Raw genomic sequence first — 54,526 nt, forward strand, 5'->3', positions numbered from 1 at the left:
CAGTGCGGCTATGGCCGCACCGGCAAATTCTTCGCGCACGAACATTACGGGATCACCCCCGACATCATGACCGTGGCCAAGGGCATCGGCGGCGGCTTCCCGCTCGGCGCGTGTCTGGCGACCGAGGAAGCCGCGAAGGGGATGGTGTTCGGCACCCACGGCTCCACCTATGGCGGCAACCCGCTGGCGATGGCAGCGGGCATGGCGGTGCTCGACGTGATGCTGGAGGACGGCTTTTTCGAGCGCGTCGAGAAGATGGGCGACCGGCTGCGACAGGCGTTCGAGCAGATGATTCCCAATCACGATCAGTTGTTCGACGAGATTCGCGGCAAGGGCCTGATGCTCGGCATCAAGCTCAAGGAACCGGCGGTCGCGCGCGATTTCGTGGCGCATCTGCGCGACAATCACGGGCTGCTGACGGTCGCGGCAGGCGAGAACGTCTTCCGCGTCCTCCCGCCGCTGGTGATCGACCAAACCCATATCGCCGAGTGCGTCGAGCGGCTGAGCGCAGGCGCGCGCAGCTATGCGCCGCTGGCGGACGACTGATTGCATAATTGAAACGAGCCGTTCGTCCCCGCTGTCGCTGGGGACGGGCGGAGAGGGATTTGTCCCATGACCTACCGCAATTTCCTGTCCCTCACTGACGCCGGACCCGACGGCATTGCCGCAATCCTCGCCGATGCGATTGATCGTAAGGCGGCGCGCACCGGCTGGCCAAAGGGTCGCGTCGATGCCGACGCCCCGCTTGCGGGCCACACGCTGGCGATGGTGTTCGAGAAAAGCTCGACCCGCACCCGCGTCAGCTTCGACATGGCGATCCGCCAGCTCGGCGGCAGCGCCGTCGTCCTCGATTCCGCCAGCAGTCAGCTCGGACGCGGCGAGTCCGTCGCCGACACCGCGCGTGTCCTCTCCGGCTATTGCGACGCCATCATGGTGCGCACCGACAATCACGCCAAGCTGCTGGAAATGGCCGAATATGCCTCGGTTCCGGTCATCAACGGCCTGACCGACGACAGCCACCCCTGCCAGATCATGGCCGACCTCCAGACCATTTTGGAAAGCGGCAAGGCGCTCCCCGGCCTGAAGGTCGCATGGCTCGGCGACGGCAACAATGTGCTCGCTTCGCTGGTCGAGGCGGCGGGGCTGATGCATTTCGATGTGGTCGCCGCTTGTCCCCAGAGCTTCGCGCTGCCCGACGCCGCGATGGCGCGGGGCAAGGGCCGCGCGCGTGTCGTCAACGATCCAGCAGAGGCCGTTGCCGGTGCCGACATCGTCGTTACCGACACCTGGATCTCGATGGGCCAGCTTCATGCTGAAACGAAATTGGCGGCGCTTACTCCCTATCAGGTCGATGCCACGCTGATGGCAAAGGCCAAGCCCGACGCGAAATTCCTCCACTGCCTCCCCGCGCATCGCGGCGAGGAGGTCACGCCGGAGGTGATCGACGGCCCGCAATCGCTGATCTGGCCCGAGGCGGAAAACCGCCTGCATGCGCAAAAGGCGATCTTGCGCTGGTGCTTCGGACAGATCGCACCCTGATCGGTTGCTGTTGAAGGCAACCGGGTCACCACCCACTTAAGCCGTCATCCCTGTCTTCGCGGGGAGGACGAAAGTGAATTTGTGACGACTCTCAACCCTGCCCCCACCGATCTCGACCGCACCGTCAACTTCACCTTGCCGCACCGCGACGCGCGCGGGCGCGTCGCGCGGCTGGGGCCGGTGCTGGACGCGATCCTGACCGCGCACGCCTATCCGCCGCCGATCGAGCGGTTGCTGGCGGAGGCGCTGACGCTGACCGCGTTGCTCGGCTCGACGCTGAAGGATGCCGCGGGACAGCTGACGCTTCAGGCGCAGACGCCGGCGGGGCGGGGGGCCGGGATCGTCAGCCTGCTGGTGTGCGATTACAAGGGCGGTGAGCTGCGCGGCTATGTCCAGTTCGATGCCGAGCGGTTGGCGCAACTGGGCAAGAACCCGTCGCTCTACGCGCTGTTCAACCAAGGCTTCCTCGCCATCACCTTCGATCAGGTGACGAGTGGCGAACGCTACCAAGGCATCGTTCCGCTCGACGGTGGCTCGCTGGCCGAAGCGGCGGAGAGTTATTTCCGCCAGTCCGAACAAATCCCCAGCCTCGTGCGGCTCGGCATCGGCCGCGACGCCCAGGGGCGGTGCGTCGCCGGAGGCCTGTTCCTCCAGCATTTGCCGGAGGGCGAGGATGGCCGTGAGCGTCTTCATGCGCAGCTCGATCATCCCGAATGGGAGCATGTCGAGGCGCTGGGTGGCACGATGGGTGCCGACGAACTTGCCGACCCCTTGCTTCCGCTGGAAGGGCTGGTCTGGCGGCTGTTCAACGAAGAAGATGAGGTTCGCGTTCAGGGCGGCGTCGATCTGGTGAGGGGTTGCCGTTGTGACCCCGATTATATCGCGGGCGTCCTCGCCAAATTTTCGCCGGGCGATCGCGCCGAAATGGCGGAAGATGGCGTCATCACCGTCGATTGTGCCTTCTGCGCGACAAAATTTCCGATCACTGTCGATTCCGTTGCGTAACCGAAATTGTCAGCAAATTGAAAGCCGAATCGTGCTAGGGGAGCGGTGAAATGAGCAAGATCGTATCCCTTATCGCTCCCCTCGCGCTGTTGGCGACAACGGCGGTCGGCTATGCGGCCGTGGCACAGACGGGTGCGCTTACCGCCCTGGCCGGGATCGAGCGCGGCGAGTGGCAGCTGCGTGCGCCGGACGGTTCGACCCGTTCGATCTGCATTTCCGATCCGCAAGTGCTGCTGCAACTTCGCCATCGCGGCGTATCATGCTCGCGCTTCGTGGTGGAAAATGGCGCGAATGGCGGGCGCGTTACCTATAGCTGCCCCGGCGTCGGCAATGGCGACACGCGGATCACGGTCGAAACGCCGCGTCTCGTCCGCATCGAGACACAGGGAATCAGCCGCGGCCTGCCCTTTACCGAGGAATATGAAGGTCGCCGCTCCGGCGCGTGCAAGTAGCGCGCGATGACCCTGTGCTTGCCGCGATGCGGCAAAGCCGATAGCCGGGCATGAATGACCGAACCTTCAAAAATTGCCGTCGCCCTGATCTCGGGCGGCCTCGACTCTTTCGTTTCCGCCGCCAGCGCGGTCGCCGACGGCTATCGCCTGTTCGCGCTGTCGATCGACTATAACCAGCGGCATCATGTCGAACTGGCCGCCGCCCGTCGCATCGCCAGCATATTGGGTGCGGAGCGCCACGTCGTGCTCCCGCTCGATCTGTCGCTGTTCGGTGGATCGGCGCTGACCGCCGATATCGCGGTGCCAAAGGGCGGGGTGGGGACCGACATCCCCGTCACCTATGTCCCCGCGCGCAACACGATCTTCCTCAGCCTCGCGCTCGGCTGGGCCGAAGCGCTGGGCGCACGCGACCTGTTTATCGGCGTCAACGCCCTCGATTATTCGGGCTATCCCGATTGCCGCCCCGAATTCATTACAGGGTTTGAAAAGCTCGCCGAACTGGCGACCAAGGCCGGGGTCGAGGGCGAGCCCTTCCACATCCGCGCCCCGTTACAGGATATGACCAAGGCCGATATCGTCCGCCGGGGCATGGAACTGGGACTGAATCTGGGCCTCAGCTGGTCATGCTATGACCCCGCACCGGGCGGCGTGCATTGCGGCGTGTGCGACAGCTGCCGTCTGCGCGCCAAGGGGTTTGAAGAGGCGGGCGTGCCCGATCCCACCCGTTACGCCGAATTTCTGAGGTAAGCGGCCGATGACCTATGCGGTCAAGGAAATGTTCCTGACGCTTCAGGGCGAAGGCGTGAATGCCGGCGCGCGTGCGGTGTTCGTGCGCTTTGCCGGATGCAATTTGTGGAGCGGGCGCGAACAGGACCGGGCGAGCGCGGTGTGCAAATTCTGCGACACCGATTTCGTCGGTACCGACGGGCTGGGCGGCGGCAAGTTCCCCGATGCCGGGGCGTTGGCGGATGCGGTGGCGGGGTTCTGGGGCGATGGCCATGTAAACCGTTTCGTCGTGCTGACCGGGGGCGAGCCGATGCTTCAAATCGACGACGCACTGGTCGATGCGCTGCACGCACGCGGCTTTCGCATTGCGATTGAGAGCAACGGCACGCTGCCCATCCATCCCGGAATCGACTGGGTGTGCATCAGCCCCAAGGCGGGCAGTAAGGTTGTCCAGCGATCGGGCGACGAACTGAAACTGGTCTGGCCGCAGTCCGGCACCGATGTCGCGGCGCTCGAACGATGGGACTTCGCCCATTTCCTGATCCAGCCGATGGACGATGCGAATGCGGCCGCCAATGTTCAGGCGGCCGTCGATTTCGCGCTGGAACGCCCGCAATGGCGCCTGACATTACAGGCGCACAAGACGTTAGGCCTGCGTTAAATTACCGCTTCGGCACGCAGCGTGCGGGTTCGTAAATATCCTTGCGCCAGCATTTTTCGTCGCCGAACTTCGGATTTCCGGGCAGCGACGCGTGATACATATAGGGGAATTGCTGCTCGCCCCAGCGGATCAGGCTGTTGCGCACCTCGCGCAGCCGCAGTGCGGCGAGATCCCCGAAATTGCCGCGCGGGGTGAACACCGCCTGCTGCGATACCGAATGCGCCGCCTGACAAAAGGTCAACTGCGCATGCACCGCCGAAAAGCTGGAATAGACGCGCGTGCCATATTGATCGAGCGCCGCCTGCGCCGCCTTTGGCGTCTTGATCGTGCGCTGAAAATATTTGGTCAGTATGGCATAGGAATCGTTGAGCTCGGTCGCGTGATCCTTCAGGATCGAATTGTAATTGGGCAGCGTCAACAGCGTCGGTGCGAACTGGCATTGCAGTGCCGCGACGTTCAGCGCGGCGCGCATGTTCCACACCATTGCGGCGCGAAGTTCCGCGCGCGTCGCGTCGGGAAACGGCTGGACCAGAATGCCCGGCTCGTCACCGGTCACGCGCGGGCCGCTGATGTCCGGCCCCTTGAAATAGAATTGCGCCGACGCAGGGACTGCGCCGAACAGTGCCGCCGCCCCGATCGACGCGCAAACCAACCGTGAAATCAGCATCCTGACCCTCTTGAACGCAATACTTATGCAATGGGGTTACGGATTTTTCATCCTGTCCCCAAGCGCTTTTTGTCCCGGCTTCGTTCCGGCTCCGCAAAAAGCCGCGGAAACCGGGAGGCCCGGAATCGAAAGGGCCGCCCGGTTGCCCGAGCGGCCCCAACGCAGATGCAAATCGCCAGTGGCGAATTACATGCCGTTGCCCATGCTGTCGCCGCCCATGGTGTCATTGCCCATCGACATCGTGTCGTTGGCCATGCCCATGTCATTGCCCGTCGCGCCGTCGACCATGGTCATGTTGTCGCTGGTCGTGCCGTCTAGCACCGGATCGGTCTGGTTCACGTCCATGACGGCCGTGTTGTCGACGGTGTTCTCGGTCTTCTCGCCGCAGGCGGAAACCAGCAGTGCGGCGCTGGCAATCATCGAACCGGCAACGGCCTTGGTGAAGAGTGAACGCATAATTTAGGCTCCTGGATAATGGTCTTGGGCGGCATCCAGCCGGTTTATCCCAATCGTGGTGGACATAAACGCTTCGTGCCGCGCCCTCAAGCCTTGTTTTGGCCTCATTTCAGGGAGTGGTGTCGTTACAGGGACCGCCCAGCGCATTCAGGAAGGCCGGGAGTGATAACGCAAGCGCGGCATCAAAGGTTGCAGGTGTGATGTCCTTTCCCAGCGCGGCGGCGCTGGTGACCGGGAATTCGGGCAGCCCGCATGGCACGATGCCCCCGAAATCGGCGAGGTTGGGGTCAAGGTTTACGGCAAAGCCATGCATCGTCACCCAGCGCCGCACGCGCACGCCGATCGCGCCGATCTTTGCTTCGCTCCCGCCGTCGCGGGTCCAGATGCCGATCCGCCCCTCGGTGCGAAAAGCGGTGATGCCGCATTCCCCCAGCGCCGCGATCACCCAGCCTTCGAGGGCGTGGACGTAACAGCGCACATCCTTGTTGCGCCGGGACAGATCGAGCATCGCATAACCGACGCGCTGCCCCGGTCCGTGATAGGTGTAGCGTCCGCCGCGCCCCGTCTGAAACACCGGAAAGCGCGGGTCGATCAGCTCGGCCGGATCGGCACTGGTCCCCGCGGTATAGACCGGCGGATGTTCGAGCAGCCAGATCAGCTCATCCGCCGTGCCCGTCTGAATCGCGGCGACGCGCGCCTCCATCTCGGCCAGCGCAAGAGGATAGGGCACACGCCCGTCCGCCACCCGCCATTCAATCCCATGCTTCGATTCCATCACGCCCCCGATGCGCCAACAACGTTTCCTTCGCAACCAGTGGCGCGGGGCAAATTGATCGGCTAACAGACTGGAACGAGGGGTGTGATATGATCAGCATGGGCAATGTCTGGGACCGGACAGCCGAGTTTTTGAGCGACAATCTGGGTACGATCCTGCCAATCGCGTTGCTGGCGATCTTCGTGCCGGCCGTGGTCAGCGCCAACGTCACCGAATTGCAGCAGGGCGCGACTCCCGGCCTTTCGGCGGGGCTTGGCATCGGGTCACTGCTGTTGGCGCTGGTAACATTTTGGGGCCAGCTGGCGATCACGGCGCTGGCGATCGACCCGAGCCTGAGCAAGAGCGCGACCAGCGTGGCAACGCGGCGTTTCCCGGCGGCGCTGCTGGTGATGGTCGTCCTCGTGGTGGCGATGCTTCTGCTGGCCATCCCGGTCGGGGTGATCCTCGCCTTTAGTGGCGTGAACTTCGCTTCGGTCGCTCCGGGGTCGATGCCCGAGATTCCCCCGGGAGCCGGAATGTGGCTCACGCTTTACGGCCTGATCCTGATCCCGCTGTTGCTGTGGATCTTCGCACGGCTTGTCGTGACGCTGCCGGTGATCGTTGGTGAGCGGGTCGCGCTCGGTGCAGTTTCCCGGTCATGGTCGCTCACGCGTGGCGTCGCACTCAAGATCGTCGGCGTGATCCTGCTCTATGGAATCGTGGCGATCGTGGCGAATCTGGCTGCGACCAGCGCGTTCGGTGCGATCATGTATCTGGTCGCCGGACGTGGCGATGGCGGGCTGTCGCTGGCGACCGTGCTGACCACCATCGTCGGTGGGGCGGTCTCCACCGCCTTCACCGTGCTGGGCACCGCCTTCACCGCGAAGCTGTTCGTGGCGCTGCTGGCGCGCGAGGCAACGCCCGCCCCATGACCCTTTCCATCGGCAGCGCGCTTGCCGACGCTGCGGCCCTGTGGCGTTCGGACCGCGATCTCGTCCTGCGCATCGCCGGCGTGTTCTACCTGCTGCCGATCCTGGCGCTGGCGATGCTGGCGAGCGGGCTGGCGGTGCCGGAAGCGGCGACGCCGGAGCAGATGCGCGCGATTATCACCGCCTTCTACAGCGCCAATCTGGTGTGGCTGTTGCTGATAACGGTCGCGCTCGATCTCGGTACGCTGGCGTTGCTCAACCTGTTCCTGCAACGCGGCCTGTCGGTGCGGGAGCTGTTGCAGGCATCCGCGCTGCGCCTGCTGCCCTTCGTGCTGCTCGGTTTCGCCAATGGCGCGCTGATGCAGCTTGGTTTCGCGCTGTTCGTGATCCCCGGCCTCTATATCTTCGGGCGCACCTGGCTGATGGGGCCGGCCTATGCCGCCGAACCCGAACGCGGCCTGCTAGGCGCGATCGAGCGCGGGTTCAAATCCAGCGCGGGCAATGGCTGGCGAATCGCGATCCTGGGCATGGGTGTCGTCATCATCACCGGCGCAGCCGCGCTGGCGCTGCTGATCCTCGTCCAGATGCTGACCGCGCTGGCGGGTGGCGGCCAACTGGCGCAGGCGATCCTGCTGGTGCCGGTCGCGGCGGGGGCGGCGCTGGCCTATGCCGCCTTCACCCTCGTCCGCGTTGCCGCCTATCGCCGGCTGGCGGGGTCCAGCAGCGGTACATGAGGGGCCGCCTCGCGGAGCAGATGGCCTGACAGGCGCGGATCGGCGAAGGTCTCGACCGCGCGTGCAAAGGCCGTAAAGCCCGACGCGCGGTAAAATCCCAGCGCCGATGGATGGTCCAGCGAACAGGTATGGACCCACACCCGCGTCACGCCGCTGCGCCATGCCCGCATCAGCGCCTGTGCCATCAGCCAGCGGCCATGTCCTTTGCCCGCCAGTTCGGGCACCAGCCCGAAAAATGACAGCTCGCACGTCGCCGGCACCCGGAAATCGAGCTCCAGCAGCCCGATCTCGATTCCGCGCGGATCAACCACCGCGTAAATCTCGATTCCATCGTCATGGATGATTGCCTCCAGCCGGTCGTCGTCCATGATGAGGCGCGAGAACCACAGCCACGGCTCGCCCACCCGGCGAAACAGCGTGCGGTACTTGTCGGGGGCAGGGCGCTCCCACCGCACCAGCCGCAGCGCCGATTCGGGCAGCGGGCGCGCGCGCGGCCGCTCCAGCATCTCCAGGCTGGTGACGACCGCTGCCACCTCGCCGGGTTTCACCCCAATCAATCCCATGGCTTCAGGCCCATGTAGCGACCGGCGGGAGGCTCATCAGGATCGCATCGATATTGCCCCCGGTCTTCAACCCGAACAGCGTGCCGCGATCATAGACCAGGTTGAATTCGGCATAGCGCCCGCGCCATGCCAGCATCCGCGCCCGGTCGGCATCGCTAAAATCCATCCCCATCCGTCGCCGCACGATCGCCGGATAGGTCTCCAGAAACGCGCGGCCGACATCCTGCGTGAACGCGAAATTGGCGTCCCAATCATCCGTCTCGTCGCTCGCCAGATGATCGTAGAAAATCCCGCCAACCCCGCGATGGACATTGCGGTGTGGAATCCAGAAATAATCGTCCGCCCATTGCTTGAAGCGCGGATAATGCGCGGGATCATGCGCGTCGCACGCCGCTTTAAGCACCGCGTGGAAATCCGCCGTATCCGCCTCATACGGGATCGGCGGGTTCAAATCCGCGCCCCCACCGAACCAGCGCTTCGTCGTCACCAGGAACCGCGTGTTCATATGCACGGCGGGCACATGCGGGTTGGCCATATGCGCAACCAGACTGATGCCAGTCGCAAAGAATCGCGGGTCCTCGCTCGCGCCGTTGATCGACTTGGCGAATTCGCCCTCGAACATGCCGCCGACGGTGGAGACGTTGACCCCGACCTTCTCGAACACCTTCCCCTTCATCACGCCCCGAACACCGCCACCGCCGGGCTCGCCCGATGGATCGACGCGATCCCATGGCGTGTACTCGAAGCTCGCATCCGACCCGGCTTGGCGCTCGATCGCCTCGAACGCGGCACAGATCTGGTCGCGCAGGCTCTCGAACCAGCTACGGGCGGTGGATTGTTGGGTATCGAGCGTCAGCATGGCGCGCGCCCTAATCCATTTTGGCGGGCAAAGGCCACCCGCCGGTTTGCCGCAACGCCTCCGCCAGCACGATTCCCGCCGATACCGACAGGTTCATCGACCGCATCCCCGCCGCCATTGGAATGAACACGCGAGCGTCCGCCCGCTCATGGACATGTTCCGGCGCGCCCGCGCCCTCACTGCCGAACAACAGGATATCGTCGGGCAGAAACGCAAAATCGTGCAGCGGCGTCGCACCCTTGGTCGTCAGCAGCACGATTCGCCCGGTCGCCTGCGCCGCAAACGCATCCCATCCCTGATGCCGCGTCACCTGCACATGGTCGATATAGTCCATCCCTGCTCGCGCCACGCGCTTGTCGTCCCACGCGAATCCCATCGGTTCGATCAGCTCGACCGGGGTCGCCAGACACGCGCCGATGCGCAGCACGGCACCGACGTTTCCGGCAATATCGGGCTGGAACAGGGCGATGCGCATCCAGCTTCCGTAGGGCAGGGGCGGCCCCCACGACAAGTCGGGCAAAAAGGCGGTTGGCAAAACCCGCATGTGGCGTCTATCAGGCCGCGCAGTCACCGGGGGCACCGGGGGACTATGGTATGGCGTTCGCGCGCTGTACCGCATCCGGATTTAGGGGGCGTTTTTCAGCGCCCCACGTGTTTTGAAGTGCAAGGGCTGATGCATGGCAACGCTTGATGAAGCTGTTCCTCCAGGTGACGCGGTCGACGCGCCGGCCGATCCGCGTCGCCGCGACTATCTCGCGATCGGTGCGGTCGCATGGGCGGGCGTCGGCGCGGGCGTGATTGCGCTGCCTTTGGTCAACCAGATGAGCCCGTCGGCCGACGTGCTCGCGCTGTCGACCACCGAACTCGACGTGTCGGCGATCCAGCCGGGTCAGGCGATCAAGTCCAGCTTTTTGAAGCAGCCGCTGTTCGTGCGCAACCTGACACAAAAGGAAATGGACGAGGCGAACGCCGTCGCCGTCGATACCCTGCGCGATCCCCAGACGCTTGCGCAGCGGACGAAGGAGGGCAAGGCCAACTGGCTGATCACGCTGGGCGTCTGCACCCATCTGGGCTGCGTGCCGCTGGGTGCTGGCGAGGGCGAGAACAAGGGGCCGTTCGGCGGCTATTTCTGCCCGTGTCACGGTTCGGCCTACGACACGGCGGGTCGCATCCGCACGGGGCCAGCACCGACCAACCTGGCGGTTCCCGACTATGAGTTCATTTCCGACACCGCGATCCGGGTCGGCTGAGGGTAGATGGCATGAGCTTTCCCTGGGCAACGCAATACACGCCGAAGCATCCGCTGATGAAGTGGGTGGACGATCGTCTGCCGCTTCCGCGCTTCGTCTATAACGCGGTCGGCGCGGGCTATCCCGTGCCGCGCAACCTCAATTATTTCTGGAACTTCGGCATCCTCGCCGGCCTGTTCCTGGTGCTTCAGATCGTCACCGGCATCGTGCTGGCGATGCATTATGCCGCCAATGCGGGCATCGCATTCGACAGCGTCGAGCATATCATGCGCGACGTGAATGGCGGCTGGTTCTTCCGCTATGCGCACGCCAACGGCGCGTCGATGTTCCTGCTCGTCGTCTATATCCATATGGCGCGCGGCCTGTGGTACGGATCGTACAAGGCACCGCGCGAAATGGTGTGGCTGCTCGGCGTCGTCATCTTCCTGCTGATGATGGCCACCGCGTTCATGGGTTACGTGCTGCCATGGGGTCAGATGAGCTTCTGGGGCGCACAGGTCATCACCGGCTTCTTTTCGGCGATACCGGGGGTGGGTGAGACGATCCGCGTGTGGCTGCTGGGCGGTTACGTGCCGGACAATGCCGCGCTCAACCGCTTCTTCTCGCTCCACTATCTGCTGCCGTTCGTGATCGCCGGTGTGGTCATCCTCCACATTTGGGCACTGCACATTCCCGGCTCGTCGAACCCGACCGGCGTGGAAGTGAAGAGCGAGCAGGATACGGTGCCGTTCCACCCCTATTATACCGCCAAGGATGGCGTGGGTGTGGGCGTGGCGCTGCTGATCCTGTCGCTGCTGATTTTCTTCTCGCCGAACCTGCTGGGCCATCCGGACAATTACATTCCGGCCAACCCGCTTTCGACGCCGGCGCACATTGTGCCCGAATGGTATTTCCTGCCCTTCTACGCGATCCTGAAGTCGTTCACCTTCGACTTCCTGTGGATCCCGGCGAAGCTGTGGGGCGTGCTCGCCATGTTCGGGGCGATCCTGCTGCTGTTCTTCTTGCCGTGGCTGGACACGTCGCCGGTGCGTTCGGCGAACTATCGCCCGACCTATCGCTGGTTCCTGTGGATCCTGCTGATTGACGTACTGGTGCTGGGTTACATCGGCGGCGCATCGCCGTCGCCCTGGGTGATCCTGATCGGTCAGATCGCCACCGCCTATTACTTCATGCACTTCCTGCTGATCCTGCCGATTGTGTCGGCGATGGAGCGTCCGCGTCCGCTGCCCAACTCGATCACCGAAGCGGTGCTCGCGGGCAAGGGCGGCACTTCGCCTGCACAAACCGCAATCGCTGCCGAATAAGAGGGACTGGATAAAATGGTTCGCATTCTTGGCGGCTTGGTCGGGCTGGGCTTCGTTGCCGCCCTGCTGTTCGGCATCTGGGACACGCTCTCGAACGGAATGAAGGTTGCGCCGACGGCGGAGCATGAATTCCACGAGCACGCGAAAGAGACCAAGTTCTCGTTCGACGGCTTCTTGGGCAAGTATGACAATCGCCAGCTTCAGCGCGGGCTTCAGGTGTACAAGGAAGTGTGCGCCGCCTGTCACTCGCTGCGGCTGGTGTCGTTCCGCGATCTCGAGGCGCTCGGCTATGACGAGGGTCAGGTAAAGACGCTGGCCAAGGGTTTTCAGGTTCCTTCGGTGAACCCGGACACCGGTGAAGCCGCAACCCGCGACGGTCTGCCCTCGGACAAGTTCCCGCTGGTCTATGCCAACGACGTCGCCGCCCGCGCCGCCAACAACAACGCGATCCCGCCGGATCTGTCGCTGATGGCCAAGGCGCGCCACAATGGCCCGGCCTATATTTACTCGCTGCTGACCGGCTATCAGGTACAGCCTGCTGCGCTGCTCAAGGAGTTCCCGGAAGCAAAAACGCCGACCGGCCTGCACTTCAACCCTTATTTCGCCACGCTCAACCTGGCGATGGCACCGCCGCTCAAGGACGGTCAGGTCACCTATTCGGACGGCACGGCGGCCAAGGTCGATAATTATGCCAAGGACGTTGCCGCGTTCCTCGCATGGACCGCGGAGCCGAAGCTTCAGGCGCGCAAGACCGCTGGTCTGGCGACGGTAATCTTCCTGCTGATCTTCTGCTTCCTGACCTATGGTGCGTACAAGAGCATCTGGCGCAATCTGAAGCATTGATCGGGTAACGCCGACACGAAACCGAACGGCCCGGGAAGCGATTCCCGGGCCGTTTGCTTGGGGAACCGACCGATGAACTCGAACGACGATCTCCGCGCGCTGATCCGCACGATCCCGGATTTTCCCAAGCCCGGAATCATGTTCCGCGACATCACCACGCTGTTGCTCGACCCCGCCGGCCTTGCGCGCGCGGTCGAGCGGATCGTCGACGCAGTCGAGGGTCAAGTCGATCTGGTCGCGGGGATCGAGGCGCGCGGCTTCCTCTTCGCCACGCCGGTCGCGCTGGCGCTGGGGGCAGGGGTGCTGCTGGTGCGCAAGGACGGCAAGCTGCCCGGCGCCACCCTCACCGAAGACTATACGCTGGAATATGGCACTGACCGCATCGCGATCCATGCCGATTCTTTTGCCCCCGGCGCGCGCATCCTGCTGATCGACGACCTGATCGCCACCGGCGGCACCGCCCGCGCCGCCGTGCGACTGTTGCGCAAAGCCGGGGCACAAGTGACGGAGGCGGCTTTCGTCATCGACTTGCCCGAATTGCGCGGTGCCGATGCGCTGCGGGCCGAGGGCATTCACGTCACGACGTTGGTGGGCTTCGCGGGGCATTAACGGAACCGATTCACCTTCTCCCCCGTTTTCAAACGGTTGGGCGGCTCGAAGCACGCCCGTGGAGAGCGTATCATGTATATTCCACGTATCGTTACTGTCGGCCTGATCGGTGCGGCGGCGCTTGGCGTTTCGGCCTGCACCGATGGCTATGGCAGTTCCGGCGTCTCGGTCGGCTATGGCGGCGGTGGCTATGGCGGCGGCTATTATGACGACGATTATGGCTATGGCGGTGCCAGCTATGGAAGCGCCTATTGGGGCTGGCAGGGCGATTATTACTACCCCGGCACCGGTTATTATGTGTACGGGCGCGACCGCCGGCCGATCCGGTGGAACCGCGATCAGCAGCGTTACTGGGAAGGTCGTCGCTCGAACTGGCGTGGTGCCCCGCGCGACATTCGCCAGAACTGGCGCGAATTCGCGCAGGATCGCCGTCAGGACAATCGCGACTATCGGCAAGACCGTCGCGGCGACCGCCAAGCCTATCGCAATGGTCAGGTAACGCGTCCCGAAGCTCGTGCGGAGCGCCGCGATGATCGTCGGGACTATCGCCGCGAATACCGTCAGGACCGCCGCGAGCTTCGCCGTGAAAACCGGCAGGACCGCCGCGACCGCCGTCCACGCTGACTTCAGCGGGGTGCGTGTGCGGCCGGTGGGTTAGCCCGCCGGTCGCCGCGCAAGCAATCCGCGCGCGATAAAGCTCAGCACCTTCTCGTCATGCTGATTGAACACTAACATCTGGCTGCGCGTGCTGCCCATTTCGGGTCGCTTCTCCGACGCCTTTTTCTCAAGCAATTCGGTTTCACAGCGCAGCGTGTCGCCGGGAAACACCGGTTTCAGCCAGCGTAACTCGTCGATTCCCGCCGCGCCCAGGCTCGCCTGCGGATGCGCCTTCATCTGCTCGACCAGCATCGCCATCGCCATTGCGCACGTGTGCCAACCACTTGCCGACATCCGCCCGAAATGCGTTTTTGCAGCCTCTTCGTCGGACAAATGAAAGGGCTGCGGGTCGTATTTCTCGGCGAAAGCCAGCGATTCCTCGCGCGTCACATGATAGCTGCCGAACGACGCCGTCGCGCCCACTTCCAGATCGTCGAAATATATCATGGGATCAGTTTCGGACTGAAACCGGGTTTTGGCAAGAGGGGCGGGGATCGCTCCCCGCCCGCTCCCGTCACGACCCCAATGACAGCTTTGCGAACCCCGTCACGCTGACCGGCGACTCGCCGTAAAAGGGGTCGAGCGTACCCGGCTTGAAATAGGTCGCCGCGCTCGCGCCCAGTGCCAGATTGACCGATTTCGCCAGCGGAATGCGATAGGCATAGCCGCCCTCCAGCCGCCCGACCCGGAACCGCCGGTCGTGCAATGGATGCGAATGGTCGGGAAACAACTCGTCATTCTCGACCATTTCGCCGCGTGCGAACACGGTATGGCGTGCGTCGATATCCCAGTTCGCCTCCGCCACCCACGCGGTGAGTGTCGGCCCGGGCAAACGGTTCTTGGCCGAGAAGGCGATCGTCGCCGACAGCCCGCCCTTCGCATAATGCACGCTGGCGGTGGTGCGCGCCTCATCCTCGTCACCGTGCAGCGCCTCCGGGCTTTCCAGCCGCCCGAAACTCACTTGTGCCGCCCAGTTTGGCGATGGCGTCCATGTCCCGCGCACGCTCCACGAATCTAGCTTGATTGGATCGAAGCCCCAGCGTTCCTCGTCCGGCTCCCGCCCCTTGAACGCCGATGTTTCCAGCTGGAACGTCCGCCCGCGCACGCCAGCCGTGACCACGCCATAGGTAATATGCGTCGAATCGAACCAGTGATGCGCGATCGGCGACATCGTCTGATACCGCGCCGATCGCCGGTGCATGAAGGCGGGCGGCCCCAGCGCAGGCTCGCCCACCGGCCCGCCATAAAGGAACGCGGTCGTGCTCTCGCTGACGTCCAACTCCAGCCGTGCCGCCAGCTCCATGAACAGATCGTGCGGATGCTGCCGGTCGACCAGCGCGCGACCGTTCGCGGTCTCGCCCGCCGCGAACAGATTGGGATAGCCGCGCTTGCCCATCAGCGGCTCCAGGCTGAACATCGTGCGCAATTCGATCCGTGTCGTGTCGTTCAGGTCGCGGGCGGCAGTGACCATTCCCATCGACTGGATAAACGCCATATCGTCGCCGCGCGGCCCGCCCTGATCGGTGACCGCGCCCCACAGATAGCCATGGCCCATAATCATCCACTCCCCGGCCATAAGATGCAGCCCGTCATGCATCCCGCTCTCGGCAGCGGGGAGTAAGGCGGTGCCGGAGGCGATGGCGGCGTTGTCCTCGGCTGCCTCCGCTTTCGGTGCGTGATGCTGATGCGGCAGCGGTGCGGGTGTCGGCGTCGGCGTGGGAACCGGCGTTGGGGCCGGTGTCGGTTTGGGGGCAGGGGCGGGCATGATATGTCCGCTATGATCCTGTGCCGTTGCCGCAACGGGCAACGACGTCGCCGCCAACAGGGCGGCGAGCGATACGCTCATCTTCATGTAAAAAACTCCGTGTCTGGTCCAGATGCGTCGGGGCATGCCCCGCGTCGGTATCAGGCGCGCGGAGGGGGCGTCTCTGGCGGTCCAGCGGGCGCGTGCAGCCCCGTGTCGAGCGGTGGTGCGCCATGCTCGCCTATCAGGCGGCGTTGCGATTCGACCTGCGGCACGCGCAGCGTCGCGGGGGCGATGCATCCCACGCACAGCATGTTGCCCATCTTTGGAATCCGGTCGGGCTCCGGCACGGGGGCGGGCGCGGCATGATCCATCGCCATGTCCGCCGTCCCCATCTCCGCCATCGCCGCATCATGACATGCCGGAGCCGCCGCCGCCGGGGCGGGCAGGGTGCTGAACAACAGCGCCAGCATCAGGATCAACCGGGCGATCATCCGCGCGCCATAGCCGCCATCGGCCGCTTCGCCAACCTTGCCGGTTCATCGCCGGCGTCTTACCTGACAGCGGATGCCATCCGCTCCCAATCCCGTCGCCGGACTGCGCGCGCGCCTGATCGGGGTGGTGCGCCGCACCTTCAACGATCAGGACAAGGGCGAAACCCCGGTTCAGCGCAGCGACGATGCGCTGTTCGCGCGCGATTCAGTCACCTGGCGCGTGCATGGCGATGTCACGACGATGATGGTCGGCGGCGTCGCGTCGCTATTGCTTCAGATGCTGCACCCGGCGGTGCTGGCCGGCGTGTGGGACCACAGCGCGTTTCGCACCGACATGCTCGGCCGCCTGCGCCGTACCGCGCGCTTCATCGCGGTGACCACCTTTGCCGAACGGGGGAGTGCCGAAGCCGCCATCGCCAAGGTCCGCGAAGTCCACGAACGCATCGGCGGCACGCTACAGGACGGCACCCCCTATCGCGCCGACGACCCCGACCTGCTCGCCTGGGTCCATGTGACGGAGATGTGGTGCTTCCTCGCCGCGTGGCAGCGCTACGGCGTCCCGCTGACCCCGGCACAGGAGGATATCTATTTCGCCGAAACCGCCCGCATCGCCGAAGCGCTCGGTGCCGACCCGGTCCCGCGCAGCAAGGCGGAGGCCGAAGCGCTGATCGCCCGCATGCGCCCGCAACTCGCGGTCGATGCCCGCACACGGGAAGTCGCCCACTTCGTCCTCGCCCAGCCCGCGCCCAACCTCGCCGTCGCCCCGGCCCAGGCGGCGATCTTCGCCGCCGCAGTAGACCTGCTCCCGTCATGGGCGCGCGCAATGCACGATCTGAAACGCCCGCTCGTCGCGGTGCCGCTGGTGCGCGGGTCGACGCTGGCGATTGCGCGGACGTTTCGCTGGGCGTTCGGTGCTGGGGTGGGGAGTCGCTGACTAGCTTGCCGGGCCGATGCGGATCACCGCGCGGCGATTTGCGCGTTCGGGCACCCCGCGCGCCGTGGCGACCGCCGGGCGACTCTGGCCAAAGGCGATCGTGCTGATCGCCATCGCCGGGACGCCGCGCTCCTCCAGATAGCGCTTCGCCGCGCTCGCCATCCGGTCGGACAGGCCGACGTCATAATTGGGGGTTCCGCGCCGATCGAGATGCCCTTCGACCAATATCTCGCCACCGACCCGACGCCACGTCGCGGCAGCAGCGTCCAGCACCATTGCGGCGCTCGGGTTGATCTCGCTGCGGTCGATGTCGAAATAGATCGTGAAGTCGCGGTCCCATATCGGCGCGGCGGCACGCGCTGCCTGCCACGCGGCATAGATCGTCGCGCGCTGGGTGCCCGCGAACTGCATGCTCAGCCGGCGGGCATCCTCCGCGGTCACGGCCTCCGCCACCATGCGCTCGCCCAACCCGCGCTGCGCCTGCCGGATCTGCACCCATCCCTGATAGGGATTATCCGCCGCCAGCCAGCGCGCCAGCCGCGCGCGACCGTCAATGACGTCGGTGCGGACTTCGCCACCGGCGAAAGCGCCTGCATCCAGACCCTGTGCGATCGACCGCAACGTCGCGGCATCGCGTGTGCCCATGCCCAGCCGGACCAGGCCGAGCGCAAACTGCGCCTCGATCTCATACGGCCCCAGCGCCACGCTGCGTGTAGCCAGCGCCAGCGCCTCGACCTTGCGATCCTGCGTGAGGAGCAGCCGGGCAAGCGCGGCGAAGCGGCGGGCTTGCGCTGCGGCGCGCGGGCTGGGGGCCTCATCCTCCGCCGGCGTGGCTGCGGGCAGCAGCCGTTCGCCGATCGCAATCGCGGCGCGGTATCCAGCTTCGGCCGAATCGAGCTTGCCGCGATCCCGCTCGAACCCGGCGAGCAGCGTCAGCCCGTCGGCCATCGTCGTACTTTCCGTGCAACCGCGGGCCGCCAACGCCGCAATCGCCTCGCGCGCGAGCAATTCGGCCTCGGGTGCCTGACCCAGCGCGGCCAGCGACCGCGCGAGGCCGAGCTTGATCGTTGCCAGCCGCGGATCGTCGGCACGCCACCGGCCCGACAGATCGGCGAGTGCCGCGCGCTGCATCAGTTCAGCTTCGGCGAACTTGCTCTCGTTGGTCAGGAACTGGCTGAGATTATAACGCGACACCGCATCGCCGGCTCCGGGGCGCTTCGCCGCCACGGCCTGGGTCAACAGGTCGCCTGCCTGGAACGCGTCGGCACCGCCGTTCGACAACAGCAAGACCCCGCGATCATTGTCGCGCAATGCGGCAATCTCCGGCGTGTCCTCGTCCAGCGCGGCTGGCGACGCGACATCCGCGCCCGGTGCCCCGATTACCAGCCCGGGATCGTCGGCACGCACCGCGCCGGGCGTTGTCTGCATGATGCAGATCGCGGCGGCGGACATCCACAGGCTCATCGCCCGCTTATGCCGGGCGGCGGCGCGCGGCGAAACCCCGCGATTCTATCGGAATCAGACGTTGAAGCGGAACAGCATCACGTCGCCGTCCTGCACGACATATTCCTTGCCTTCGCTGCGCAGCTTGCCGTTGTCGCGCGCGCCCGCTTCGCCGTTATACTTGATGAAATCGTCGAACGCGGTGGTTTCCGCGCGAATGAAGCCGCGCTCGAAATCGGTGTGGATTTCGCCCGCCGCCTGTGGCGCCTTGGCCCCGACATGCGTGGTCCAGGCGCGCGCTTCCTTTGGCCCGACGGTGAAGAAGGTGAGTAGATGGAGCAGCGAATATCCGGCGCGGATCACGCGCGTCAGGCCGGTTTCCTCCAGCCCCAGTTCGGCCAAGAATTCGCCGCGCTCTTCCGCTGGCATCGTTGCGATCTCAGCCTCGATCGCGGCTGAGACGACGACGGCCTGCGCGCCCTCGGCCTTGGCCTTTTCGAACACGCGTGCGGAGAAGTCATTGCCGTTCGCGGCATCCTCTTCGTTGACGTTACACACATACAGCACTGGCTTGGCGGTAATGAGTTGCGCCTGCGCCAGCGCGCGTTTCTCGTCGGGGTCCTTCGGCACGGTCAGCCGCGCGGGTTTGCCTTCGCGCAACAGATCCAGCGCCTGCGCCAGCACCGATGCCGCAATTTTCGCATCCTTGTCGCCCTGCGTCGCCTTTTTCTGCAACGCCGGGACGCGCTTCTCCAGGCTCTCCAGGTCGGACAGCATCAATTCGGTCTCGACCGTCTCGGCGTCCGCAATCGGATCGACCTTGTTGTCGACATGCTGGATGTCGTCATTCTCGAAACAGCGCAGGACATGGACGATCGCATCCACCTCACGAATGTTACCCAGGAACTGGTTGCCCAGACCTTCGCCCTTGCTCGCGCCACGCACCAGTCCGGCGATGTCGAGGAAACCCAGCTGCGTCTCGATGATCTTCGCCGAACCCGCGATCTTTGCCAGCGAATCGAGGCGCGGATCGGGCACTGCGACGTTGCCGACATTGGGCTCGATCGTGCAGAACGGATAATTCGCCGCCTGTGCCGCCGCCGTTTGCGTCAGCGCGTTGAAAAGCGTCGATTTGCCGACGTTCGGCAAGCCGACGATGCCGCAGCGAAAGCCCATGATCCGGTCCTGTAATTCTGGAAAGGCGCGCAAATAGGCCGCGACGGCGCAAAAGGCCAGACCCACGAAAAAGCCCGCCGGTCGAGGGACCGGCGGGCTGTCTCATTTACTCGCGCTTCAAATCAACGGCAGCGAACATTGCCGCGATCGACCTGCCGACCAAGCACGGCACCGCCGGCACCGCCCAGCAGTACGCCCAGAATGTCGCCATTGCCGACCACGCCGCCCAGCACACCACCCAGTGCCGCGCCGACGACCAAACCGGTCGTCCCGTCGCTGCGACGGCAATAATAGCGGTTGTCGCGGCCGCGATAAATCTGGTCCTGACGGCTCAGGCGGCGTTCGCGGTAATTCCCCTGACGATAGCTGTCCTGCGGATTCCAGTCTCGCCGCTGTCCTCCCTGCCAGCGATAGTCGCGGCCGCTCTGCGCACGGTCGCGGCGATCGGGCCCGCGCCCACGACGCTCATTATACTCCCGATCGCGCTCGCGTTGGCGCTCTTCCCAGCTTTGCGCCTGCGCTTCGCCGGACAGGACGGGCGCAGCCGCGATCGGAATCGCAAGCGACAGCGCCAACAGTGTAGTTAAACCTTTTTGCATGATGCCTTCTCCCAATATGATGGAAGCTAACCGGTTCACACGCGGAATGGTTCCGCGACGTGTCGGTCACGCATCAGCGATAGTTGAAACTGATGCTGATCCGCTCCGCCTTCGCATTTCCCGTCACCACCTCGTGTCGCAGCCAGCTTTCCCACAGAAAGATGCTGCCCGGTTTTGGCTCGGCATAGACGAACGACTGCACATCCTCGGGCGCATCGGCGCGACGAGTCGGCGCGGCCATCATCAGGGGGAGGCGCGGGTCTTCCAGCTTCAGCGCGCCGCTGCCTAACGGTACTTCGATATAGATGGTGCCCGAGACCACGCTGTGCGGATGGATATGCCCCGAATGCGTGCCGCCGGGCTTCAGGATATTGACCCACAAACTGTCGAGCTTCAGCCGCCGCCCGCCCAGCTCGAACGCGCACGCATCGGCGAACCCCGCGACATGGCGGTTGAGGTGCCGCACCAGATCGCCGAACCGCGGATCGCGTAGCGGCAGATCGTTGAGCGAGGCGTAAGAGGTGTAACCGCGATAGCCATGCGCCTTCGACCAGCCACGCCCCGCGCGATCGTGTTCGGCCAGATCGCGACAGGCATCGCCCAGCTCGGCGAGCAAAGCCGGATCGCCGAGTTCGGTTTCGGAAAAGCGGGTGGCGAACAGGCTGCGGACGGTCATGTCTCCGAACAGCATGCCAGCGCGGCGCGTGCAAGCGGCGCGGTTGACACATCGCCGCCACGCGGCAAAGTCGCGCCACAATAAAGGAGAGGGCGCAACCCCATGAAACGTCTCGCAATGCTGGCGCCGCTGGCGCTTCTGTCGCTCACCGCCTGTGGTGATCGCGCCGCCGAGGACAAAGCCAAGGCGGAGGCGAAGGCGAAGGCGGACGAAGCGGGCAAGGCCAGGCTGGTGGAGGAGGGGATTGCCCTCAACACCCGCTGCTACGTCGCCGTCAAATCGCAGGCGCGGCTGCTCGACAGCCCGGTCCCGCGCGAATTCACCGGCGGATCGGCTCCTTATCTGGCCTATTACCGGGACATGATCGTCAAGAAGCTGGGTGCCTCCGTCATCCCGGCCGCCCCGCCCAAGCCCGAATTGTCGCTGGCCAATCTCGACGCCTATCTCGGCTGGGCAGAGAAAGACGAGGCTTTGGCGGGTGCCGCCCGCGTTGCCTTTACCGGCTGCGTGCAGGGCGCGGCCGATTTCGGTGCGGGGCCGATGGCGAAACTCAGCCCGGCCGAGCGGCTGGGCCAGATTCAGCGTCTCCGCGCGATCATGGACGCGACGGGAGGCTGATTCGCGTCTTTCGTTTCAGCCGCAAGCACGCTACCGCATGCCGCAATCGGCTGCACGATGAACCTCCGTTCATCGGCGGTAAAGGCGCGAAGCGCCTTGGACATGACAAGATAACAGGAGTCGCAGTATGATTCGCCGTTCAGTTCTGATCGCCAGCACGGCCGTGGCGCTCACGGTTGCCGGTTGCGGCGGCAGCAACGATCCGACGCCGACCCCAACCCCGTCGCCGACCCCGACCCCCAGCGCTTCGCCGTCGCCGCCCACCTATGCCGCGCTTCCGCTGACCGCTGCGGCCGAATTCTTCACCGTCTCGGCAGCGATGAGCTATACCGGCGACCCCACCGCCGGACCGGTCGTGCTCGGTACGGCGGGTACAGACGCTTTCTCGAATCGCGTCCGCCTCGCGCTGCAAAGCACCGCGACCGCAGCGCAGACCACCGAAGTCGTGGTGCGTGAGAATACCGAGGAGTCGCGTTTCACCGGCGCCGATCTGCTCACCCCGCCGGCCACCACGGTGACCGAATATGTCTATCGGGAGAGCACCGCGCCGACGACGGCGGGCGCGTTCACCCAGCTCGAACTGCTCAACAACACCATTACGGCGACGCCGTCGGTGGTGACGTCCGACGCGGCGCTCGCGCTGGTCCGGACGAGCTATGCCGGCTGGTGGCGCGGCGACAGCACCACGGGTGCCAAGCGCGTGACCTATGGCACCTTCGGCGCGCCGACCGTGCCTAGCAATATGCCAACCACCGGCACCTTCAACTACACGATGCGCGTCGCCGGTCGCGTGGTGATCTCGCCAGCCGCTGGCGCCAGCACGGTCGCAAAGCTTGCGGGCACCGTTACGACCTCGGTCAACTATGCCACCGGTCTGGTCACCGTCACACTGAACCTGACTCAGGGCGGCGTGCCCTATGGCACGTTCACCGGTACCGGCGCGATCACGGCCGGCAACAACCAGTTCACGGGTTCGTTCGGCCCGGGCAGCACCGCAGGCGGCACCTTCCAGGGTCTGGCCTATGGCGCGATGGCCGAGGAACTGGGCATCAGCTTCGCCATCAGCGGCGTTGCCGGCGGCGGCGACAGCCGCGCGGTCGGCGTGCTGGTCGGCAAGAAAGTGCCCTGAACCGCAAACACCTTGGATTTGAGAAAGGCCGGGCTAACACCCGGCCTTTTTCATTTCAGGGGATCGCCTGCATCCGCAGCGCCACGTCGTTCATGAAACGCACGTCGTCGCCCTCTGCCAACCACGCCGCCTCCGCCGCAATCGCGCCCAGCAAGTCAGACAGATCCTCGATTTCCGCCTTGCCGTAATTGCCCAGCACGTATCCGGTGACGCGGTCCTTGTGGCCCGGATGCCCGATGCCGATCCGCACCCGGCGAAACTCCGCCCCGATATGCTCGATCGCGCTGCGGATGCCGTTCTGCCCCGCCGCGCCGCCGCCGCGCTTCACCTTCACCTTGAACGGGGCCAGGTCGAGCTCGTCGTGGAACACCGTCACGTCCTCCGGCTCAAGCTTGTAGAAATCCAGCGCGGCGCGGATGGATCGCCCGCTTTCGTTCATGAAGGTCGCGGGCTTGAGCAGCAGCAGCTTCTCGCCGCCAATCCGCCCTTCCTGCACCCACCCCTGAAACTTCTTCGCGGGCGACGTGAAGCCATGTACCTCCGATATCGCATCGGCGGCCATGAAGCCGACATTGTGCCGGTTCATCGCATATTGCGCGCCCGGATTGCCCAGCCCGACCCAGAGCTTCATCTGTCAGTTCCCAAAACGAAGATCGCCCCCGCACCGGGGTGCGGAGGCGATCTAATGTATCCGGCTGGATGACGAAAGGCTTACGCCTCGTCACCCTCCTTGGTCTCAGTGTCACCCTCGGCGGCATCGCCGTCGGTGGCTTCTTCCTCGACCGTCTCGCCAGCGGCTTCGGCGGCTTCAGCCGCTTCGGCTTCGGCTGCGGCATCTTCACGCTCGGCCAGCAGCGCAGCAGGGGCCGCGATCGTGGCGATGGTGAAGTCGCGATCGTCGATCGCGCTCGCCACGCCCTTGGGCAGGGTCACGGCCGAAATGTGCAGCGATTCGCCAAGCTCGAGTCCCTTGACCGAAACCGTGATCTCGCTCGGGATATTCGACGCGTCGCAGACGACTTCCAGATCGTGGCGAACGACGTTCAGCACGCCGCCCTTTTCCAGGCCGGGTGATTCTTCTTCATCGACGAACACGATCGGCACGTTGACCGTGACCGTCGCATGCTCGGAAATGCGCAGGAAATCGACATGCACGGGCAGGTCGGTGACGACGTCAAGCGTCACGTCCTTGGGCAGCGTGCGGATGGCCTTGCCGCCGGCACCCTCGATCATCACGACCGAGTTCATGAAATGGCCCGTCATCAGCAACTTCATCAGGGCACGCGAATCGACATGAATGCCGAGTGGTTCCTGCTTGTTGCCGTAAATCACGGCGGGGGTGCGGCCTTCACGACGCAGCGCCCGGGAGGCTCCCTTGCCAACCCGGTCGCGCGTCTCGGCCGACAGCGTAAGCGTGTCGCTCATGTGTCGTATCCAGTGCGCTAAGTGTTTCGTTTCATCGACCAGGCCTCCAGGGATGACCCTGATCGAAGCGCGCGCCACTAAGGCAAACAGTGACAAAAGGCAACTAAATCCTCCCCCGCCAGGGGGAGGTGGCACGCGAAGCGTGACGGAGGGGAAGGAAGCAAGCCGCTGGCGGTCTGGCATCCGCCCCCTCCGTCAGCCTCGAGGCTGACACCTTCCCCTGGCGGGGGAGGATTAAATCAATAAACCACCCGCTCCACCGTCACGCCCTTGTCCGCCAGCATCGCCTGCACGCTGCCCTTGCCCGCAAGGTGCCCCGCGCCCACCGCCATGAACACCGTCCCCGGCTGCGCCATCCGCGCCGCGACCCAATCGGCAAAGCGCGCATTCCGTCGCGCGATCAGCACCTCCGCCACCTCCGGCGAAGCCTGCGCCACGCGGTTCATCTCCGTCCCCACCGTTTCCGCGTCGCCCGCGCCCCACGCCGTCACGAACCGGTCGAGCCGCTTCGCCGCATCGGGCAATTCCTTCACCGTCGCATCCAGCATCGCGCTCTGCGCCGCGCCCGACAGCCCGTCGAACAGCATCAGCTGCCCGCGCGCCGATTCCAGCGCCTTGACCGGCTTGTCCGTACCCTCCGCCGCCTCGGACAAGGTCGCCTCGACTCCGTCATCCGCCGCATAGCCCGCCTTGGTCACCGCCAGCTGGCTCAGCGTCATCGCCGCCAGCCACGGCTCCATCCGGTCGATCGCCCCGTCCGGCATCCCAAGCGCCTTCGCCGCGGCATGCACCTCGGGTGAAAAGGGCGGCCCCCCGCGCGTCCCCAATTGCGCGGTCAGCGCCGCGATCGCCGCGGCATCGGGCCGCGCAATCTCCAGCACCACTTCGTCCGACGCATCGAACGCCTCGCGCACGCCATCGTCGAACCAGCGCATCCCCGGCTTCATCACATGCACCGTGCCGAACAGATAGATCGTCGTGTCCGCGTCCTTCACCACCCACAGCGCCGGATCGGCATCCTCGCCGAACAGCGAACAACCGTTGAGCAACAGCGCGGCGAGCAGAGCGAGGGCAGGGCGGATCATGCTTCAGTCACAACCCCATCAGCCACGCCCCGTCAACCGTTGACCCTGTGCCACCCCTGCGCCAAAGCGCAAACCGACATGACCAACCCTCTCAGCTTCCAGCGCATGATCCTGAAGCTCCATGATTACTGGAGCGAACGCGGCTGCCTGATCCTGCAACCCTATGACATGCGCATGGGGGCAGGCACCTTCCACACCGCGACGACCTTGCGCGCACTTGGCCCGGACCCGTGGAACGCCGCCTTCGTCCAGCCCTGCCGCCGCCCGACCGATGGCCGCTATGGCGAGAACCCCAACCGGCTTCAGCATTACTACCAGTATCAGGTGATCCTGAAGCCCAGCCCGCCGGACCTGCAGGAGGCGTATCTGGGGTCGCTCGCCGCGATCGGCATCGACTTCACCAAGCACGACATCCGCTTCGTCGAGGATGACTGGGAATCCCCTACGCTGGGTGCCTGGGGTCTTGGCTGGGAAGTGTGGTGCGACGGCATGGAAGTCACCCAATTCACCTATTTCCAGCAGATGGGCGGCTTCGACTGCAAGCCGGTGTCGGGCGAGCTGACCTACGGCCTCGAACGCCTGGCGATGTACATCCAGAACAAGGACAGCGTGTACGACCTGGCGTTCAACGACGCGCAGGGCGACAAACCGGCCTTCACCTATGGCGACGTGTTTCTCGAGAACGAGAAACAGATGTCGAAGTGGAATTTCGAGGTCGCCGATACCGACACGCTGTTCGACGCCTTCAAAAAGGCTGCGGCGGAGTGCGAGAACTGCCTGACCAACGACCTGCCGATCCCGGCCTATGAACAGGCGATCGAGGCCAGCCACATCTTCAACCTGCTCCAGGCCCGCGGCGTGATCTCGGTTGCTGAACGCCAGGCCTATATCGGCCGCGTCCGCGATCTGGCGAAGGGTTCATGCGCGGCGTGGATGACGAAGAACGGGTGGGCGGCGTGATGGCTCTTAACAAGAAGACCCTCACCCAACCCTCTCCCGCGAAGGCGGGAGAGGGCTATCGATGCGCTCAACGCTCTGCGCTCCCTCGCCCGCTCTTCGCGGGAGAGGGCCGGGGTGAGGGCCTTCTTTTTCTGTCATTTGGCCACCCAGCATGACCGACTTCCTCCTCGAACTCCGCTCCGAAGAAATCCCCGCGCGCATGCAGGATCGCGCGAGGGAAGACCTTGCCAAACTGTTCGCCGCCGAACTCAAAGCCGCCGGTCTCGAGGCAACCGAGCTCGTCACCTACGCCACCCCGCGTCGGCTGACGCTCATCGCCCGCGACCTCCCCGAACAGACCGCCGCCGTCAGCGAAGAACTAAAAGGCCCCCCCGCCGACGCCCCCGACGCCGCCATCGACGGCTTCCTGCGCAAGGCTGGGTTGACCCGCGACGTGCTGGAAACCCGCGACGTCAAGGGCCGCGCGACCCTGTTCGCCGTCATCGACAAACCCGGCCGCGCCACGGCGCAAGTGCTGGCTGACGCCATCCCCGCCATCATCCGCGCCTTCCCCTGGCCCAAATCGATGCGCTGGGGCGACGCGTCGCTCAGCACCGAAAGCCAGCGCTGGGTCCGTCCGCTGCAAGGCATCGTCGCACTGTTTGGCGACGACGTCGTCCCGTGCGAAGTCGCTGGCGTGCAGTCCGGCGCGGCCACCGTCGGCCACCGCTTCCACCATCCCGGCATCATCACCATCGGCAGCGCATCCGACTATGTCGAGAAACTGCGCGCCTGCCACGTCATCGTCGACCAGAACGAACGCCGCGTCACCATCGCGCTCGGCGCGAAGATGGCCGCGAACAAGGCCGGCCTGACGCTGATCGAGGATGAGGCTCTGGTCTCCGAAAACGCCGGCCTCACCGAATGGCCGGTGCCCCTGCTCGGCCGCTTCGACGAAGCCTTCCTCGACGTCCCGCCCGAAGTGATCCAGCTGACGGCGCGCGTGAACCAGAAATATTTCGTCTGCAACGATGCAACCGGCAAGCTCGCCAACGCCTTCGTCTGCACCGCCAATATCGAAGCATCGGACGACGGCGCAAAGATCGTCGAGGGCAACCAGAAAGTCCTCGCCGCCCGCCTCAGCGACGCCCGCTTCTTCTACGAAACAGACCTCAAGACGAAGCTCGACGACCTCCGCCCAAAACTCGAAAAGATCGTCTTCCACGAAAAACTCGGCACCGTCGCCGACAAGGTCGATCGCGTCGCCAAACTGGCCCGCTGGCTAGTGGAAGAGGGCATCGTGAAGGGCGCAGACGCGGAGCAAGCCGAACGCGCCGCCCGCCTCGCCAAGGCTGACCTCGTCACCGGCATGGTCGGCGAATTCCCCGAGCTACAGGGCCTGATGGGCGGCTATTACGCCGCCGCCCAAGGCGAAGACCCCGCCGTCGCCGCCGCCATCCGCGACCACTACAAGCCGGTCGGGCAGGGCGACGACGTCCCCACCGCGCCGATCACGGTAGCGGTGTCGTTGGCGGATAAGCTGGATACATTGTTTGCGTTCTTTGCGATCGGCCAAGCACCAACCGGTTCGCGCGATCCTTTTGCCCTTAGAAGAGCGGCGATTGGCATCATTGCGCTGTTGGTAAAGAACGATCTTCGGATGCCCTACTTTAAGGTCATGTTCCCTGTAATTGAGGGGCTAGGCGCGTCTATGGGGCGCGCGAGGTCTCAAGAAATTGCTCGTGCGCTCGGGGACTTGGGTGCTCACCGGTATCTTGGGTTAGAGTTTGCCAAACGTCAGTATGATGAGGCGATCAGGCGGCAAAACCCTGATGAGAATGCCGAGATTGAAGCATTGTATGCAGCGGTGATGGAAACGCCTCAGAAAGTCTCCGATTTTCTGTCCGACCGCCTCAAAGTCCAGCAACGCGAAGCCGGGGTCCGCCACGACCTGATCGACGCCGTCTTCGCACTGGGTGGTGAGGACGATCTCGTTCGCCTGCTCGCCCGCGTCCACGCGCTCCAGTCCTTCGTTACGACCGAGGATGGCCGCAACCTCCTCGCCGGCTACAAACGCGCCGCGAACATCCTGAAGAAGGAGGGTTACGCCGTCGCCTCCAACGCCGTCACCCCAGCGAAAGCTGGGGTCTCTGACGATGGCGGGGTGCAAGAGCCGCACGAGACCCCTGCTTTCGCAGGGGTGACGATTCCACTTTCCTACACGCCCGAAATCCAGGAAACTGCCCTCATCACCGCCCTCGACACCGCCGAGCCAAAAGCCACGGCAGCGATCGAGGCCGAGGATTTCGAAGGCGCGATGGCGGCCCTTGCCAGCCTCCGCGCCCCGATCGATGCGTTCTTTGAAACCGTGATCGTCAACGACACCGACGCGGCGAAGCGCGAAGCCCGCCTCGCGCTCCTCGCCCGCATGCGCGACGCGGTGCTGAAAGTGGCCGATTTCTCGAAGATCGAGGGCTGATCTTCTTCTTACCCTCTCCCGCTTTCGCGGGAGAGGGAGGGACCCGCGAAGCGGGAGGGTGAGGGTCTTCTTCTTCGACCGGCCCAAGAAGAAGACCCTCACCCAACCCTCTCCCGTAAAGAACGGGAGAGGGCTAAATACACCGTAACCTTTGAGACTTTCCACCTGTCAACTTCGCCGCCAAAACCCCGTCAAAACGTCAAGTCTGTCAACCGCCACCCCCATCTTGCCCAACCCCAAGCAAATCTAACCGCTGACAGCGCTGGACAGCCCCTTCCCCCGCCTTCGCACCTGCGGTAGGCCGCGCCGAGCGCGTGGGGAGCGCGGGACGGAAGGGGTTTGAATGACTCGTTATGTGTACCGCTTTGGTGGCGACGTTTCCGATGGTGGTCAGGGTGACAAGAACTTGCTGGGGGGCAAGGGCGCGAACCTCGATGGCATGGCCGGGATCGGCCTGCCGGTGCCACCGGGCTTCACCATCAGCACCCCGGTCTGCGCGCTCTATTACGAAAATGGCGGCAGCTTCCCCGACAGCCTGAAGGCCGAAGTCGCCAACGGCATCGCCCATATCGAGGGGATCACCGCCAAGAAATTCGGCGTCGCCGCTGATCCGCTGCTCGTGTCGGTCCGCTCCGGTGCTCGCGCCTCGATGCCCGGCATGATGGACACCGTCCTCAACCTCGGCCTCAACGACGACACCGTCGTTGGTCTGGCGGACATCAGCGGCGACGCCCGCTTCGCCTGGGACAGCTATCGCCGCTTCATCCAGATGTATTCCGACGTCGTCCTCGAACTCGACCATGGCCGGTTCGAGGAAGCGCTTGAGATCGCCAAGGAAGACAATGGCTATAATCTCGACACCGACCTGACCGCCGCCGACTGGCAAAAGCTGGTCGAGGAGTACAAGGCGATCGTCGTCGAACTATGGGGCAAGCCCTTCCCGCAGGACGTCCATGACCAGCTCTGGGGCGCAGTCGGCGCGGTGTTCGGATCGTGGCAGTCGGAGCGCGCGAAAGTCTATCGCCGCCTCAACGACATCCCCGCCGACTGGGGCACCGCTGTCAACGTCCAGGCGATGGTCTTCGGCAATATGGGCGAAACCAGCGCCACCGGCGTCGCCTTCACCCGCGACCCCGCGACCGGCGAGAACGCGTACTATGGCGAATTCCTGATCAACGCCCAGGGTGAGGACGTCGTCGCCGGCATCCGCACCCCGCAATATCTGACGCTGGCAGCGCGGGAGCGGGCTGGGGCCAAGCCCGCCTCGATGGAAGAGGCGATGCCGGCGGTGTATGCCCAGCTCGCCGCCGTCTTCGTGACGCTCGAAACCCATTACCGCGACATGCAGGACATCGAGTTCACGGTGGAGCGCGGCAAACTCTGGATGCTTCAGACCCGGTCGGGCAAGCGCACCGCCAAGGCCGCGTTGAAGATCGCCGTCGACATGGCCGAGGAAGGGCTGATCACGCAGGAGGAAGCGATCGCCCGCGTCGACCCCGCCGCGCTTGATCAGTTGCTCCACCCGACGCTCGACCCATCCGCGCCGCGCGACGTGCTGACCAAGGGGCTGCCCGCATCGCCGGGTGCCGCCTCCGGCTTCGTCGTGTTCGACAGCGACACGGCGGAAAAGCGCGCAGCGGCAGGCGACTCAGTCATCCTCGTCCGCGTCGAAACGTCGCCTGAGGATATCCACGGCATGCACGCCGCCCGCGGCATCCTCACGGCACGCGGCGGCATGACCAGCCACGCCGCCGTGGTCGCGCGCGGCATGGGTCGCCCCTGCGTCTCCGGCGCAGGCACGCTCTCGATCAAGGCAGCCGAAGGCGTCATGCGCGTCGGTCAGCGCGAGGTGAAGGAGGGTGACCTGATCACCATCGACGGCTCGACCGGAGAGGTGATGATCGGCGAAGTCCCGACGATCCAGCCCGAACTGGCCGGCGATTTCGGCACGCTTATGGTGTGGGCCGATAAGGTCCGCCGCCTGAAGGTACGCACCAACGCCGAAACTCCGCTCGACTGCCGCACCGCCCGCGAATTCGGGGCGGAGGGCATTGGCCTGTGCCGCACCGAACATATGTTCTTCGACGCCGCCCGCATCACCGCCGTCCGCCAGATGATCCTGGCCGATAGCGAGGCGGGTCGCCGCGAAGCGCTGGACAAATTGCTCCCCGAACAGCGCGCCGACTTCACCGAGATTTTCGAGGTGATGGCCGGGCTGCCCTGTACCATCCGCCTGCTCGATCCGCCGCTGCACGAATTCCTGCCGCATGAGGAGAGCGAGTTCGAGGAAGTGGCCAAGGCCGCCGGTCTCGACGTCGAAACGCTCCGCCGCCGCGCCGCCGAACTGCATGAGTTCAACCCGATGCTGGGCCATCGCGGTTGCCGTCTGGGCGTCACCTACCCCGAAATCTACGAGATGCAGGCCCGCGCCATCTTCGAGGCTGCGTGCGACGTCGCCGAGAAGTCCGGCGCCGCGCCAGTGCCCGAGGTAATGATCCCGCTCGTCGCCACCCGCCGCGAGTTGGAACTGATGAAGATCGTGGTCGACAAGGCGGCACAGGCGGTCTTCGCCGAAAAGGGCCGCACGATCGAATATCTCGTCGGCACGATGATCGAACTGCCGCGTGCCGCACTGCGCGCCGGGGACATTGCCGAAGTCGGCGAATTCTTCAGCTTCGGCACCAACGATCTGACGCAAACCACGCTGGGCGTCAGCCGCGACGATGCCGGACGCTTTCTGACCACCTATGTCGAAAAGGGCATCTACGCCCGCGACCCGTTCGTCAGCATCGACGTTGAAGGGGTCGGTGAACTCATCAGCATCGCCGCCGAACGCGGTCGCGCGACCCGCCCCAATATCAAATTAGGCATCTGCGGTGAGCATGGCGGCGACCCCGCCTCGATCGATTTCTGTGAGACGATCGGCCTCGACTACGTCAGCGCCTCGCCATACCGTGTCCCGATCGCGCGTCTGGCGGCGGCGCAAGCGGCGTTGAAGGCGAAGTGATCGGCATGGCGGCGCTGGCGATTGCCGTCGCCGCCATGCCGCAACGCCCGATGAAACCGGTCGAACGCCTCAATGCCGACTTACTGGCGGCCAGCACCGCGACGGCGACGCTGGAAAAATGGTGCGGCGAGCGGCGGCTCGCCGATCCGGCACGCGTTCGTGCGGCAGTGGATCGCTCGCCCGCGCCCAAGCCGTCGGCGGCGATCCGCTATCGTTTGAAGGTTTCCGCGAGCGAACCGCTGGCCTTTCGCCGCGTCCATCTGATGTGCGGCACGCATATCCTGTCGGTGGCGACCAACTGGTACGTCCCCGCCCGGCTCACGCCGGAAATGAACGCCGCGCTAGCCAATGGCGACGCACCGTTCGGTCGCGTCATCCTGCCACTATCGCCCAGCCGCCAGACGCTGTCCGCGCGCATCTCATCCAATGGCAGCACGATCCTGCGCCACCGCGCGATGGTCCTCGACAGCGGGGGGCACCCGCTGGCCGAGGTCACCGAAAACTATCAGCGCGTACTGGTCAGTAACGACTAACTTTCCGCCCGCACATGCGGCGGCAGCCATTCGTGGCTCCGCTGCACCGGGCGCGCTTCCGACTGCGCTATAACGGGTGCCGGGGCGGGCGGCGCGGGAGCTGGCGCAACCGGCGCAGTTTCAGGCGCTGGTGCCGCAACTGCGGGCGCGGCGGGCGCGGGCGCTGGGTCCTGAAACGATGGGTCAGTCTCCGCTGCCTTCACCTCCTCCTGCACGGGGGCAGGGGCGGTGGGATAGGCAGGCGCGTCGGGCGCGATCGGCTGGGGTTGCGGTTGCGGTGCCGGTTCCGGCGTTCCCATCGCCAGCGGCGGCGGAGTCGGGCCTTCGGGGATCCAGTTCTTCGTCGCTTCGGGCTCGGGCGGCGGCGCTGGTTCGTCCTTCGTATCGCGGTTGAGCCATGTCGCCGCAACTGCACCGGCCCCGGCGGCAGCCGCCAGCGGCAGGAACGATGTTCCACGGGAATCCTCGGATTTTTCCTTAACAGGCTCCGGGGGGTTTTCGGCAATCGGTTCAGGTGAGGGCTCGGATGACGCGACGGTGGGCGCGGTATCGCGCGCAGCTTCCAGCTCCTTTACGCGCCGCTCTAGCCGCTCGGCTTCCTCACGCCAAGCAGCAGAGGATTCCTCCTCCTCCTGCAACAGACGCTTCCACTTCTTGCCACCCGAACTGCTCGCCAGGCCGAATAACCAACCCGCGAACAGCGTGATGCCCAGCGCCACCCATTCGGTGGGCGTGTTGAACAACATTGCAGAGTCTCCCCGTTTCGTCCCTGAAACAGGTTAACCAAAGCTTCGCTGAGAAGCCAGTCGTCGAATTGCGTGGTTTGCGGCGTCAGCCGCTCAGCAGCGCATCGTTGATCGAGCATGCCGCCGGGCCAAGGATCACGACGAACAGCACCGGAAGAATGAACAAAATCAGCGGCACGGTCATGATCGCGGGCAGGCGTGCGGCCTTTTCCTCGGCGCGCATCATGCGTTCGTTGCGGAATTCGGCGGAGAGGACGCGCAGCGCGGACGCGAGTGGGGTACCGTATTTCTCCGTCTGAATCATGGTGGTGACCACGCCGCGAACTGAATCGAGGTCGATTCGCATCGCCATATTCTCAAACGCGTGCCGCCTGTCAGTCAGGAACCCAAGCTCGATCGCCGCGAGCGAGAATTCCTCGCCCAGCTCGGGATAAGCCTTGCCCAGTTCCTTCGACACGCGGCCAAAAGCGGCATCGACCGTGAGTCCCGCTTCGGCACAGATCACCAGCAGGTCGAGCGCGTCCGGAATCCCCTTGCGAATCGCCGAGCTGCGCTTCGAGATCTTGTTCTTCAGATAGATATCCGGCGCTTTATAGCTCAGGATGAACGTACCGGCGACTAGGCCATAGGCCTTGAGCGGGGTCCAGTCGGAAAACATTTCGGTGCCATAGACCAGGAACAGCATCGTCCCGCCGACGAAGATTGGCAGCATCAGTCGCCCGAAAATCACCGCAAAGGCATAGTCCTTTGACCGCACACCGGCCTGGAGCAATTTGATCTGCGTCGCCTTGACCTGCGAATCCTGCAGCATCTTGAGCGATGAGAGGAAATTGCGGATGCGGTCGGTCGTGTCGTTCTGCCGCACCAGCTTTGCGCGGCGCTTGCTGGTCGATGCGGTGATGCCCGCTTTCAGTTGCTCGCGGCGTTCGTTCAGCGCCTTGACGCGCTTCGCCATCGGATCGCGCACCGACGTCGCGGCATAGATCGCCAGCAACACGCAAAATGCCGCCACGCCGGCGAGCAGGGTCGCCACATAGAGGACATCGACGCCAAGCAGGGTGGGGCCATCGGGATTGCTTAGCATCGCATCAAATCTCGAAATTGATCATTTTGGCCATGATGAACGCACCGAGCCCCATCCAGATGATGCCGCCGCCACCGACCAGCATCAGCCGCTGATCGACGAAGAAGTTCTGCATATAGCTGTCGTTGATCATCCAGATCATGCCAAACACGATAAACGGCAGCGCGCCGATGATATAGGCCGACGCCTTGGATTCGGACGACATCGCCTTGATCTTCAGCTTCATCTGGCTGCGCTTGCGCAATACTTCGGCCAGATTGGCGAGCGTCTCGGCCAGATTGCCGCCGGTCTCGCGCTGGATTGCGATGGTGATGGTGAAGAACTGGAATTCTGGCGTGCCCAGCCGGTCGGCGGTTTCCTGCAAAGCCTGATCGAGGGTGCGGCCGATCTTCATCTTGTCCGAAATCGCGCGAAACTCCTCACCCACCGGCCCATCGACTTCGGCACCGACGACCCCAATCGTCTCGGTAATGGGCAGACCCGAACGAAGGCCGCGGACCAGCAGTTCGATGGCATCGGGGAACTTTGCAGTGAATTTGGCGACGCGGCGATTGATGAAATAGCCGACCATGAAGTGTGGCAGGCCGGCACCGATGATGATGCCGACAAGCAACGCCAGCAATATCGGCAATCCGCGCAGTGCGAGCAAACCGGTGATGACCACGACCAGACCCAGCGACACCAGGCCGTATTTCCCCACAGTCCAGTTCTTCCCGGTCATCGCCAGCCGCTTGCGCAGCTGGGCCGGGTTGGGAAGGATGCGGGCGGCGGCCCGGTCCATATTGGTCGCGCGGCTGGTCGAGATGCGGCGCATCTGGGCCTCAACCGCGCCGGTGCCGATCACGCCGACATGCCGGTCGCGCAACGACGTGAGCCGCCGCGCACCCGCCGCCTTTGCCGAAGGACCGGCAAAGGCGAGGATGAGCAGCGACAGCACCATGAAGGTGCCCCCCGCCATCAGCATCATCGGCAGCATATCCATGCCCTGTTACGACTCCGAACCTGAAAAACCGGGCTAACCGGCAGTGCTTACGATTTGCTCTTCTTCGGCAGTTTCATCGAGAATCCGGAAAGCCTGCCGAGCAGCGACCCGCCTTTTGCGGATGCGACCTTGGCCTTTTCCTTGCGCCCTTCCTCACCGGCGTCGGTCAGCGCGACGACCTTCTCCGCGATCTCCGCCAGCGGCGCGAGCGCCTTGACGGTCTTGCCCGCCTCGGCGAGCGGCTTGCCCAGCTTTGCCGCTTGCACCGCGCTCTTCGACTCGAACGGAATGAGATAATCGATGCGCCGTTCGATCGAGCCCTCGAAATCCTTGCGGCTGATCTCCAGCTGTGCGGATGGCTGCACCTTGTTGGCGACGACGATCATCTGGGTATGCGGCGCGTTCGACTTGAACCAGCTGAGGATGCGGATCGCGTCGCGCGCCGCCGCCAGCGTCAGTTCGGTCACCAGCACCGCCACCTGAACATCGGTTATGAGATGCGGGTAATTGACCAGCATCGTGCGCGGCAGATCGACCACGGTACATTCAAATGCGCCGCGAATCTCCTCCTGCAACTGATAGAATGCCGCACCGTCGGTCATCACCGGCGAGTTGATCGGCGCTTCGGCCGACAGCACCGCCAGCTTGTCCGACGCCTTGACCATGGCGCGTTCGATGAACAATCCGTCGATCCGGCTGGGATTTTCGATCGCATCGGTCAGGCCGCGTCCCGGCTCTAGGTCGAGCGCGAGCGCGCCCGTGCCGAAATGCACGTCGAGGTCGAGCAGGGCGGTGGTGCGCCCGCCTTTCTCGCTGAGCAGCCACGCCAGCGAGGTGGCCATCGTCGATGCCCCCGCACCGCCGCGCGTGCCGATCACGGCGACCGCGCAATGCGGGCGGTCGGACGATGCTTCGGCGTGCTTGGGCGCGTTGAACACCGTCTGCGCCTGCACGAACGCTTCGCGCAGCATGTCGGGGTTGAGCGGCTTCAGCAGGTAATCCTGAATGCCGCTGGCAACGAGGTCGCGGTACAGGCGCACATCGTTGACCTGCCCCGCCGCGATCACGACCGTGCCGGGCTCGCATACTTCGGCCAGCGCGTTGATATCGTTCAGCGGATCGCCGCTTTCCGACAGATCGACAAACAGCACATTGGGGCTGGCGGAGACCGACAGCGTCTGGACCGCATTGCGCAGTCCGCCCTTGTTGACCTTTTCGGGGTTCCAGCCCTGTTCGATGGCGATCGGACGGATCGCCTCCGCCGTCGTCTCGTCGCAGACAAAGGCGACGAACGGTTCGCGGTGTGCCGCGCGCTGGGGTGTGAAGGGTGCGTTCACTGGCCGCCTCCGCCGGTGCTTTCGCTCTTCAGGCCGCCGGCACCGCTGGTCGGTGCCTTGCGCAGCGCATCGATCGCCTTGAAATTGGTCGCCGGATCGGCGGTGTCCGCACCCGGCTGACCGCGCACCAGATCCTCCGGCCGCGCGATCATTGCGGCAAGGTTGCCGTTGGTCGCGCAGCCATAATTGGCGCCGGTCACGGCGTTGAAATTGGGTTCGGCTTCGCGCGAGAAATTGGGGCAGCCCGGCACGCTGGCGCGCATCCGGCTGACGATCACGCGGATCGTGCCGGGGGCAATCGCCCCGGCGGTAACCGGCGCATTGTCGGCAACGAACAGGCCATAGCGGCTTGCCTCGGCGGAAATCTGCCCGCGCACGCCACTGCCCGACGGATCGTCGACATAGACGCGGTCGCCATAGGCCAGCCGCAGCGATGCCAGCCATCCCGCCACGCGTGCCTGTTCGCCGGGGGCGAGATAGGCACCGTCGGTGGCGGCATCGAAGACATAGTCGGTGCGCTGGACCACCGGCTGATTGACCGATTCCAGCCCGCGTTCGGCGGTGGTGCCGCCACAGGCTGTCAGCAGGCCGGCAGCGCCGGTCAGCAGCAGGATCGTGTTACGCTTCAACATCGGTGCGTGCTCCTGCGATCAATTGAAACCGAAGCCGGGGGCCGGCTGCGACGAACCCTTTTTGCGCTTGCCGTCCTTCAACGGCTGCGGCGCGGGCAGGGCAGGGGTGGCAAGCGGCTGTTGCGGCTGCGGTTGGGGCTCGGGCGAAAGCGGATTGCTCGCGCCCAGCGAGGGCGCGGCACCGGCGGGCGGTGCCATTTGCGGCGTCGGGCGCTGGCCGCCGCTTTGTCCGCTGCCCAACTGGCCCATGAACACGCGCTGCGCGTCGGTCGGGGCCAGATAGCCGTCGGTCGGCAGCTTGATCTCGTTCGCGTTGACCGGCTTCACCAGATACGGGGTAATGACGATCACCAGCTCGGTCTCGCTGCGACGGAACCCGTTCGAGCGAAACAGCGCGCCGAGTATCGGGATGTCGCCCAGGCCCGGTGCCTTGTCGATATTATTGTCGTTGGTGTTCTGCATCAGCCCGCCGATCATCAGGCTCTGGCCCGATCCCAGCTCGACCGTCGTCTCCGCCCGGCGCGTGGTCAGCGCGGGCACCTGCGTGCCGCCGATCGTCACCGCACCCGCCGCCGACAGCTGCGACACTTCGGGGCGGACGCGCAGCGAGATGCGGCCGTCCGACAGCACCGTGGGCGTATAAGCAAGGCTGACGCCATATTGCTTGTATTCGACCGATACCGCGCCCAGCCCCTGGCTGACCGGGATCGGGATTTCGCCGCCCGCGAGGAACGATCCGGTTTCACCCGACAGCGCGGTCAGGTTCGGGTTGGCGAGGGTGGAAACCTGACCCAGCTGTTCGCCCAGATCGAGCGAGCCGAGCAGGTCGAGGCCAAGCAGCTTGCCCGCGCCGAACAGCGATGCACCCAGCGCACCCTTGGTCACCGCAGTCGTGCCCGCGCTGCCCTCAACGCCGGTGCCGAGCGGGCCGCCGGGGGTATATTGCGAGAAGAACTGGCGACCCTGACCGATGCCGAACTTGAAGCCGCCGGTTGAATCCGCCGACGCCAGATTGACGCCGATATTCTTGGAGAAGCTGCGGCTGACCTCGGCGATGCGCACCTGCAGATTGACCTGCAGCGGCGTCGCGGTCTTGAGCCGCGACAGGATCTTGATGTCGGTACCGACGAACGCCTGTGCCAGCCGTTCGGCCTCTGCTGCGTCGTTCGGAGCGAGGACGGTGCCGGTCAGCAGGACGAAGCCGTTCATGGGCGTCGCGGTGATGTCCGCCTCCGGCATGGCGGTTTCCAGCATTGACTGGACCGTGTCGAAATTATTGCCGATGCGAACCGTCGCCGAATAGATGACCTTGCCGGCCTTGGTGGTGGCATAGACCGTCGTCTCGCCGCTCTTCTTGCCGAACACCCACAATTGCGTCGGCGAGCGGACCTGAACGTCGGCGATCGCCGAATCGGCCACGAAAATGTCGGACATCGGCGCGTTAAGCGTGATGAGACGCCCGCGACCGGTGGCGATCTGGACCAGCCCGCGCGGCGCGGCGTGAACCGTCTGCGCGACCGCCGACACCGTTGGCACGGTGGTGGTCATCCCGACCACTGCGGCCAGCGCCAGCGACGCGCCTAACTTCCCCCTGAGACGCATGTCAGTTCTTTCCCCCAACCGGAACAACAGTCACGGCATTGCCTCTTGAAATCTTGACGATCGGCCCTTCCGGAATGACGATCCCGCCCGGAGTGCCACCGTCCACACGCACTTCGGCTTTCGGCTTGGCCGGGACGGTGCTGCGCTGAAAGCGCGAGACATCGGCCCCGGTGGTCAGCGTCGATCCGCCTTCGATCGGCCGCGATGCGACGCGGGCGAGCATGGCCTTTTCCGCCTTGGGATCGGTACCGTCTGGCACGGACACTTCGCCCGCCGCGATGGCCTGTTCGAGTTCGCCCTGATTGTCGGCGATCGAACGCAGCGATAGCGACAGCGAACCTAGCGTCTGCGCGACCGCGATCTTCTCCGCGATACGCGGCGTCGCTTCGACCGTGACCGTCGAATAAGTGGAGACGACGGTGTTGCCCGCCTCGTCCTGTTGCTTGTCGGTCCGCTGATCGGTGGCGAGCACGCGCATGTTGCGCAGCACCGTCTCCGACGCCTTGAGCGGTGGGCCATCGCCGCCCCCGGCGACCGACTGGGTGAGAATCAGATCGACCCGGTCGCCCGGGAAAACAAAGCCGGCAACCGCGCTCTGGGCGGAAACCGGAACGGTCACCGCGCGCATGCCTGCACCGAGTGCGGCGGCAAGGAAGCCGCGGTCACCGGGCTTGACCAGCGCGCCCTGCGAGATCGGCTGTCCGGCGGAAATCGGGAAGCGGACGACCGTACCCTGAAGCGATTTCAGGTCGGTGCCTTCGCGCTTGAAATAGGCCCCTTCGACCATTTCCTGTGGCCAGGGGATGAACTTCAGTGATTCGGGGCCGAGGATCGTGCCGACCGGCAACGCCTTGGTCGCCACCAGCACTTCGACGCCCGTGACCGCCGCCGGACCGCCCGGAACGGGGGCCGCATCGGCGACGGGTGCGGAGCTGCCGACCATCAGCGTGCGCGCCATGAACGCGGTGATCGCCGCGACGAAGAGCGCGCCGACCAGCAGAATGATCTTCCGTCCATCCATGACTTCACAGGCCTTTCAAGTCTTCCGACCGGGTTTCACCGGCGTTAAGTATTCACGTGAACTGGTTAAGAATGGGTTCGCGCAGTGTGAGCAGCGCGGCGATGGCAATGGCGATGCCATATGGAATCTCGGGCTGCGCGCTTTGCCGCCGCCACCATTTGTCGATCAGCATCAGCAGCGTGATCGCCCCGCCCGCCAGCGACATGATGACCAGCATCGTCATCAGCGGCTGAAACGGAAACCACAAAGCCAGCGCGCCGATCATCTTGACGTCGCCGCCGCCCATCATGCCAAAGTGGAAAGCCCCGGCGAAAACCGCGAAAACCAGCAATGCGATACCGATCTGGAGCGCGATCTCCGGCCATAGCGACAGACCGCCCGCGATCCAGAACGGCACCGCCAGCAGGGCGATGGCGGCGTTCTTCCAATTAGCGATCTCACGGATTCGCGCGTCCTCGATCCCGGCCGAAACCAGGATCAGGCCCAGCAGGACCAGCAACAGCACAGAAACTATCGCCCCCATAATCAGCAAATGCCTAGACGTGGAGCCTTTCCAAAACGTAACCACCCCAAATGGCCTCTTCACCATTCGCCCCTTCACCCTTCGATCGCCGTGCCGTTCCTGCGGGCGCACAAGTCACGTCATGGACCGCGCGTGACGGCTGGGACCTGCGCTGCTTCGCGTGGCCGGTCGACGGCACCGCGCGGGGTTCGATCCTGTTTCAGGGCGGGCGCGGCGACGTGTTCGAGAAATATTTCGAGGCGTTCGATCACTGGCACGGTCGCGGCTGGACGATCACTGCGTTCGACTGGCGCGGACAGGGCGGGTCGGGGCGGCTGACCGAGGCCAGAAATTGCGGCCATATCGAAGATTTCGCGCAATATACCGCCGATTTCCGGGATTTCGTGCGCGATTGGCAGGCGGCGACGCCGGGGCCGCATGTCATCATCGGTCACTCGATGGGCGGGCATCTGGTGCTGCGCGGGCTGGCCGAGGGGGTGCGGCCCGATGCGGCGGTGCTGATCGCGCCGATGCTGGGGCTGAAATCGCCATTCGGTGCGGCGCTGGGCGAGCGGTTTGCGCGGATATTGGGCGGCGTCGGCGATTCGTCGCGGCCGGCGTGGAAAGGGAATGAAAAGCCCTACACCACCGACACCCGCGAATCGCTGCTGACTCACGACAACGACCGTTATCAGGACGAATTATGGTGGCAGCAGGCGAATCCCGAGACGGTGACCGGTCCGCCGAGCTGGAAATGGCTGATCGAAGCATTCCGCTCGACCCGGGAGTTGCGCGCCAATCCCGCGCTCAAGACATTGAACGTGCCGATCCTCGCGCTGATCGCCGAGGCTGACGGGCTGGTCGATGCCAAGGCGGCGATTGCGACCGTGGGCAAGCTGCCCGATGCGCGGATCGTCCGCTTCGGCCAGGGGAGCGCACACGAAATCCTGCGTGAGGCGGACAAGGTGCGCAATCGCGCGATCGGTGAGATCGACCTGTTCCTGCAGGCGCGGCTGGGACGGTGAGCACGCGCTACGACGTTGCGATCATCGGCGCGGGGATTGCGGGCGCGAGCCTGGCTGCCGAGATCGCGGCCCATGCTAGCGTGGTGATGCTGGAGGCGGAGGATCAGCCCGGCTATCATTCGACCGGGCGCTCGGCCGCGTTCTGGTCAGAAACCTATGGCGGGCCGAACATTCAGCCGCTGGCAAGCGCATCGGGACCCTATCTGCGCAATCCGCCGGCGAAACTGGGGGGCGAAAGCTTCCTCTCGCCGCGCGGCGAATTGTTCATTGCGACGCGCACGGATCGGCATGTGCTGGACGGCTTTGTCGATCAATTCGCGGCGGCGGGGGTGGTGCTGGCCGATGTCGATCCTGCTGCGCACTGCCCCGGCATCCGGCCCGAATGGACCGAGGCGCTGTACGATCCGACCTGTTCGGATATCGACGTGGCGCGGTTGCACGCCGCCTATCTTGCGGCAGCGCGGCGGGCGGGGGCTGTGCTGGTGTGTTCGGCGGCGGTGACGGCGGCGGCGCGGACGGATCGCTGGCGGATCGAGACCAAGGCTGGGCCGTTCGAGGCGGACATATTGGTCAACGCGGCGGGGGCATGGGCCGATCCGGTCGCGGCGCTGGCCGGGGTTGCGCCGATCGGGGTGAAGCCGCTGCGGCGCACGATGGTGCAGCTGCGCGTCGATCCACCTGCGCCGATGACGCTGCCTTTGGTCCGCGATGCGCGTGACCGCTTCTATTTCAAGCCGGAAGCGGGCGGCCGCATCTGGCTGTCGCCGCATGACGAGATTCCGACCGCACCGTGCGACGCCGCGCCGGAGGAGATCGACGTCGCCATCGCCATTGATAAGCTAGGCACCGCGGTCGACTGGCGCGTGCAGGCGGTCGAACGCAAATGGGCTGGCCTCCGAACCTTCGCGCCCGACCGCAAGCCGGTCTATGGCTTCGACCCCATCGCGCGCGGCTTCTTCTGGTGTGCGGGGCAAGGCGGGTTCGGCATCCAGACATCGCCGGTCGCGTCGAAGCTGGCGGCGGCGATGCTGTTGGGCACGCCGGTCGATCCGCTGGCCGCGCATATCGACCCCGACAAATATTCGATCCGCCGATTCCGCAACTAGACGCGTTTGCCGGATCGGCTATCGTTGGGGAACCGCAACGAGGAGGCCGACATGGCGCACAAATTCGTGATCGAGCAGAACAAGGCCGGCGAGTATGTCGCCAAGTTCAAATATAATGCCGAGACGATCTTCTGGACCGAAGGCTATACCAGCAAGGCATCGGCGAAGAATGCGATCGAGTCGATACTGAAGAATGGCCCCGGCGCCGCGGTCGAAGAGGGCTGAGGCCACTGCCCTTGTAATGTTGGAATTCATTTGCTGTGTCAGAGCGTGCCGGAAAGCCCGGCGCGCTCTTTGACAGTGTCAACCGTTTCTAGGCCCATGCAAATTGGGCGCAGGTTTGATTTTGTATGATTACATTAGGTTGTCGATTGACAAGCGGTTGACACACACCGTCAAAACCATGCGTTTATGTCAAGAATGACAAGGGTGAGCAGGCCGAATTTCAGTGCCGCAGCGCCGCGTCGCTGGCCAGTTTATCCGCCCGTTCATTATCCGGGTGTCCGGCATGGCCCTTGACCCATAGCCATTCGATTCGGTGCGGTTTGGCGGCGTCGAGCAGTTCCAGCCACAGATCGGCGTTCTTCACCGGCTTCTTGTCCGCCGTCTTCCAGCCGTTGCGCTGCCACCCTTTGATCCATTTGGTCAGGCCATCCATCACGTAACGGCTGTCGGTGGAGAGTTTGACGCGGCATGGCTTGTTGAGCGCTTTCAGCCCCTGGATCGCGGCCATCAATTCCATGCGATTGTTGGTGGTGTGCGGCTCGCCGCCGGACAGTTCTTTCTCGGTCGTCCCCATCCGTAGCAGCGCGCCCCAGCCGCCGCGACCGGGATTGCCCTTGCACGCACCGTCGGTGGCGATTTCGACCAATGGCATTTCGGTCATGCGCTGTGCTTCACCAGATCGGGGGCATAATGTTTTAGGCGGCGGACATAGGCGAGCGGATCCTTGCGGATGACCAGCGCGTCGGCCGGGGTGTTGAGCCAGTCCCAAGCGCGCGACAGCGCGAAGCGGATGCACGCGCCGCTGGCGAGCAGCGGAAAGGCGGCTCGTTCCGCCTCGCTGAGCGGGAAGCGGCTGGCATAGCCGTCGATCAGCGCATCGCCAATGGCCGGGTCGTAATTGCGGCCGGTCGCGTCGAAACTCCACGCGCTGTGCATCACCGCGAGGTCGTAGACGCGGATATCGGTGCAAGCGAAGTAGAAGTCGATCAGGCCGGTCACATCATTGCCGAGCATCAGGACATTGTCTGGAAAGAGATCGGCATGGATCGCGCAACGGTCGAAATCGTCACCGGGCCAACTCGCGGTCACCGATTGAATTGCAAGACCAAGATCGTCGTGCAGGCCCGGCGCGATATCATCGAGGCTGCGGCCACATTTCTCGAACAGTGGCTGCCAGGTATCGACGCCCATCGAATTGGGGCGGTCCTGCGTGAAATCGGCGACGGCGGCATGCATGTCTGCCAGCGCCGCGCCCGCCGCCATGGCCTGCGCCGGGGTGGGGTGGGACAGCGAAACGCCGGACAGGAATTTGATCAGGCAGGCGGGGCGGCCCTCCAGCTCCTGAATGGCGACGCCGCCGCGGTCCTTGATCGCCGGGGGCACCGACAGGCCCTTGTCCGCAAGATGATCGAGCAGCCCCATGAAATAGGGAAGTTCGGTTGCGTCCACCCGCTTTTCGTAGAGCGTCAGGATGAACCGGTCGCTTGTCGTATCGACCAGATAATTCGAGTTCTCGACCCCCTCGGCGATACCCTTTGCCGAAATGAGCTCGCCGACATCGTAGCGCGCGAGAAAAGCGCCGAGCGCTTCGGCGGAGACGTGCGTGTAAACGGCCATGGTTCAGGCGGCTTCGAGGCCGCGAGGAAGCTTGAAGATCAAATTTTCCTGCGCTGTCTCGACCTGTCGTTCGCTGACTTCATAACGGGTAGCGATGCGCTCGATAACTTCGCGGACCAGGATTTCGGGAGCGGAGGCACCAGCAGTGATGCCAAGCGTGCCGACCCCCGCCAGCCACTCGAAATCGAGGTCGTCGGCGCGCTGGATGAGCTTTGCGTCGGTGCCTTCGCGCTCGGCCACCTCGACCAGCCGCAGCGAGTTGGACGAATTGGGCGCACCGATCACCAGCACAAGGTCGCAGGACGGGGCAATGGCGCGTACCGATGCCTGACGGTTCGACGTCGCGTAGCAAATGTCGTCGGCCTTGGGCGCGATGATCTCGGGAAACCGGCGCTGAAGGATGGCGAGGATCGACGCGGTGTCATCGACCGACAAGGTCGTCTGGGTGAGGAAGGCGACGTTGGTGGGGTTGTCGACCTGGATCGCCTCGGCATCCGCCTCGGTTTCGATCAGGGTCATGTCGCCGGTCGGCACCTGCCCGAATGTGCCGATCACCTCGGGGTGGCCGGCATGGCCGATGAACAAGATGTGGCGACCGGCGGCGACATGGCGTTCGGCCTGACGATGCACCTTCGACACCAGGGGGCAGGTCGCATCGAGATAGGAGAGGCCGCGATTCTGGGCGGCGGCGGGGACCGACTTGGGAACGCCGTGGGCGCTGAACACGACTGGGAAGCCGTCCGGCACCTCATCGAGTTCCTTGACGAAGATCGCCCCCTTCGCCTTCAGGGTGTCCACGACATATTTGTTGTGGACGATCTCATGGCGGACATAGACCGGCGCACCGTTCAGCTCGATTGCGCGCTCGACGATCTGGATCGCGCGATCGACCCCCGCGCAAAAGCCGCGCGGGGCGGCAATGAGGAGTTCGAGGACCGGCTTTTCGGGCGTGGAATCGGGCTGGGACATCGAGCGAGGCTTTACGCGATTGCGCGGCCGCGCGAAAGGCGCTGTCTCGCCGTGGTTGCGGCAGGCTGGCATGAACCCTATGGTGCGCGCCAGCCGGGCCGTTGCCCGTCCGCAAGGACGGCGGCCCGTTGTCATATTCGCTGAAAGGTGCCCTGTGCGTATCCGCAAAATTGGTCTGGTTGCTACGACGATGCTGGCGCTCGCGGGATGCTCGCGTGAGGGTGATATTACCGAAGGCGGCATCACCCAGGTGCGCTCGGCCTGTCCGCGTGTTGGCGTACCCGCGCATACCGGCGACATCACCCTGTTCAACCCGCCGGCCAGCCGCGATTCCGCCGCGATCGACGTGACTGCGGTGATGACCAACGTCACCTCGACCTGCGACGACAGCGGGGAGATGATCCGCACGGCGATCAACTTCGAGGTACAGGGCAGCCGCCGCTCGACCGAGGGCGCGCGCGACGTGACGATTCCCTATTTCGTGACCGTGCTGCAGGGCGGCAGTTCGGTGGTGTCGAAGCGTGTGGCGCAGGTGACGATCCGGTTCGAGGCGGGTCAGGCGCGTGCCTCGACCACCGGCACGGCATCGGCGTCGGTATCGCGTGCTGCGGCGACCTTGCCCGAGGATATTCGCAAACAGATACTGGCCAAGCGCAAGGCTGGCGACGAGACGGCGGCGATCGATCCGCTGGCACGTCCCGAGATTCGCCAGGCCGTGCTGCGCGCGACGTTCGAGGCACTAGTCGGCTTTCAGCTGACGGACGAGCAGCTGAAATATAACGCCACACGCTAGAGTCTGCGTTGACTCCGTTGCTGCACCGCGTCACACCGATGCGGTCGGCGATGGGCAACCATTCAAGGCACGCGCGGGAGAGTGTGGCGGGTAAAACCGCCTCCGCCGAAGGAGCAACCGCCCCGGAATCTCTCAGGCACAATGGACCGCGCGGAGCCACGACACTCTGGAAAGAGCCACCCTGGCGGTGGCCGCCGAAGGGGTAACCCCGGATCAAGTCCGGGGGAAAGCTCTCAGGTTCCCGTGACAGAGGGGGCGATGGATGAAGGGCCGCGTGTCGCGGCACGATCCGTCGTCGATCCTTTGGAGTGCGGACATGAGCGACGTCATCGAAACCGAAGTCGAAACCCCCGAGCTGGAGCGGTTGCCGCTGGACGCGTGGCATCGTGCGCGCGGCGGGCGGATGGTGCCATTCGCGGGCTATGAGATGCCGGTGCAATATGATGGCATCATGGCCGAGCATCTGTGGGTGCGGGAAAGCGCCGGGCTGTTCGATGTCAGCCATATGGCGCAGCTGTATCTGTCCGGGAACGGGCTGGACGACGCGCTCGAATCGCTGATCCCGGCGGATGTGAAGGGCGTCGCGCTGGGGCAGCAGAAATATTCGTTGCTGCTGGCCGAGAATGGCGGGATTCTGGACGATCTGATGTTCAGCCGCTGGCCGGATGGCATCTACATGGTCGTCAACGGCGCGTGCAAATGGGACGATATCGCGCATCTGCGCGAGCATCTGCCCGACGAGATCACGCTCAATCATCTGGATGACCGCGCGCTGCTGGCGTTGCAGGGGCCGAAGGCGTTCGAGGTGCTGAAGCGGCACACGACCGGTAAATGGCCGCTCGAAGCTTTGGTGTTCATGCGCGGCGGACGGTTCGAGATTGGCGGGGTCGAGGCCTATATCAGCCGATCGGGCTATACCGGCGAGGACGGGTTTGAGATTTCGATTCCCGCCGGGGACGCGGCGAAGGTCGCCGACCTGTTGTGCGGCGAGCCGGAGGTGAAGCCGATCGGTCTTGGCGCGCGCGATTCTTTGCGGCTGGAGGCGGATCTGCCGCTGTACGGGCATGATCTGGATGCGGACACGACGCCGATCATGGCCGCGCTGAACTTTGCCGTGGGCAGCAAGCGGCGGCGCGAAGAAGCCAATTTTCCGGGTGCCGAGCGCATCCTGATGGAGCGCGAGAACGGCCCGATCCAGCGCCGCGTCGGCCTGATCGTCGAGGGTCGCCAGCCGGTGCGCGAGGGTGCGCTGGTGCTGGACGGCGAAGGCAATGAGGTCGGCCGCGTCACCAGCGGCGGCTTTGCGCCGAGCGTGCAAGCGCCGATCGCGATGGCCTACGTCCCCGTCTCGCTGGCCGAAATCGGCACGCGCATCACGCTGAGCCAGCGTGGAAAAGTTCATCATGGCGTGGTCACGGCCATGCCCTTCGTTCCGCACAAATACGTTCGTCAGGGAGCAGCGAAATGAGCCGTTATTTCACCGAAGACCATGAATGGATCGAACTCGACGGCGACATCGCCACCGTCGGCATCACCGAATATGCGCAGAGCCAGCTGGGCGACATCGTGTTCGTCGAGGTGCCGGACGAAGGCAAGATCGTCGAAAAGGGCGATGACGCGGCGGTGGTCGAGAGCGTCAAGGCGGCGAGCGACGTCTATGCGCCGGTCAGCGGTACGGTGATCGAGGGCAACCCGGCACTGGAAGCGACGCCGGAACTGGTCAACGAAGACCCCGAGGGCGATGGCTGGTTCTTCAAGATGACGCTGAGCGATACCAGCGAGCTGGACGCGCTAATGAACGACAGCGCTTACTCGGATTTCGTAAGCAAGCTGTGAGAGCGGTGGTCGTCTCGACTGCCTTGCTGGCAACGGCTTGCGGCGCAGCCGAGCCGCCCGTGCGGACGGTTGCCCAGGTTCTGGCGCAGTGCGACGCGTATCTCGGTAAGCCGGTTCGGGTGGCGGGGTATCTCGTCGATTGTGGCGGCTATGAGTGTCACCTCTTTCCCAACGCGACCGCAGCGAAGGCCATGGGTGAAGCTTGGAAGAGGCGGGAGACTATCATGCGTCAGGTCACGCGTGGTGCGAAGCTTGACCGAGTGGAACTCAACAATGCTGACGAACGCGTCGATGCCCTGTGGCCCATTGGCATCGGCGGTGCGCCGGGTTTCGATCTGAAAGCTGCGCCGTTGCAGCAGAGCTACGTAGTTATCAGCGGTCGGATGGACGACGGCAGCTGCGATGGCCGAGGCGGCACTGATCGCTCACCGGGGATCCACCCTACAGACATTCGCGCCTGGACGACCGCCGAGGGCGCTCCGGCCAACATCAATTGAGAAGGCACAGATGCGCTATCTTCCCCTGACTCCCAACGACCGGCAGGCGATGCTCGCCACGGTCGGTGCTGCCTCGATTGACGATCTGTTCGTCGATGTGCCCGAAGCCGCGCGGCTTTCCGGGCCGATCGCTGGCTTGCCGATGCATGCCAGCGAACTGGCGGTCGAGCGGCATATGTCGAAGCTCGCTGACAAGAACCTGTCGGCGGGGAGCGCGCCGTTCTTCCTCGGCTGTGGGGCGTACAAGCATCATGTGCCGGCCAGCGTCGATCACATCATTCAGCGCGGCGAGTTCCTGACCGCCTATACGCCGTACCAGCCCGAGATCGCGCAGGGCACGTTGCAGGTGATGTTCGAGTTCCAGACTCAGGTTGCGCGGCTGCTGGGCACCGATGTCGCCAATGCGTCGATGTATGACGGTTCGACCGCGTGCTGGGAAGCGATCGGGATGGCGCGGCGGATCACGCGGCGGGCCAAGGCGATTTTGTCGGGCGGGCTGCATCCGCATTATGTTTCGGTTGCGCGCACGATGGCGAAATATACCGGCGATCAGTTGGTGACTTCGCTGCCCGAGCTGACTGCCGAGCCGGATATTGCGGCGCTGATCGGCATGATCGACGACGAGACGTCGTGCGTCGTCGTGCAATATCCCGACATCCTCGGCCGCATCGGCGACTTGAGCGAACTGGCGGCGGCGTGTCAGGCGAAGAAGGCCCTGCTGGTCGCGGTGGTGACCGAGCCTGTCGCCTTGGGTGCGATCAAATCGCCGGGCGAGATGGGCGCAGACATTGTCGTCGGCGAAGGCCAGTCGATCGGCGTCGGGCTGCAATTCGGTGGGCCTTATGTCGGCCTGTTCGGGTGTAAGGATAAATATGTCCGCCAGATGCCAGGGCGGCTGACCGGCGAGACACAGGATGCGGAGGGCAAGCGCGGCTTCGTGCTGACGCTGTCGACGCGCGAGCAGCATATTCGGCGTGAAAAGGCGACGTCGAACATCTGTACCTCGTCGGTGCTGTGCGCGCTGGCGATGTCGGTGCACATGACGTTGCTGGGCGAGAAAGGGCTGCGGCAATTGGCGGCACTCAATCATGCCGGCGCGAGTGCGGCGGCGGACCGGCTGGCGGCGGTGCCGGGGGTCGAGCTGGTGACGCCGGTTTTCTTCAACGAGTTTACGCTGAAGCTGCCGGTCGAGGCGCGGCCCGTCGTGCGCTCGCTGGGGGACAAGGGCATTTTGGCGGGCGTGTCGCTGGGGCGACTTTATCCCGATGCTGATTCGCTGGCCAACGGCCTCGTCGTCGCGGTCACCGAAACCACCACGGCGGAGGATGTTGAAACCCTTGCCGCTGCATTGCAGGAGGTGCTGGCATGAGCATCAACCAGAGCGGCTGGCGTCCCGAGATGACGCCTGAGCGCCGTTCGAACGAAGCGACGCACACCGGCAACCGCGCGCTGATGCTGGACGAGGCGCTGATCTTCGAGATCGGGTCGCTCGACACCACCGGCGTCGATTTCGCCGAAGCGCCCAAGGCGACGTCGCGGCTGTCGGGGCTGGAGCGGCACCGCGATATCGGGCTGCCCGGTCTGTCGGAGCCGGAGACGGTGCGGCATTACACGCGGTTGAGCCGTCAGAACTACGCGATCGACCTGGGCCTGTTCCCGTTGGGCAGCTGCACGATGAAGCACAACCCGCGCCTAAACGAGCGCATGGCGCGGCTTCCCGGTTTCGCGGATATCCATCCGTTGCAGCCGGTCGACACCGTGCAGGGCGCGTTCGAGGTGATCCATCAGCTGGCACACTGGCTGGTCACGCTGACCGGGATGCATTCGGTGGCGATGTCGCCCAAGGCGGGCGCGCATGGCGAATTGTGCGGCATCCTGGCGATCAAGGCAGCGCTTGAGGCGCGCGGCGATGACCGGCGCGTGATCTTGGTGCCCGAATCGGCGCATGGTACCAACCCGGCGACGGCGGCGTTCGCGGGCTTCAGCGTCGAGGATATCCCTGCGACGCCGGAGGGGCGCGTCGATCTGGCGGCATTGACCGCGCGGCTGGCGCCGGACGTGGCGGGGGTGATGATCACCAACCCCAACACCTGTGGCCTGTTCGAGCGCGACATGAAGGCGATTTCGGACGCGGTCCATGCGGTCGGCGGTTACGTTTATTGCGACGGCGCGAACTTCAACGCGATTGTAGGCCGCGTGCGGCCGGGCGATCTGGGCATCGACGCGATGCACATTAATCTGCACAAGACCTTCTCCACCCCGCATGGCGGCGGCGGGCCGGGGTCGGGGCCGGTGGTGCTGTCAAAGGCGCTCGCGCCCTATGCACCACTGCCGTTCGTCGAAGAGCAGGATGGCCATTTCGAGCTGATCGAAGAGGAAACAGCGGGCGAGCATCACGCGGCGACCTTTGGCCGGATGGTCGCCTTCCACGGCCAGATGGGCATGTTCACCCGCGCGTTGACGTACATCCTGTCGCACGGCGCGGATGGGCTCCGGCAAGTGGCCGAGGATTCGGTGCTCAACGCCAATTACGTGCTGCGCGCGCTGGAGGATGTGCTCGACGCGCCATTCGCCGCAAGCGGGCCGTGCATGCATGAGGCGATCTTCAGCGACAAGGGGCTGGCCGACGGCTTTTCCACGCTCGACATTGCCAAGGGGCTGATCGATGAGGGCTTCCACCCGATGACGGTGTATTTCCCGCTGGTGGTGCATGGCGCAATGCTGGTCGAGCCGACCGAGACCGAGAGCAAGGCGGCGTTGGACCAGTTTATCGGCGCGTTCCGGTCGGTTGCCGAGCGCGCCAAGGCTGGCGACACCGCGCTCAAATCCGCGCCACATTTCGCGCCAAGGCGGCGGCTGGACGAGACGCAGGCGGCGCGCAAGCCCGTCCTCGTCTGGAAAGAACCTTCACAAGCGGAAGCGGCAGAATAAGTCAGTTTCTTTTGGGGTGGATTTCGGTTTACCCCATCTCCCGGCGGGCGGTGGCTTTACGCCGCCGCCCGTTTTGAGTCTGGGGGGAGGTTTCGATGCGCAAGAGTTTCGCACTGCTGGCCGTGGCACTGACACTGACCGGGGCGCCCGTCGCGGCGCAGGACCCGCGCATTCCACAGGCCGAACAGGATGCCGATCGGATCGAGGCGCAAGCCATGTACGATCGCCAGCGCCAGCGCGATCAGGCTGAGGCGGACCGGGTGGCAAAGACCAATCTCGACCGGCAATCCGACTATGATCTGTATGTCGCGCGGCAAAAGGCGGATTATGAGGCGAAGATGGCGCAATGGCGGGCCGATAATGCGCGGCGAGAGGCCGATTACCAGGCGCGGGTCGCGCGCTGCCTGGCCGGTGATCGCACCGCCTGCGCGCCGCGCTGATTGACGACCTGAGCCGTCTGGCGGGCAAGCGCGGTTTCGCTTAGGCTCCCCGAAAACCGGGGAGATGCGCCGTGATCCGTTGGTCCGTTCTGATCGCCGTGCTCGCGCTGGCCACGGGCGTGGAGGCGCAGGTCGCCGCGCCTGATGACGCGGCGAAGCTGGCCGAGTTCAAGGCATTTGCCACCAAGTACCGCGGCGAGCGGGCAGTGCTCAGCCTGTCATACGCGATCGTCGAGGATGGGCGGGTGGTCGCGGCGGAGGGGATCGGCTGGCAGGATCATGACGCCGAGGAGCGCACGACGCCCGACACCAGCTATCTGGTGGCATCGATCACCAAGACCTTCACCGGTGCGACCTTGCTGGCGATGGACGCGGATGGGGTGATCGATCTGGACGACGATTTCACCAAATTGTCCGACTGGAAGGAGCGGTGCGAGCGACTTTCGACCAGCGGCAACATGTTCGGCGGTGGCGTCAAGCTAGTCGACGGCTACGTGCCACCCAAGATCGATTGTACGGCTAAGATCACACTGCGGCAGGTCTTGCAGATGCGTGCGCTGGGCAAGCCGGGCAGCAATTTCATGTACAACCCGATCGTGTTCGGGCGGCTGGCCAATTGGGTCGAGGAGAAAACCGGCATGCCGTTCGATCACTGGGTGCAGCATTACGTAATTGACAAGGCCGGACTGAAGGACATCGCCGCCGGTTGGCGCGATGCAAAGGGTGGAGCGGCGCTGCTCCACCTTGCGCCACCCTTCACCAATGGCGCGGGCGGATGGGACAATCTGGCACCCTCGCCGCTGCCCAATCCCGAAATGAATGCGTCGAGCGGGATCATCGCGAGTGCACGCAGTCTGGCCGAATATTCGATCGCACTGGATGCCGGGCGGATTTTGCCGCGCGCGCTGCTGAAGACGATGTGGACGCCGCCGACCGACCCGGACGGGAAGCCCGCCAGCTATGCCTATGGCTGGTGGATGCAGAGCTGGCGCGGGCAGCAACTGGTGTGGCATTCCGGTCACTGGCCCGACGCCTATGCCGGACTGTTGCTGAAGGTGCCGGGCAAGGGGCTGACACTGGTGACACTGGGCAACACCAGCGGCCTCAACTGGCCCAACCGGGTGCAGGTGGCGGAAGTCGAGAAGAATCCGCTGGCGCTGAAATTCCTAGAGCTGTTCGCGGCGGAGTGATGGCGGACGCGACACCATGGATCGCGGCGGAGGATTTGGGGGCCGTGCGCAAGCATGCGCCCGCGACGCTGCGCAACCGGGAGGCGATCGGCGAGGTACTGGCGGGGGTGTTGCCGACGTCGGGCGATGTAGTGGAGATTGCGAGCGGGAGCGGAGAGCATATCGCCTATCTGGCGGGACGCTTTCCGGGGCTGAACTGGCAGCCGAGCGATCCGGAACCGGCGGCGCTGGCGTCGATCGCATCGTGGTGTACTGGACTGGCCAATGTCGCGTCGCCGCTGGCGGTCGATGCCGCCGCACCGGAGTGGCCGGTGGCGCGGGCCGATGCCATATTATGCGTGAACATGGTGCATATCAGCCCGTGGGCGGCAACATCGGGGCTGCTCGACGGCGCGGCGCGGCTATTGCCCAGTGGCGGGCCACTGATCCTTTATGGCCCCTATCGCCGCGCGACGCTGCCGACGGCACCGTCCAACGAAGCGTTCGACCTGTTGCTGAAATCGCGCAATCCCGACTGGGGCCTGCGCGACGTGGCCGATGTGACGGCGGCGGCGATGGCGCGCGGGTTGGCGTTCGATCGGCTGGTGGAAATGCCGGCCAATAACATCATGCTGATCTACCGCCGGTAGGAGCAAGGGTTCGATGCACAGCGCGACCACCGGACGGATCGACAATTTCACCGACGCCGCCTTTGCATTCGCCGTCACGCTGATGGTGGTCGGGGCGGGCGGAACCGGATCGGACGGCGCGGCGCTTGAACTGGCAGTCGCTTCGATCCCGAGCTTTGCGATCGGCTTTGCGATCATCGGCATGTTCTGGTGGTCGCATGTGCGATGGCGCGTACTGCGCGGCGATGGCGACTGGCGCTCGCTATTGCTGACCCTGCTGCTGGTCTTTGCGGTGCTGATCTATGTCGTGCCGTTGCGCGCGATGGCGACGTCGTTTGCGGCGCTGTTGATGGGGGATTTTCAGGGGTACCGCGGCAGCCTGGGGCGGCTGTTCACGATCTATGGGATCGGCTTCACCGCGATGTCGATGCTGACCGCGCTGCTGTTCCGCGACGTGCGCCGCAATCCGGCGCTGGCGGTGGGACAGTTGCGGGAGGCGGAGGGGCAGGCATGGATCTGGGCGATTCTCTCGGCCACGGGGGCCGCGTCGACGATGCTCGCGCTCGTGCCCGGATTACCGCCGGTTGCGCCGTTCATCTATGCCACCCTGCCACTCAGCATCGGGCTCTTCGCCTGGCGCTATGACTGGGGAAATGGGGGTGAGGCCGCGCCGCCGTTCGCGCCAGACAATGTAGAGGCCGCTGGCGATGATGATCGGCGCACCGACCCAGGTCCACGGGCCGGGTAGCACGCCGAACAGCAGGAAACCGTAGCACGTCGCCCAGATCAGGCTGGAATAGTCCATCGGCACGACCGTGGAGACGGGCGCGTAGCGCAGTGCGGCGGTGAGCGCGAGTTGCCCCGCGCCGCCAATCACGCCGATCAGCATCAGCAAGCCGAAGGTCTGCCAATCATGCATGCTGGCGAAGAAGGGATAGGCAATCGCCAGCGGTGGGATCGACAGGACGGAAAACCAGAAGACGGTGGTCGATGGCGCTTCGGTCTGGCTCATGTGGCGAATCTGAATCGCCACGATGGCGACGAACAACGCGGCGGTGAGTCCGATCAGCACGCCGGTCAGCGGAATGTGGTTG

General features: G+C 64.8%; 60 protein-coding genes, 1 pseudogene and 1 riboswitch (2 of these 62 running past the window's edge). Of the genes and pseudogenes, 33 read left to right on the forward strand and 28 right to left on the reverse strand.

What is annotated here, in order from left to right; translation table 11 throughout:
* From U1702_RS00835 to queE, 6 genes are all read left to right on the forward strand, one after another.
* Positions 1-546, forward strand: partial view of an aspartate aminotransferase family protein gene (locus U1702_RS00835; RefSeq protein WP_332721348.1) — the final stretch only. The gene continues 651 nt to the left of window position 1, outside the view; the window shows 546 of its 1,197 coding nt (coding positions 652-1,197); its start codon lies off the left edge, out of view; the stop codon is at positions 544-546.
* Between the two features lie 66 nt (positions 547-612).
* Entirely contained in the window at positions 613-1,539 is a 927-nt protein-coding gene (gene argF / locus U1702_RS00840) for an ornithine carbamoyltransferase (RefSeq protein WP_332721349.1), read from the forward strand.
* Positions 1,540-1,620: 81 nt separating this feature from the next.
* Positions 1,621-2,544, forward strand: a complete 924-nt coding sequence (locus U1702_RS00845; protein ID WP_332721350.1) for an Hsp33 family molecular chaperone HslO — start codon at positions 1,621-1,623, stop codon at positions 2,542-2,544.
* Between the two features lie 50 nt (positions 2,545-2,594).
* Entirely contained in the window at positions 2,595-2,996 is a 402-nt protein-coding gene (locus U1702_RS00850; RefSeq protein WP_332721351.1) for a DUF3617 domain-containing protein, read from the forward strand.
* Between the two features lie 54 nt (positions 2,997-3,050).
* On the forward strand, positions 3,051-3,743 hold the full coding sequence (queC, locus tag U1702_RS00855; RefSeq protein ID WP_332721352.1) for a 7-cyano-7-deazaguanine synthase QueC: 693 nt from the start codon (positions 3,051-3,053) through the stop codon (positions 3,741-3,743).
* 7 nt (positions 3,744-3,750) lie between these two features.
* The gene (gene queE, locus U1702_RS00860; RefSeq protein WP_332721353.1) at positions 3,751-4,383 is read left to right on the forward strand and encodes a 7-carboxy-7-deazaguanine synthase; all 633 of its coding nucleotides are present in this window, start codon (positions 3,751-3,753) and stop codon (positions 4,381-4,383) included.
* Between the two features lies 1 nt (position 4,384).
* On the opposite strand, the gene U1702_RS00865 is transcribed toward queE, so the two are convergent.
* From U1702_RS00865 to lipB, 3 genes are all read right to left on the reverse strand, one after another.
* Positions 4,385-5,050, reverse strand: a complete 666-nt coding sequence (locus tag U1702_RS00865; protein WP_332721354.1) for a hypothetical protein — start codon at positions 5,048-5,050, stop codon at positions 4,385-4,387.
* Positions 5,051-5,236: 186 nt separating this feature from the next.
* On the reverse strand, positions 5,237-5,506 hold the full coding sequence (locus U1702_RS00870; protein WP_332721355.1) for a hypothetical protein: 270 nt from the start codon (positions 5,504-5,506) through the stop codon (positions 5,237-5,239).
* Between the two features lie 109 nt (positions 5,507-5,615).
* Positions 5,616-6,281 carry a lipoyl(octanoyl) transferase LipB gene (lipB, locus tag U1702_RS00875; RefSeq protein WP_332721356.1) on the reverse strand — a complete coding sequence of 222 codons (666 nt, stop codon included), beginning with the start codon at positions 6,279-6,281 and terminating at the stop codon, positions 5,616-5,618.
* Positions 6,282-6,370: 89 nt separating this feature from the next.
* On the opposite strand from lipB, the gene U1702_RS00880 reads away from it, so the two are divergent.
* Positions 6,371-7,192: a glycerophosphoryl diester phosphodiesterase membrane domain-containing protein gene (locus tag U1702_RS00880; protein ID WP_332721357.1), complete on the forward strand. Its 822-nt coding sequence runs from the start codon at positions 6,371-6,373 to the stop codon at positions 7,190-7,192.
* Complete coding sequence (locus U1702_RS00885) at positions 7,189-7,923, forward strand: hypothetical protein (RefSeq protein ID WP_332721358.1); 735 nt, start codon at positions 7,189-7,191, stop codon at positions 7,921-7,923. The genes U1702_RS00880 and U1702_RS00885 overlap by 4 nt, the downstream gene beginning before the upstream one ends.
* Here U1702_RS00885 and U1702_RS00890 read toward each other — a convergent pair.
* Genes U1702_RS00890 through U1702_RS00900 form a run of 3 tightly spaced genes read right to left on the reverse strand, consistent with a single transcriptional unit; the run spans position 7,887 to position 9,820 of the window.
* Positions 7,887-8,486, reverse strand: a complete 600-nt coding sequence (locus tag U1702_RS00890) for a GNAT family N-acetyltransferase (RefSeq protein WP_332721359.1) — start codon at positions 8,484-8,486, stop codon at positions 7,887-7,889. The genes U1702_RS00885 and U1702_RS00890 overlap by 37 nt on opposite strands.
* A gap of 4 nt (positions 8,487-8,490) precedes the next feature.
* Positions 8,491-9,345, reverse strand: coding sequence for an oxygen-dependent coproporphyrinogen oxidase (gene hemF / locus U1702_RS00895; RefSeq protein ID WP_332721360.1), 855 nt, complete (start codon positions 9,343-9,345; stop codon positions 8,491-8,493).
* Between the two features lie 10 nt (positions 9,346-9,355).
* On the reverse strand, positions 9,356-9,820 hold the full coding sequence (locus U1702_RS00900) for a tRNA (cytidine(34)-2'-O)-methyltransferase (protein ID WP_332721361.1): 465 nt from the start codon (positions 9,818-9,820) through the stop codon (positions 9,356-9,358).
* Positions 9,821-10,022: 202 nt separating this feature from the next.
* Here U1702_RS00900 and petA point away from each other — a divergent pair, with 202 nt between their 5' ends.
* From petA to U1702_RS00925, 5 genes are all read left to right on the forward strand, one after another.
* On the forward strand, positions 10,023-10,595 hold the full coding sequence (petA, locus tag U1702_RS00905; protein ID WP_332721362.1) for a ubiquinol-cytochrome c reductase iron-sulfur subunit: 573 nt from the start codon (positions 10,023-10,025) through the stop codon (positions 10,593-10,595).
* Between the two features lie 11 nt (positions 10,596-10,606).
* Positions 10,607-11,899: a cytochrome b gene (locus U1702_RS00910; protein WP_332721363.1), complete on the forward strand. Its 1,293-nt coding sequence runs from the start codon at positions 10,607-10,609 to the stop codon at positions 11,897-11,899.
* A 15-nt stretch (positions 11,900-11,914) separates the two neighbouring features.
* A complete protein-coding gene (locus U1702_RS00915; RefSeq protein ID WP_332721364.1) occupies positions 11,915-12,742 on the forward strand; it encodes a cytochrome c1 in 828 nt (275 codons plus the stop codon).
* Positions 12,743-12,814: 72 nt separating this feature from the next.
* Positions 12,815-13,351, forward strand: a complete 537-nt coding sequence (locus tag U1702_RS00920) for an adenine phosphoribosyltransferase (RefSeq protein ID WP_332721365.1) — start codon at positions 12,815-12,817, stop codon at positions 13,349-13,351.
* Positions 13,352-13,423: 72 nt separating this feature from the next.
* A complete protein-coding gene (locus U1702_RS00925) occupies positions 13,424-13,975 on the forward strand; it encodes a hypothetical protein (RefSeq protein WP_332721366.1) in 552 nt (183 codons plus the stop codon).
* A gap of 30 nt (positions 13,976-14,005) precedes the next feature.
* On the opposite strand, the gene U1702_RS00930 is transcribed toward U1702_RS00925, so the two are convergent.
* The 3 genes from U1702_RS00930 to U1702_RS00940 form a co-directional block, all read right to left on the reverse strand.
* Entirely contained in the window at positions 14,006-14,455 is a 450-nt protein-coding gene (locus U1702_RS00930) for a MaoC family dehydratase (protein ID WP_332721367.1), read from the reverse strand.
* 67 nt (positions 14,456-14,522) lie between these two features.
* The gene (locus U1702_RS00935; protein WP_332721368.1) at positions 14,523-15,860 is read right to left on the reverse strand and encodes a hypothetical protein; all 1,338 of its coding nucleotides are present in this window, start codon (positions 15,858-15,860) and stop codon (positions 14,523-14,525) included.
* Positions 15,861-15,913: 53 nt separating this feature from the next.
* Positions 15,914-16,246 carry a hypothetical protein gene (locus tag U1702_RS00940; RefSeq protein WP_332721369.1) on the reverse strand — a complete coding sequence of 111 codons (333 nt, stop codon included), beginning with the start codon at positions 16,244-16,246 and terminating at the stop codon, positions 15,914-15,916.
* 73 nt (positions 16,247-16,319) lie between these two features.
* Between U1702_RS00940 and U1702_RS00945 the strand changes: the two genes are divergently transcribed.
* The gene (locus tag U1702_RS00945; RefSeq protein ID WP_332721370.1) at positions 16,320-17,180 is read left to right on the forward strand and encodes an oxygenase MpaB family protein; all 861 of its coding nucleotides are present in this window, start codon (positions 16,320-16,322) and stop codon (positions 17,178-17,180) included.
* On the opposite strand, the gene U1702_RS00950 is transcribed toward U1702_RS00945, so the two are convergent.
* The 4 genes from U1702_RS00950 to U1702_RS00965 all read right to left on the reverse strand — a co-directional run bounded on the left by U1702_RS00950 (position 17,181) and on the right by U1702_RS00965 (position 21,074).
* Positions 17,181-18,644: an OmpA family protein gene (locus U1702_RS00950; protein WP_332721371.1), complete on the reverse strand. Its 1,464-nt coding sequence runs from the start codon at positions 18,642-18,644 to the stop codon at positions 17,181-17,183.
* 54 nt (positions 18,645-18,698) lie between these two features.
* Complete coding sequence (ychF, locus tag U1702_RS00955) at positions 18,699-19,799, reverse strand: redox-regulated ATPase YchF (RefSeq protein ID WP_332721372.1); 1,101 nt, start codon at positions 19,797-19,799, stop codon at positions 18,699-18,701.
* A 122-nt stretch (positions 19,800-19,921) separates the two neighbouring features.
* Positions 19,922-20,398: a glycine zipper 2TM domain-containing protein gene (locus tag U1702_RS00960; RefSeq protein ID WP_332721373.1), complete on the reverse strand. Its 477-nt coding sequence runs from the start codon at positions 20,396-20,398 to the stop codon at positions 19,922-19,924.
* Between the two features lie 73 nt (positions 20,399-20,471).
* Complete coding sequence (locus U1702_RS00965) at positions 20,472-21,074, reverse strand: TIGR02466 family protein (RefSeq protein WP_332724524.1); 603 nt, start codon at positions 21,072-21,074, stop codon at positions 20,472-20,474.
* 102 nt (positions 21,075-21,176) lie between these two features.
* Here U1702_RS00965 and U1702_RS00970 point away from each other — a divergent pair, with 102 nt between their 5' ends.
* Positions 21,177-21,692, forward strand: a complete 516-nt coding sequence (locus U1702_RS00970; RefSeq protein ID WP_332721374.1) for a hypothetical protein — start codon at positions 21,177-21,179, stop codon at positions 21,690-21,692.
* Between the two features lie 127 nt (positions 21,693-21,819).
* The gene (locus tag U1702_RS00975) at positions 21,820-22,821 is read left to right on the forward strand and encodes a HupA family protein (RefSeq protein ID WP_332721375.1); all 1,002 of its coding nucleotides are present in this window, start codon (positions 21,820-21,822) and stop codon (positions 22,819-22,821) included.
* Between the two features lie 55 nt (positions 22,822-22,876).
* Here the strand turns inward: U1702_RS00975 and pth are convergent, their stop codons facing one another.
* The 3 genes from pth to U1702_RS00990 form a co-directional block, all read right to left on the reverse strand.
* Positions 22,877-23,452 (reverse strand): aminoacyl-tRNA hydrolase, encoded by a 576-nt coding sequence (gene pth, locus U1702_RS00980; protein ID WP_332721376.1) that lies wholly within the window; start codon positions 23,450-23,452, stop codon positions 22,877-22,879.
* An 80-nt stretch (positions 23,453-23,532) separates the two neighbouring features.
* Positions 23,533-24,246, reverse strand: coding sequence for a 50S ribosomal protein L25/general stress protein Ctc (locus U1702_RS00985; RefSeq protein WP_332721377.1), 714 nt, complete (start codon positions 24,244-24,246; stop codon positions 23,533-23,535).
* A gap of 239 nt (positions 24,247-24,485) precedes the next feature.
* Complete coding sequence (locus U1702_RS00990; RefSeq protein ID WP_332721378.1) at positions 24,486-25,331, reverse strand: TraB/GumN family protein; 846 nt, start codon at positions 25,329-25,331, stop codon at positions 24,486-24,488.
* A 78-nt stretch (positions 25,332-25,409) separates the two neighbouring features.
* Between U1702_RS00990 and U1702_RS00995 the strand changes: the two genes are divergently transcribed.
* The 4 genes from U1702_RS00995 to U1702_RS01010 all read left to right on the forward strand — a co-directional run bounded on the left by U1702_RS00995 (position 25,410) and on the right by U1702_RS01010 (position 32,289).
* Positions 25,410-26,291, forward strand: coding sequence for a glycine--tRNA ligase subunit alpha (locus U1702_RS00995; protein ID WP_332721379.1), 882 nt, complete (start codon positions 25,410-25,412; stop codon positions 26,289-26,291).
* Between the two features lie 151 nt (positions 26,292-26,442).
* Positions 26,443-28,749 (forward strand): glycine--tRNA ligase subunit beta, encoded by a 2,307-nt coding sequence (gene glyS / locus U1702_RS01000; protein WP_332721380.1) that lies wholly within the window; start codon positions 26,443-26,445, stop codon positions 28,747-28,749.
* Between the two features lie 343 nt (positions 28,750-29,092).
* Entirely contained in the window at positions 29,093-31,756 is a 2,664-nt protein-coding gene (gene ppdK / locus U1702_RS01005) for a pyruvate, phosphate dikinase (protein WP_332721381.1), read from the forward strand.
* A 5-nt stretch (positions 31,757-31,761) separates the two neighbouring features.
* Positions 31,762-32,289 (forward strand): hypothetical protein, encoded by a 528-nt coding sequence (locus U1702_RS01010; protein WP_332724527.1) that lies wholly within the window; start codon positions 31,762-31,764, stop codon positions 32,287-32,289.
* On the opposite strand, the gene U1702_RS01015 is transcribed toward U1702_RS01010, so the two are convergent.
* From U1702_RS01015 to U1702_RS01050, 8 genes are all read right to left on the reverse strand, one after another.
* The gene (locus U1702_RS01015) at positions 32,286-33,035 is read right to left on the reverse strand and encodes a hypothetical protein (RefSeq protein WP_332721382.1); all 750 of its coding nucleotides are present in this window, start codon (positions 33,033-33,035) and stop codon (positions 32,286-32,288) included. The two genes, U1702_RS01010 and U1702_RS01015, sit on opposite strands and share 4 nt — an antisense overlap.
* Before the next feature lie 85 nt (positions 33,036-33,120).
* On the reverse strand, positions 33,121-34,119 hold the full coding sequence (locus U1702_RS01020; RefSeq protein ID WP_332721383.1) for a type II secretion system F family protein: 999 nt from the start codon (positions 34,117-34,119) through the stop codon (positions 33,121-33,123).
* A 4-nt stretch (positions 34,120-34,123) separates the two neighbouring features.
* Entirely contained in the window at positions 34,124-35,101 is a 978-nt protein-coding gene (locus tag U1702_RS01025) for a type II secretion system F family protein (RefSeq protein ID WP_332721384.1), read from the reverse strand.
* Between the two features lie 47 nt (positions 35,102-35,148).
* Positions 35,149-36,438, reverse strand: a complete 1,290-nt coding sequence (locus U1702_RS01030) for a CpaE/TadZ family protein (RefSeq protein ID WP_332721385.1) — start codon at positions 36,436-36,438, stop codon at positions 35,149-35,151.
* Complete coding sequence (locus tag U1702_RS01035) at positions 36,435-37,070, reverse strand: CpaD family pilus assembly protein (protein ID WP_332721386.1); 636 nt, start codon at positions 37,068-37,070, stop codon at positions 36,435-36,437. The genes U1702_RS01030 and U1702_RS01035 overlap by 4 nt, the downstream gene beginning before the upstream one ends.
* A gap of 18 nt (positions 37,071-37,088) precedes the next feature.
* Entirely contained in the window at positions 37,089-38,672 is a 1,584-nt protein-coding gene (locus tag U1702_RS01040) for a type II and III secretion system protein family protein (RefSeq protein WP_332721387.1), read from the reverse strand.
* A gap of 1 nt (position 38,673) precedes the next feature.
* Positions 38,674-39,693, reverse strand: coding sequence for a Flp pilus assembly protein CpaB (cpaB, locus tag U1702_RS01045; protein ID WP_332721388.1), 1,020 nt, complete (start codon positions 39,691-39,693; stop codon positions 38,674-38,676).
* A gap of 52 nt (positions 39,694-39,745) precedes the next feature.
* Complete coding sequence (locus U1702_RS01050; RefSeq protein WP_332721389.1) at positions 39,746-40,216, reverse strand: A24 family peptidase; 471 nt, start codon at positions 40,214-40,216, stop codon at positions 39,746-39,748.
* A 50-nt stretch (positions 40,217-40,266) separates the two neighbouring features.
* On the opposite strand from U1702_RS01050, the gene U1702_RS01055 reads away from it, so the two are divergent.
* From U1702_RS01055 to U1702_RS01065, 3 genes are read left to right on the forward strand one after another with little or no spacing between them, the layout of a single operon-like run.
* Complete coding sequence (locus U1702_RS01055) at positions 40,267-41,220, forward strand: alpha/beta hydrolase (RefSeq protein ID WP_332721390.1); 954 nt, start codon at positions 40,267-40,269, stop codon at positions 41,218-41,220.
* On the forward strand, positions 41,217-42,326 hold the full coding sequence (locus tag U1702_RS01060) for an NAD(P)/FAD-dependent oxidoreductase (RefSeq protein WP_332721391.1): 1,110 nt from the start codon (positions 41,217-41,219) through the stop codon (positions 42,324-42,326). The genes U1702_RS01055 and U1702_RS01060 overlap by 4 nt, the downstream gene beginning before the upstream one ends.
* 51 nt (positions 42,327-42,377) lie before the next feature.
* Positions 42,378-42,551 (forward strand): YegP family protein, encoded by a 174-nt coding sequence (locus U1702_RS01065; RefSeq protein WP_332721392.1) that lies wholly within the window; start codon positions 42,378-42,380, stop codon positions 42,549-42,551.
* Between the two features lie 220 nt (positions 42,552-42,771).
* Here U1702_RS01065 and rnhA read toward each other — a convergent pair whose 3' ends face one another.
* The 3 genes from rnhA to ispH are packed head-to-tail and all read right to left on the reverse strand — an operon-like array spanning position 42,772 to position 45,137.
* Positions 42,772-43,212 (reverse strand): ribonuclease HI, encoded by a 441-nt coding sequence (gene rnhA / locus U1702_RS01070; protein WP_332721393.1) that lies wholly within the window; start codon positions 43,210-43,212, stop codon positions 42,772-42,774.
* A complete protein-coding gene (gene thrB / locus U1702_RS01075) occupies positions 43,209-44,168 on the reverse strand; it encodes a homoserine kinase (protein ID WP_332721394.1) in 960 nt (319 codons plus the stop codon). The genes rnhA and thrB overlap by 4 nt, the downstream gene beginning before the upstream one ends.
* A gap of 3 nt (positions 44,169-44,171) precedes the next feature.
* On the reverse strand, positions 44,172-45,137 hold the full coding sequence (gene ispH / locus U1702_RS01080) for a 4-hydroxy-3-methylbut-2-enyl diphosphate reductase (protein WP_332721395.1): 966 nt from the start codon (positions 45,135-45,137) through the stop codon (positions 44,172-44,174).
* A 190-nt stretch (positions 45,138-45,327) separates the two neighbouring features.
* On the opposite strand from ispH, the gene U1702_RS01085 reads away from it, so the two are divergent.
* From U1702_RS01085 to U1702_RS01130, 10 genes and pseudogenes are all read left to right on the forward strand, one after another.
* Positions 45,328-45,930 (forward strand): hypothetical protein, encoded by a 603-nt coding sequence (locus U1702_RS01085; protein WP_332724529.1) that lies wholly within the window; start codon positions 45,328-45,330, stop codon positions 45,928-45,930.
* Between the two features lie 64 nt (positions 45,931-45,994).
* Positions 45,995-46,089: riboswitch (glycine riboswitch) on the forward strand.
* Positions 46,090-46,246: 157 nt separating this feature from the next.
* On the forward strand, positions 46,247-47,398 hold the full coding sequence (gene gcvT, locus U1702_RS01090; protein ID WP_332721396.1) for a glycine cleavage system aminomethyltransferase GcvT: 1,152 nt from the start codon (positions 46,247-46,249) through the stop codon (positions 47,396-47,398).
* Positions 47,395-47,766, forward strand: coding sequence for a glycine cleavage system protein GcvH (gcvH, locus tag U1702_RS01095; protein ID WP_332721397.1), 372 nt, complete (start codon positions 47,395-47,397; stop codon positions 47,764-47,766). The genes gcvT and gcvH overlap by 4 nt, the downstream gene beginning before the upstream one ends.
* Before the next feature lie 59 nt (positions 47,767-47,825).
* On the forward strand, positions 47,826-48,263 hold the full coding sequence (locus tag U1702_RS01100; protein WP_332721398.1) for a hypothetical protein: 438 nt from the start codon (positions 47,826-47,828) through the stop codon (positions 48,261-48,263).
* Positions 48,264-48,273: 10 nt separating this feature from the next.
* Positions 48,274-49,632 carry an aminomethyl-transferring glycine dehydrogenase subunit GcvPA gene (gene gcvPA, locus U1702_RS01105; RefSeq protein ID WP_332721399.1) on the forward strand — a complete coding sequence of 453 codons (1,359 nt, stop codon included), beginning with the start codon at positions 48,274-48,276 and terminating at the stop codon, positions 49,630-49,632.
* The gene (gene gcvPB / locus U1702_RS01110) at positions 49,629-51,194 is read left to right on the forward strand and encodes an aminomethyl-transferring glycine dehydrogenase subunit GcvPB (protein ID WP_332721400.1); all 1,566 of its coding nucleotides are present in this window, start codon (positions 49,629-49,631) and stop codon (positions 51,192-51,194) included. Before gcvPA ends, gcvPB begins: the two co-directional genes overlap by 4 nt.
* A gap of 95 nt (positions 51,195-51,289) precedes the next feature.
* On the forward strand, positions 51,290-51,634 hold the full coding sequence (locus tag U1702_RS01115) for a hypothetical protein (protein WP_332721401.1): 345 nt from the start codon (positions 51,290-51,292) through the stop codon (positions 51,632-51,634).
* A gap of 71 nt (positions 51,635-51,705) precedes the next feature.
* On the forward strand, positions 51,706-52,824 hold the full coding sequence (locus tag U1702_RS01120; RefSeq protein ID WP_332721402.1) for a serine hydrolase domain-containing protein: 1,119 nt from the start codon (positions 51,706-51,708) through the stop codon (positions 52,822-52,824).
* Complete coding sequence (locus U1702_RS01125; RefSeq protein WP_332721403.1) at positions 52,824-53,453, forward strand: DUF938 domain-containing protein; 630 nt, start codon at positions 52,824-52,826, stop codon at positions 53,451-53,453. Before U1702_RS01120 ends, U1702_RS01125 begins: the two co-directional genes overlap by 1 nt.
* 13 nt (positions 53,454-53,466) lie before the next feature.
* Positions 53,467-53,718 (forward strand): annotated as a pseudogene (locus tag U1702_RS01130) (TMEM175 family protein); the annotation flags it as partial.
* A 288-nt stretch (positions 53,719-54,006) separates the two neighbouring features.
* On the opposite strand, the gene U1702_RS01135 reads toward U1702_RS01130, so the two are convergent.
* Positions 54,007-54,526 carry the 3' portion of a DMT family transporter gene (locus U1702_RS01135; RefSeq protein WP_332721404.1) on the reverse strand. It continues 434 nt past the right edge of the window, so the window shows 520 of its 954 coding nt (coding positions 435-954); the start codon falls outside the window, past its right edge — the gene reads right to left on this strand; it ends in the stop codon at positions 54,007-54,009.

The organism is Sphingomonas sp. LT1P40, assembly GCF_036663835.1.
Classification (GTDB): domain Bacteria; phylum Pseudomonadota; class Alphaproteobacteria; order Sphingomonadales; family Sphingomonadaceae; genus Sphingomonas.

What these genes read in the sequence shown, in the direction of transcription:
- U1702_RS01015 (WP_332721382.1), bottom strand. Translation starts at nt 33,035, where the DNA reads ATGTTGTTCAACACGCCCACCGAATGGGTGGCGCTGGGCATCACGCTG.
- U1702_RS01055 (WP_332721390.1), top strand. Translation starts at nt 40,267, where the DNA reads ATGGCCTCTTCACCATTCGCCCCTTCACCCTTCGATCGCCGTGCCGTT.
- queE (WP_332721353.1), top strand. Translation starts at nt 3,751, where the DNA reads ATGACCTATGCGGTCAAGGAAATGTTCCTGACGCTTCAGGGCGAAGGC.
- U1702_RS01115 (WP_332721401.1), top strand. Translation starts at nt 51,290, where the DNA reads ATGCGCAAGAGTTTCGCACTGCTGGCCGTGGCACTGACACTGACCGGG.
- gcvPA (WP_332721399.1), top strand. Translation starts at nt 48,274, where the DNA reads ATGCGCTATCTTCCCCTGACTCCCAACGACCGGCAGGCGATGCTCGCC.
- ispH (WP_332721395.1), bottom strand. Translation starts at nt 45,137, where the DNA reads ATGTCCCAGCCCGATTCCACGCCCGAAAAGCCGGTCCTCGAACTCCTC.
- U1702_RS00985 (WP_332721377.1), bottom strand. Translation starts at nt 24,246, where the DNA reads ATGAGCGACACGCTTACGCTGTCGGCCGAGACGCGCGACCGGGTTGGC.
- U1702_RS01050 (WP_332721389.1), bottom strand. Translation starts at nt 40,216, where the DNA reads ATGGGGGCGATAGTTTCTGTGCTGTTGCTGGTCCTGCTGGGCCTGATC.
- argF (WP_332721349.1), top strand. Translation starts at nt 613, where the DNA reads ATGACCTACCGCAATTTCCTGTCCCTCACTGACGCCGGACCCGACGGC.
- gcvH (WP_332721397.1), top strand. Translation starts at nt 47,395, where the DNA reads ATGAGCCGTTATTTCACCGAAGACCATGAATGGATCGAACTCGACGGC.
- thrB (WP_332721394.1), bottom strand. Translation starts at nt 44,168, where the DNA reads ATGGCCGTTTACACGCACGTCTCCGCCGAAGCGCTCGGCGCTTTTCTC.
- U1702_RS00975 (WP_332721375.1), top strand. Translation starts at nt 21,820, where the DNA reads ATGATTCGCCGTTCAGTTCTGATCGCCAGCACGGCCGTGGCGCTCACG.
- hemF (WP_332721360.1), bottom strand. Translation starts at nt 9,345, where the DNA reads ATGCTGACGCTCGATACCCAACAATCCACCGCCCGTAGCTGGTTCGAG.
- U1702_RS01020 (WP_332721383.1), bottom strand. Translation starts at nt 34,119, where the DNA reads ATGCTAAGCAATCCCGATGGCCCCACCCTGCTTGGCGTCGATGTCCTC.
- rnhA (WP_332721393.1), bottom strand. Translation starts at nt 43,212, where the DNA reads ATGACCGAAATGCCATTGGTCGAAATCGCCACCGACGGTGCGTGCAAG.
- U1702_RS01065 (WP_332721392.1), top strand. Translation starts at nt 42,378, where the DNA reads ATGGCGCACAAATTCGTGATCGAGCAGAACAAGGCCGGCGAGTATGTC.
- U1702_RS00995 (WP_332721379.1), top strand. Translation starts at nt 25,410, where the DNA reads ATGACCAACCCTCTCAGCTTCCAGCGCATGATCCTGAAGCTCCATGAT.
- U1702_RS01010 (WP_332724527.1), top strand. Translation starts at nt 31,762, where the DNA reads ATGGCGGCGCTGGCGATTGCCGTCGCCGCCATGCCGCAACGCCCGATG.
- U1702_RS00960 (WP_332721373.1), bottom strand. Translation starts at nt 20,398, where the DNA reads ATGCAAAAAGGTTTAACTACACTGTTGGCGCTGTCGCTTGCGATTCCG.
- U1702_RS00990 (WP_332721378.1), bottom strand. Translation starts at nt 25,331, where the DNA reads ATGATCCGCCCTGCCCTCGCTCTGCTCGCCGCGCTGTTGCTCAACGGT.
- U1702_RS00865 (WP_332721354.1), bottom strand. Translation starts at nt 5,050, where the DNA reads ATGCTGATTTCACGGTTGGTTTGCGCGTCGATCGGGGCGGCGGCACTG.
- U1702_RS01125 (WP_332721403.1), top strand. Translation starts at nt 52,824, where the DNA reads ATGGCGGACGCGACACCATGGATCGCGGCGGAGGATTTGGGGGCCGTG.
- gcvPB (WP_332721400.1), top strand. Translation starts at nt 49,629, where the DNA reads ATGAGCATCAACCAGAGCGGCTGGCGTCCCGAGATGACGCCTGAGCGC.
- gcvT (WP_332721396.1), top strand. Translation starts at nt 46,247, where the DNA reads ATGAGCGACGTCATCGAAACCGAAGTCGAAACCCCCGAGCTGGAGCGG.
- U1702_RS00920 (WP_332721365.1), top strand. Translation starts at nt 12,815, where the DNA reads ATGAACTCGAACGACGATCTCCGCGCGCTGATCCGCACGATCCCGGAT.
- U1702_RS00935 (WP_332721368.1), bottom strand. Translation starts at nt 15,860, where the DNA reads ATGAAGATGAGCGTATCGCTCGCCGCCCTGTTGGCGGCGACGTCGTTG.
- U1702_RS00880 (WP_332721357.1), top strand. Translation starts at nt 6,371, where the DNA reads ATGATCAGCATGGGCAATGTCTGGGACCGGACAGCCGAGTTTTTGAGC.
- U1702_RS00930 (WP_332721367.1), bottom strand. Translation starts at nt 14,455, where the DNA reads ATGATATATTTCGACGATCTGGAAGTGGGCGCGACGGCGTCGTTCGGC.
- cpaB (WP_332721388.1), bottom strand. Translation starts at nt 39,693, where the DNA reads ATGGATGGACGGAAGATCATTCTGCTGGTCGGCGCGCTCTTCGTCGCG.
- queC (WP_332721352.1), top strand. Translation starts at nt 3,051, where the DNA reads ATGACCGAACCTTCAAAAATTGCCGTCGCCCTGATCTCGGGCGGCCTC.
- U1702_RS01025 (WP_332721384.1), bottom strand. Translation starts at nt 35,101, where the DNA reads ATGGATATGCTGCCGATGATGCTGATGGCGGGGGGCACCTTCATGGTG.
- petA (WP_332721362.1), top strand. Translation starts at nt 10,023, where the DNA reads ATGGCAACGCTTGATGAAGCTGTTCCTCCAGGTGACGCGGTCGACGCG.
- U1702_RS01085 (WP_332724529.1), top strand. Translation starts at nt 45,328, where the DNA reads ATGCTGGCGCTCGCGGGATGCTCGCGTGAGGGTGATATTACCGAAGGC.
- pth (WP_332721376.1), bottom strand. Translation starts at nt 23,452, where the DNA reads ATGAAGCTCTGGGTCGGGCTGGGCAATCCGGGCGCGCAATATGCGATG.
- U1702_RS00965 (WP_332724524.1), bottom strand. Translation starts at nt 21,074, where the DNA reads ATGACCGTCCGCAGCCTGTTCGCCACCCGCTTTTCCGAAACCGAACTC.
- glyS (WP_332721380.1), top strand. Translation starts at nt 26,443, where the DNA reads ATGACCGACTTCCTCCTCGAACTCCGCTCCGAAGAAATCCCCGCGCGC.
- U1702_RS01040 (WP_332721387.1), bottom strand. Translation starts at nt 38,672, where the DNA reads ATGCGTCTCAGGGGGAAGTTAGGCGCGTCGCTGGCGCTGGCCGCAGTG.
- ppdK (WP_332721381.1), top strand. Translation starts at nt 29,093, where the DNA reads ATGACTCGTTATGTGTACCGCTTTGGTGGCGACGTTTCCGATGGTGGT.
- U1702_RS00885 (WP_332721358.1), top strand. Translation starts at nt 7,189, where the DNA reads ATGACCCTTTCCATCGGCAGCGCGCTTGCCGACGCTGCGGCCCTGTGG.
- U1702_RS00915 (WP_332721364.1), top strand. Translation starts at nt 11,915, where the DNA reads ATGGTTCGCATTCTTGGCGGCTTGGTCGGGCTGGGCTTCGTTGCCGCC.
- lipB (WP_332721356.1), bottom strand. Translation starts at nt 6,281, where the DNA reads ATGGAATCGAAGCATGGGATTGAATGGCGGGTGGCGGACGGGCGTGTG.
- U1702_RS01035 (WP_332721386.1), bottom strand. Translation starts at nt 37,070, where the DNA reads ATGTTGAAGCGTAACACGATCCTGCTGCTGACCGGCGCTGCCGGCCTG.
- U1702_RS00900 (WP_332721361.1), bottom strand. Translation starts at nt 9,820, where the DNA reads ATGCGCATCGCCCTGTTCCAGCCCGATATTGCCGGAAACGTCGGTGCC.
- U1702_RS00870 (WP_332721355.1), bottom strand. Translation starts at nt 5,506, where the DNA reads ATGCGTTCACTCTTCACCAAGGCCGTTGCCGGTTCGATGATTGCCAGC.
- U1702_RS00945 (WP_332721370.1), top strand. Translation starts at nt 16,320, where the DNA reads ATGCCATCCGCTCCCAATCCCGTCGCCGGACTGCGCGCGCGCCTGATC.
- U1702_RS00850 (WP_332721351.1), top strand. Translation starts at nt 2,595, where the DNA reads ATGAGCAAGATCGTATCCCTTATCGCTCCCCTCGCGCTGTTGGCGACA.
- U1702_RS00925 (WP_332721366.1), top strand. Translation starts at nt 13,424, where the DNA reads ATGTATATTCCACGTATCGTTACTGTCGGCCTGATCGGTGCGGCGGCG.
- U1702_RS00890 (WP_332721359.1), bottom strand. Translation starts at nt 8,486, where the DNA reads ATGGGATTGATTGGGGTGAAACCCGGCGAGGTGGCAGCGGTCGTCACC.
- U1702_RS00940 (WP_332721369.1), bottom strand. Translation starts at nt 16,246, where the DNA reads ATGATCGCCCGGTTGATCCTGATGCTGGCGCTGTTGTTCAGCACCCTG.
- ychF (WP_332721372.1), bottom strand. Translation starts at nt 19,799, where the DNA reads ATGGGCTTTCGCTGCGGCATCGTCGGCTTGCCGAACGTCGGCAAATCG.
- U1702_RS00970 (WP_332721374.1), top strand. Translation starts at nt 21,177, where the DNA reads ATGAAACGTCTCGCAATGCTGGCGCCGCTGGCGCTTCTGTCGCTCACC.
- U1702_RS00950 (WP_332721371.1), bottom strand. Translation starts at nt 18,644, where the DNA reads ATGAGCCTGTGGATGTCCGCCGCCGCGATCTGCATCATGCAGACAACG.
- U1702_RS00910 (WP_332721363.1), top strand. Translation starts at nt 10,607, where the DNA reads ATGAGCTTTCCCTGGGCAACGCAATACACGCCGAAGCATCCGCTGATG.